The sequence below is a fragment of the Flavihumibacter sp. genome (genome assembly GCF_036676075.1).
Lineage (GTDB): Bacteria > Bacteroidota > Bacteroidia > Chitinophagales > Chitinophagaceae > Flavihumibacter.
In genome coordinates, this window is the sequence record NZ_JAKFDQ010000009.1 from 403,700 (window position 1) to 461,370 (window position 57,671).

Consider the following 57,671-nt stretch of genomic DNA (forward strand, 5'->3'; position numbering starts at 1 on the left):
GCGGTTCTTCATGGAAGCCCTGGCATTCGGTGCATTTGTTGGGAACAATATAATAGGTGTCTTCTGCAAGCGCCGGAAAACGCGCCTTCACATCTACCATGGAGCCATCCATCAATACATAGGTTCCGGTAACAGAGGTCTTGTCAGCAATCGACCATTGGGCGCCACCTTCATAGATCGCGTTGTTGGGACATTCAGGTTCGCATGCACCACAATTGATACATTCTTCGGTGATTTTGATAGCCATAAAAAAGGTATTTAACAGGGTTGATATTGATCCCATAAAGTGACCGATGTTTCAACCGGAAAAGCATGAGAAAAGTCAACGGTTTTTATGTTTTTGATCAGGATTGGAGGTGACGGCTCACAAATGATAATTGCCTTCCATCCCTTTAAAACCCTGTTAACACTGGAAGCGCCGTTACTTTTACCGATATATTATTTGTAACTTTTATATACCTAAACCTTGGATGATGAAATATTTTCTACCCCTCGCCTTTGTGCTGATGGGTTTCACTGTTGCAGCACAGGACAATGATTATTTCCCCGGCGCTCCTCCCTTGATGGATTATGTTTTTAAAGGCTGGATCATTAAAGAGAAAGGAGGGAGAATAGCATTCAGGGGGATACGATTTCTCGATTATGGATTTCTGCAGGTAGAGCGCCGGCACGAAGGGGCAAACATGATTCTGGATACCGTCCATACTACCAGCATCAGTAAAATAAAGGTGAAGAGAAAGGCATTCTTAAGGGGGATGGCTACGGGTGGCGGATTAGGATTGATAGGTGGTTATTATGTTGGGAAAGAAACATATGAATCAGAGTATGGGATAGATGATGAGGAGGGGCCCGACCCTGGTGCAATTGGAAGAGGTGTTGTATATGCAGTGGGGGTTGCAGCACCCACAAGTGTAATAGGTGGTATCTTTGGAGGAATTTTTACACCCCGTAATTTTCGGATTGACGGGCAGGAAGATAAGCTGAGGTTCACCCTCGAAAAACTGCAAAAGAAATCAGATCAAACATATTAATATGCCAACAACAAAAGAGTCATTCCAGATAAATGGTGAAGCATTGCTTAACAAGGTAAAAGAACTGATCCGCGAAGGCAATGTAAGAAAGATCATCATACACGATCAGGCAGGTAAGGAACTGATGAGTTTTCCCCTAACCATTGGCGTTGTAGGAACACTGATAGCCCCCGTACTGGCAGCTATAGGTGCGGTTGCTGCATTGATCGGCGATTGTACCATCACAGTTGAAAGAGAAGAGAAGGAAAATGATCCTGTTATTTGATCTGCGGGAATACACCTTTCTCGCGGAGTTTATATTCTTCAATATCGATCAGCGAAAAATATTTCCGTATCAGGTCCTCATCAAATTCGGCCTGGCGGTTCATATCGGTAAGTAATTTTCTCTGTGCTTCCAGCAGATCGAGGTAAACAGAATGAAACTGTGCCTGTGTATTTCCTTTCGGAAGATTTGTATCGGAGAGATGGTGACTGAAAAAGTCAAGATCAATTTTTAGTCGCTCGTACAAATTAATGAGGTGACTGTTTTGCAATCTTTCCTTTTCATATTTCTCCTCCAGGAGAGTAAGCGAGGAGAGCGCCATTTTCTTTTGTATGATCAGTTCCTGTGTTTTTTCCGGGATGGTTTCAAATTTATCTTCCAGGTTGATCTTCTTTATCAGCCAGGGAAGTGTCATTCCCTGCAATACCAGCGTCATTAGTATAACGATAAACGTTATGAAGAGGATCAGGTTTCGATGGGGGAAGGGATTGCCTTCATTGGTGAGCAGGGGAATGGACAGTGCAGCAGCCAGGGATACCACGCCGCGCATACCGGCCCAGCCCGCCACCAGTGGTGTTTTCCAGCCTGGATTAGGATCGGCAACAGTAATAAAATGACTCATGATGCGCGTGAATAGTGCAGCCCCAAAGGTGCATAGCAGTCGCGTAAGCATTAAGACAACTGAAATGGCTAATCCATAGAGGATGGCACTGCTCAGCGTTGTTTCACCAAGTTGTTGGATAATGGTTGGCAGTTGTAAACCTATTAGCAGGAATACAAATCCGTTAAGCACAAAAACAAGGCTGCTCCATACATTCACGCCTTCCATGCGGCTGCGGTAACTCAGGATGATATGCCTTTTACCGGAGAGAAATAGTCCCCCGCTCACTACTGCCAGTACACCGGAAAAATGAAAATGTTCCGCAAAATAATACATGCAGTAAGGGGTAACCAGTGTGAGTACAATATCAATGCTGGTAGTAGTTGGCAACCATTTATGGATGCCATAGAAAACAAGGGCTACCAGTACACCGATGATGATGCCCATTATGATTACGAGGAAGAAATCAGTTGTTGCATCCTGTAAATTGAATTGCCCGGTAATAACGGCTGCCAGGGCAAATCGGAAAATCACCAGCGATGAGGCATCATTCAGCAGACTTTCCCCTTCGATTATACTTAACAGTGATTTAGACACTTTCACCTGTCGCATGATGGTTGTTGCCGATACTGCATCAGGGGGAGAGATAATTCCTCCCAGCAGAAATCCCAGTGCCAGTGTAAAGCCAGGGATGAGGGCATTGGAAACGAAGGCGATTACGGTTGAGGTAATGATAACGATGGGAAAGGCGAAGCTTGCGATCACTCTTCTCCATTTCCAGAATTCTTTCCAGGATGTTTGCCAGGCAGCTTCATAGAGGAGGGGAGGGAGAAAAATAAAGAATACCAATTCGGGGTCGATGGTGATCCTTGAAAATGCTGCCACGAAGCTGAGTACCAGTCCGCCGAGTACAAGCACGATAGGATAGGCCAGTCGCAGTTTATTGGCGAGCATGACCAGTGCCAGGATAATTAATACCAGGTATATGTATTCGATAATGTTATGCTGCATGCAGGGTGCCTGAGGGCGTCGTTCAAATTAGTACTAAAACTGCATACAATGCCTGAATTCAAAATATGTTATTATCCATAACGCCGGGGCCGGTCGCGCTGGTTCTTTTTCTGGTGTGCTTTATATACATTACTAAGCGTGCTCACCATTACGCAATCATATCCGATTATATTCTCCTTACCGAGGCTGTTAATAGCCAGGTGATAAAAATGCCGGTACATGAAATCCATATCATCGGATGGATTCTCCTTGATGCCTTCGAATTTCTTTTTGTTATGGGTAATTATGGTTACAAGGTAATAGGGCATAAGCATTTTTGACATCCCAAAAATACTAAAAATATTAGTAGTACATAAGACGCTTTGGTTATCGGAAGTATGGTTGGTTTTTGGGTTGAAAGCCATTTTTTTTATTTTTTTAACCCCAAATTCCGGCCGATGAGCCAATAAGGGTGGTTGGTGCGAGCTAGGTGCCTTCTCGGTGGGGCCTCGGTTAAAATTATGCCGGAGGATCCCCGGAGGATCCCAGGTTGATCCCCGGTTGATGATTTTTTAATATATTTAGAAAAACTTCTAATGCCCAGGGTAAAGAATCTTCTTCTCCACGGAGCGAGTGGCTCCTTTAAAAAGGAGTTTGTATACCGTACCTATAATAATAAAACTTATTTAAGTCCCTTTCCTGATATGAGTAAAGTAAAGCTCTCTCCTGCACAACGTGCTTCTAATCAGAGGTTTGCAGAAGCTGTGGCTTATGCTAAAAAGTATTTGAGCGACCCCGAACAAAAAGCCCTGCTTATTCAGCGGATGAAGAATAATAAAAAATTGCGGGACATGACCCCGCAAAATGTGCTGATCAAAGAATATATGAAAGAACATAGTGATAAGCTTTCTGAACGCGCGGCCGATAAACTGGTTTTGCTTTACCTCCAAAAGTTCCAACTCTCCACCCGCCACCAGGCAGCACTTCATTACCTTCTGCGTTTCAAAACCCTCTCCAACGCTATCTATATGAGTATTAATGAAGTATCTAAACCCACAGCCACCCGCGATTTGAAGGAAATGATCAACCTGGGTGTCATATTCTGTCTGGGTAAGGGGGCGGGGGCTAAATATCAGCTGAAAGTTATCATCGCACCCGAAGAGATAGAAAAGAATCCATTGACACAGGAACTTGAATAATTGGCTCATTCTCTTTATAAATTGGCTCATCAGCCGGTCGGAATTGGCTCATTTTCGGAAAATGGACTCACATAAAAAAAGCCATCTCATTTTATTGAGATGGCCTCGTGCCCAGAACAGGAATCGAACCTGCACTACCTTGCGATAACCAGATTTTGAGTCTAGCGCGTCTACCAATTCCGCCATCTGGGCTTTTATTCCTCACTGTTGCGGGATGCAATATTACGCAGCGATGCTATCTTGTCCAAAATTCGCTTCAGGTATTTTTTGCGATAATAGTATTCCTTTACCTGCAACAACTCTTTTTCGGTAGTAGTACCTTCCTGATAATTTGCCAGAACCGGCTCCACTTCATCATATATGATTTTTAATAGTTTATGGGTTTCGTTCTCCCTGGCAGCCAATGCCCGCATCTCCGGATCCATTTCCAGCTCCATCAACCCTTCATTGATCTCCATTACCTCCCCCAGGAATATCGGGTCTAACTGGAATTTCTCTTCCGGCTCTATCATGCCCTTCAGCTCCAACAGGTACTGCATGGTGCCATCCTCAGTACTGAATGTTTTGTAGGCCCTGTTCACCATCGCCGCCTTTTCAAGCACCTCAGCCTGCTCAGCAGCGCCCGACCTGGTGAAAAAATCTGGATGGTATTGCCTGCTCAATGCATAAAACTGCTTCTTCAGCGCCGTCTGGTCTACCCTGAACGATAGCGGAAAACCATAGAGTTCGAAATAATTCATGATCTGCAAATTTAACGGCTTTGGTCGGCTGGCCGACATTTAAGCCAGCCCTCCCTGCGTAGATTTGTGAAAATTATGGCTATGAATAAAATGGTATTGCTTCTCCTGCTGCTGGGTTCTTTTCTTTTTGCAAGCAGCCAGCCTAAGGGACTTGAACCTGGCTCCACAGCCCCCAACTTCAGCGCCATGGACCAGTCCGGTAATTCCATCCAGCTTTCTGACCTTACAGCCAAAGGCCCGGTGGTGATCTTTTTCTACCGCGGACAATGGTGCCCTTATTGTAATAAGCAGTTGAAGCAACTGGAAGACAGTCTGGGGATGCTCACAGCAAATGGCGCATCAGTAATAGCCGTTAGTCCCGAAATTCAGGAGAATATCGAAAAGACCGTTGAAAAAACAAAGGCATCTTTTCCCGTGCTGCACGACAAGGGACTTGCCATTATGCGGGCCTATGATGTTGCTTTTGAAGTGGAAGCACCCGTTATTGAGAAGTATAAAAAATATGGTATCGATTTCAATAAGGCAAATGGATCCAATGGTGCAGTGCTTCCCGTACCTGCTGTTTATATCATCAAAAATGGGATCATCACCTATCGTTTTTTTGATACGGATTATACCCGGCGGGCAAGCATAAAAAATCTTGCCGCCAGGCTTTAGAGCTGTACTCACTCAAACTTTGCAAGCCTCCCATTTCCCCCGGCCAGGAATACTGCCTTACCTTTCTTCGCACGCTGTACAACATGGTAACCGGTAGTACTGATATTCTTCCAGCCGCGGCCGCCATCTTTTGAAATATCAACGCCAGAAGTACCCGCCGCTATCAGTTTTTTGCGGCTTATATATGCTACCGATGATCTGTAACCGAAAGGAGGGGTATGAACCCTTCTCCATGATCGTCCGCCATTTTTAGTGAAGGCGATATTGCCTGCCCGACTACTATCGGCAGAAAAATCTCCTCCCACCACAATCCAATGTTTTCCCCGCCCGCCTTCCCGCAGCGCAATGGCATTGGCGCCGGTACTGTTACGGCCCTGAACAAGGGGCAGCTCAATCACCCTGCTACCCACAAAAACTCTGGATCGCATCCCACCCGTTATCAACATCGGCGAACTATTGGGGAGGCTGATAATATTGCTTCCGCTGGCAGCAAAACAGGCTTCGCCTTCTGCAACCTGGGGAGCTATCGATTCAAGTGATTGCCAGCTCTGGCCATTGTCTTCTGTGGACAGCAGCAACATTTTACCCGCCAGCGGATCGCCTACAATGGCTCCTGCCTGGCGGCTATGGAAATGCATGGCATCCAGGAATATGCCCTTGCTGTCATTGCGGTATACCTGCTCCCATTGCTGCCCGCCATCAGTAGTACGTAATACGATACCGGGAGAATCTACCGCAAGAATGATCGCCGTTTTTTCATCAAAGGCTTCAATATCTCGGAAGTCTCGAGTCTCCTGCCCGGCTACCACCATCCATTCAAAACTTTTGCCCCCATCAATGCTTTTTCCCACAGTTCCCTTATTGCCACTCACCCAAACTATCTGGTCGTCAACTACCGATAGTCCCCTGAAACTTATACCAGGCCTGCCTTCCAGCGCAATGAGTTCCTGTGCATATAAATTTCCCTGCATTAACAATAATGCATACCCGAAAATATAGATCAGTTTTTTCATGATGAACGAAAGCTACGGAATTAGCGGGAATCCTTTTAATGCCTGCCAGTAAAGTAGCACTACAAAACCCAGCCAGGTAAAGGCCATGATGATAAGCGTGGTTTTTTTCGGGAAGAAATAATATCCTATCAGTGGCAGCAACTGCAATGAGTGCATGCCGAAAAAATGTGCAACCCTGAGATCGCCGGATGTCCTGCTCCAGTTGACCAATGGGAGTCCGGCTGAACCATCTTCACCACCTATGCTATGCCGGAGCAGTGCGGCCATTTGTCCCCCCTCAAACGCGAAGATCACGAAGAAGAGAAAGCCCATCCTTATTCCCCATTTATAGCCATCGCTCATCCATAGCGGAAAATCTTTCTGCCGGAAAAATCGAACGGTAATGGATAGGGTCCATAAAGTAAATATTAAAATAGCAATACCCATTGCATTGAACAGCGCGATATCAAAAGGGGTGCTGGTATTGAAATGCGATAGTTTACCTTTAGCCGCCTGCCCGGTTATGATAACCAGTTCCAGCACCAGCGTCAGCACGGTTACCCAGCTATAGATCTTTACCGTTCGCTGGTTTTTGAGATATACCAGTAACCAGGTAAGCGTAAAAGATAATATGCTGATGGAGATAAAAAATTTAAAGGGTTTTATATAGGCATTGATGCCAAGTATCTGTCCGGATGTTGTGAGAATCATCACCCCGCAAACTACCGCTCCTGCTAAGGTCAGCAGGCCAAAATAATAGAGTAGGGGGTTCCTGCTCTTTGCTTGCAACTGCAGTTTTCTTATGGGCGAAACATTGGTAGTGGCGTAATTGATCATGCCTGTTTATTCTGCATCAATGAAATAGGACCGGGTCTGGTACCAGCGCAATACAAGGTAGAGTAAGAGTCCGAATGGTCCAAGCATAAATGTAAAGAAAAGACAGGGCAGGAGGGGCCAGAACCCGATTCCGTTTTTACGTGCATCGTTCACAATGAATATTCCGGTGAACAGATCAAATGCCAGATAGTGGATCCATCCTGCCAGCAGGGCATACCTGTTGCGGAACAGACTTTCAATATTATTGAGGGAGTTAAAACTGTCGGCCTGAAATGCTCCCAGGTTGGTAGCGATAAGCCCCGTGTACATCAATGCAAAAATAGTAATGATGGTGCCCGTTAGTACCTTACCGATCCAAAGGGTTTTATGAAATGCCAGCAGCAGAATCCAACCGATCAGGGCAAGGCTGCTGCTTATCCGGAATAGGGTGTCTGCTGACATAATTGTTTGTTTTAAGGTTATAGTTGGCTCAACGCCTCCATGATGGCTTTCCTTGTTTCCTCATCACTTAGTTTCAGGGGCTCAAATTTTTTGCCGATCACCTGCTCATACAATTCTATATAGCGCTTGCTGATGGTATTGATCCATTCGGATTCCATGGCCGGAACCGTCTGCCCTTCCTTACCCATGAAGTTATTCGCTATTAACCATTCGCGCACAAATTCCTTGCTGAGCTGTTTTTGCTTTTCTCCTTTCGACTGTCTTTCTTCAAAACCATCGGCATAGAAATAACGGCTCGAGTCGGGCGTATGGATCTCATCCATCAGGTAGATAGTATCGCCGATTTTTCCAAACTCATATTTTGTATCTACCAGTATCAGTCCCTGCCTGGCGGCAATTTCTTTTCCTCTCTCAAACAGTGCCAGGGTATAATTTTCCAGCGTATTCCAGTCCTCGGCACTGGCAAGCCCCTGCGCAATGATATCTTCTTTGGAGATGTCTTCATCATGACCCTCTGCCGCCTTGGTTGATGGCGTTATAATGGGCGTGGGGAAGTAATCATTTTCTTTCATGCCTTCGGGCATACTAACGCCGCAGAGCAAACGCTTTCCGGCGCTGTAGGTGCGCCATGCATGACCTGTGAGGTTTCCCCTCACCACCATCTCTATTTTAAAAGGGACACATTTTTTACCGATAGAAACATTGGGGGCTGGAACGGAGAGCAGCCAGTTGGGACAAATATCTGCAGTGGCTTCCAGCATATATGCAGCAATTTGATTTAATACTTGTCCTTTATATGGGATGGGTTCAGGAAGGATAACGTCAAAAGCAGAGATCCGGTCGGAAGCAACCATAACAAGAATATCGTCGCCAATAGTATAAACGTCACGGACCTTTCCTTTATAAAATGCAGTTTGTTCGGGGAATTGAAATTGTGCCATAAAACAAAGTTACCATCCCGCGCCCTAAAAAAATTTGCCGGATGCAATAAATCCTTATTTTGCCCCTAGATTAACACACCTAAAATGCTTGCTATGAGAAAAAGCTACAGCTATTTCGCCTCCCTGCTGTTGGCCCTATTCTTTTCGATTGCTGCTATTGCCCAAACTGTAACCATAACGGGTAATGTAAAAAACAGTTCGAACCAGGATGTGGTACCAGCCGTGTCTGTAACCATCAAAGGAACAAGTTCCGGAACCTTTACAGATGAAAAAGGGAATTTCACCCTCAATACCTCTCAAAAGCCTCCTTTCACACTCGTCTTTTCTTCCATTGGTTTTGAATCACAGGAAGTAGTTGTGAATGAAGGCGGACAGGTAGTAAACATCAGTTTTTCACCTTCTTCATCACTGGGAACGGAAGTGGTAGTATCTGCCAGCCGTGTTCCGGAAAGGATCCTGGAGTCGCCCGTTTCCATTGAGCGGGTGAGCAGTGCCGCTATCCGCATCGCTCCTTCAGCTACTTATTATGATATTGTCGGAAGCTTAAAGGGTGTGGATGTTGTAACATCATCATTGACTTTTAAAACACCAACCACACGTGGATTTGCCGGAAGCGGTAATACACGTTTCAACCAGTTGGTTGATGGGATGGATAACCAGGCACCGGGACTTAACTTTTCCGTGGGTGCCATCATCGGCGTATCAGAACTGGATGTTGACAACCTCGAACTCCTGCCCGGTGCATCTTCTGCACTTTATGGTCCGGGTGGTATGAACGGAACCCTGTTGATGACCAGTAAGAATCCTTTTAAATATACCGGTCTTTCCTTCCAGGTTAAAGAGGGGATCATGAATACGGACAGCCGTTACCGTGATGCCTCCAGCTATCATAACTGGGCTGTACGCTGGGCCGAGAATATCAAAGACAAGTTTGCCTATAAACTGAATATGGAATTTATCCAGGCAAAGGATTGGCTTGCTGCCGACAAACGCAATTATGCCAACCGTGCCAGTGGAAATGGATTCATCATTCCGGGAACCCGTGAAACTGATCCCAACTATGATGGGGTGAATGTTTATGGTGATGAAACCACTGCCGATATCCGTGCGGTATTGCAGGGTGTAGCTGCACAGGCGCCTTTCCTCGCGCCTTATGTTTCTACCCTGCTTGGCTCTCCAATTAATGTATCGCGCACTGGTTATAATGAAGAGGATATCATCGATCCCAACACACTGAACTTTAAGCTCGGCGGTGCATTCCATTATAAGCTTACGGAGAAAGTTGAGGCGATAGTTGCTGGAAACTGGGGTACCGGTAATTCGGTATATACCGGTAGCGACCGCTATTCTTTCCGCGATTTTAAAATGGGTCAATATAAGGCAGAGCTCAAGCACGATAACTGGTACCTGCGTGGTTATACCACCCAGGAAAATGCCGGACAGTCTTATAATGCTACCGTTACTACCCGATTGCTGAATGAAGCATGGAAACCTACCATCACCTTCAATGCGGATGGTACACCTAATCCACAGCAATCAGACTGGCTGGTTCAGTATACACAGGCTTATCTTGCCTCCAAACTGGCAGGCGCTGGTGAATTGGCCGCACATACGCAGGCAAGATCTGTTGCCGATGTTGGTCGTCCGGAACCAGGCTCAAAACAATTCAAGGAATTGTTTGACCAGATACGTGGTATCTCTATTTCTGATGGCGGTGGATTGTTCATTGAAAAATCAGATCTCTACCAGGTTGAGGGACAGTACAATCTTTCTCCCGTAACATCCGCTGTAGCAGATATCCTGGTAGGTGCCAACTATAAGAAATATGTATTGAATTCAGAAGGCACCTTATTTACCGATTCACTCAGGCCTATTAAAATCTGGGAGATAGGGGCTTATATCCAGGCAACCCGTCGCTTCCTGGATGACAGGTTGAAATTTACCTTCTCCGGTCGTTATGACAAGAACCAGAATTTTGAAGGCAAGTTCACCCCAAGAGGTACTGTTGTGGTTACAGTTGCCAAGAACAACAATATCCGTTTCTCTGCACAAACTGCCTATCGTTTCCCATCTACCCAGCAGCAATGGATTGACCTTGCAATTGGTGGCGGTGTACAATTAATTGGTGGTGATGAAAGCTTCCAGGACTATTATGGCTTTAAAGGCAACAGGCCTTTCAATCCAACCAACCCAAGCGAGCTGCATACATTCAAAACCTTTAAACCTGAATCAGTAACTTCTTATGAACTAGGTTATAAAGGATTGCTGGCTGGTGGTAAACTACTGGTAGATATGTATGGATACTATGGACAGTATACAAATTTCCTCGCACGTACCCTTGTTGGACAATCAACGGGGGCGGGTACACGCTTTTTCTCTGTTCCCATCAATATAGAAGAAGATGTGACAACTTATGGTTTTGGTATCGGATTTGACTATCGTTTTTACAGGTCTTATACTTTAAGTACCAACCTTTCTTCTGATGTTCTTAAGGATGTTCCGGAAGGCTATATTTCTTTCTTCAACGCGCCTAAATATCGTTTCAATGCTTCTGTTTCCAATGCGGGTATCGGAAAAGATAAGCGTGTAGGCTTTATGGTTAGCTACAAGTGGCAGGATGCATTCTATTATGAAGGTGATTTTGCCAATGGTGATATCAGCGCCATTCATACACTCGATGCACAGGTTAGTTACCGACTGCCAAAGATCAAATCTGTTCTTAAACTCGGTGGTAATAATATCCTCAATCAATATTATTTCAATGCGGTTGGTAACAGCTTTGTTGGTGGATTGTACTATGTGTCATTTGGATATAATATTTTCTAATTGATGATGGTACCGTATTTGTTGAAAATCAAATCAAGAAACATGTTTACATATATAAAGAAATTCACCGGCATGGCCCTGGTTGCGTTAATGCTCCTCAGCCAGACCGCCTGTAATAAAATTGAAGAGGCAGAACCCCTTGAACCGGCTAATCCATCGGGACAAACCATCCGAGAAATAGTTGATACCGATGCGAAGTATTCGCTTCTTAAGCTTGGTTTGACCAAAGCGGGATTGATGGATCTGCTGGGTAATAAATTAAGCAAGTTAACGCTCTTTGCACCCGATAATGAAGCCATGGCAAGGTCGGGCGTTACAGAGGCAATGATCAATGGTTTGCCCGTACCACAGCTCAGGGCTATCATGAGTTACCATATCATTCCACAAGCATTACCATCAGCAGCAATACCCGGCTTACCTGCACCTAATGTGCAGATGCCTACATTATTGCAACCGCTCGCTACACAGCCGCTGTTCAAGATGAGCACCTTCCCATCAAAAAGGGCAACAGGTGCTTATGTAAATAATGTTCCTGTAACAGCAGTGGATCGTTTAGCCGCCAATGGTGTAATCCATGATGTATATGGCGTAGTGCTGCCTCCTTCTACTACCATGAAGGGATTGATTGCTGCTGATCCGCAGTTGTCCTTTTTGCGCGCAGCCATTGCACGTGCAGATGAAGGATCCGAGGGTCTTAGCAAGATCGATTCATTGCTTAATTATCCCTTCCCGAATATTACACTTTTTGCTCCCACCGATGATGCTTTCAAGGCATTGCTTACTTTCCTGAAATTACCTGCCGACCCCGCAGTATTTGCCATGTTGCCGGTTCAGACGGTTAGAGGAATTGTTGCCTACCATGTTCTTGCCATCAATGGTGTTCCCGCACAGCGGATCTTCCAGGCGAATATGGAAAGTCGCGCTTACGAAACATTGATCGGGCCAACGCCCATGCCACCGGTAACAATTGATGCCAGCCTTCCTTTTGCTAAAACAGTAAAAGGCAATGTAAATCCAACACCATCAAATATTGATTTCGCCGCATCAGACAGGCATGCAGTGAATGGGGTGTTGCATAAGATCGACCAGGTGTTGTTGCCGCAAATGCCGTAGTGGAGGGATGGAGGGATGGAGAGATGGAGAGATCACGTGTGATATAAATTATATAAAAAATGCTACCAGTTTTTGGTAGCATTTTTTATTAAACATTAAACCTGAAATGCATCACATCCCCATCTTTCACCAGGTATTCTTTTCCTTCGATGCGTAGCCTTCCTGCATCGCGACAGGCAGATTCAGAACCGTACTGCACGTAATCTTCATAGGCAATTACTTCTGCCTTGATGAAACCCTTTTCAAAGTCTGTGTGGATCACACTGGCGGCCTGTGGGGCTTTCCAGCCTTCCTGGATGGTCCAGGCTCTTACTTCCTGCACACCCGCCGTGAAATAAGTTTGCAGTCTCAGTAATTTGTAAACCGAGCGGATAAGCTTGTTCAGGGCAGGCTCGGTCATTTTATATTCATCCATAAAAAGCGCGCGGTCGTCCAGATCTTCCAGTTCCGCGATCTGCTGCTCAATGCTATTGTTCATGATGATAACATCCGCACCCTCAACAGCAACAGCTGCTTTCAATGCCTCGGAATATTTATTACCCGTATGCATAGACGCTTCATCAACATTGGCAACATAGAGCACCGGCTTTTCTGTTAGCAGGAAGAGATCTGCAATTGCTGTGCGATCTTCTTTGCTAAGGTTCAGCTCCCTGATATTCTTTCCTGATTCAAGATGCGCATAACAGGTTTTTAATACTTCCAGTTCGGCCTTGATCTTTGCATCGCCGGTGCGGATCAGTTTCTCTGTACGCTGTAATTTCTTCTCCACACTCTCGATATCCTTCAACTGTAATTCTGTATCAATAATTCCTTTATCATTAACCGGGTTGATCGGACCTTCATCTCGTAAAATATTCTCATCCTCAAAACAACGGATCACATGTACGATGGCATCCACCTCACGGATATTTGCCAGGAATTTATTTCCAAGTCCTTCGCCTTTGCTGGCTCCTTTTACCAGTCCCGCAATATCAACCAACTCAATTTGTGTTGGCACCGTTCTGTTGGGCTTAACTAATTCAGCCAGCTTATCGATACGCTCATCGGGAACATCCACCAATCCAACATTGGGTTCTATTGTACAAAACCGGTAGTTGCTTGCCTGCGCTTTAGCGCTGATGCTAACTGCATTGAATAAGGTTGATTTACCCACATTTGGTAATCCTACTATACCTGCTTGTAAGCCCATGTATTGATTTATTTGAGATGTATTTCTTTCTGTTTCGGGCCGCAAAGATAGATAGATTCCTTATTTTCCCGAATCGTTTCTTCAATTCATTAATATGGCGCTGAATATTGTCTGGATAGCCTTTTTTGTGATTGCGTTTATTGTTGCCCTGGTTAAGCTCATTGCCTTCGGTGATGTGGAGATCTTCAAGAAACTGGCCGATGGCATTTTTGATTCAGCAAAATCATCTGTTATTGATGTGGCGTTTCCGCTCACGGGTACTATGGTTTTCTTCCTTGGATTATTAAATATCGCGGAGAAGGCGGGGGCGGTGAATGTGCTTGCGCGACTGCTAAACCCGCTGATGAAGCGGATCTTCCCCGAGGTTCCTGATAAGCACCCTGCCATGGGACAGATGGTGATGAATTTTTCGGCCAACCTCCTGGGGCTCGATAATGCTGCTACTCCCTTTGGCCTCAAAGCGATGGAGAGCCTGCAGACCCTTAACCCCGAAAAAGAAAGGGCTACCAATGCGCAGATCATGTTCCTGGTGCTGCATACCTCCGGACTCACATTGATACCTCTCACTATTATAGCCTACCGTATTTCTGCCGGGAGTGTTGCGCCCGCCTCCATTTTTATCCCCTGTGTGATCGGAACCCTGATGACCACCCTCGCCAGTGTTATTGTTGTGAGCATCTGGCAGAAGATCAAGTGGGACCTGGTATTGTTGGGATGGGTGCTGGCAGCACTGGCAGCCGTGGGCGTGATGCTTTTCTATGTGAACAGTCTCTCCCCCGAATCAAAAGAGGTGTTCTCCAAGATCGTGGGTAATATGCTGCTCTTTGTGATTGTCGTAAGTTTTATAATAGGAGGAGCCTGGAAAAAAGTCGCGGTTTTCGATGCTTTTATTGAAGGGGCTAAAAATGGTTTTGATGTAGTGCTGAAGATCATTCCCTACCTGGTAGGTATGCTGGTGGGTATCCGGGTATTCCGCGATTCAGGGGCCCTTGATTATGTGATCAATGCCTTTGCCTGGGCCATCTCTGCCCTTGGATTTGATACATCTTTTGTGCCGGCGCTTCCGGTGGCTATCATGAAACCTTTCAGCGGCAGTGGGGCGCGGGGATTGATGCTGGATATCTTCAAAAATCCCGAGTTGGGGCCTGATTCTTTCCCCGGACTGGCAGCCAGTATATTTCAGGGTTCGGCCGATACCACCTTTTATATAATCGCCCTTTATTTTGGAAGCGTGGGTATCAAGCGGGTTCGCTATTCAATCTGGGCTGGAATGATCGCCGATTTTATCGGGGTGATCGCGGCCATTATAATTGCCTATATATTCTTTAAATAGGCAATTTATTTCATTATAATACCTGGATATCTGCAGCCACATAAGGCTGCATGGATGGGTCAGAGGCATTGAGTTCTGTCACCAGTATATCTACATCTGCGAGGTCACAGATATGAAGCGGCTGGAAGCTGTTCATTTTTTCAGCAATGGTGAGGCAGACCAATTTCTGGGAGGCTTCGATCATAGCTCTTTTGATCATCACAACATCCCAGTCATTGTCGGTTACCCCATGCTGGAGATCAATGGCATTTACACCCAGGAAGCAAAGGTCGGCCTTGATGCGCCTGATCTGGTTGATGGCTTCGGCACCCACTGTAATGCGCGAGTTTTTGGAAACCTTATCACCTATTACCACCACATCTATGCTGGGATGCTTCATATATTCCAGCACCGTGGGGATGCTGCCGCAAATAAATGTTGCTTTTAATCCGGGTGGGAGGGCCCTGGCAAGTTCCAGGATGGTTGTGCCGCCACTGGTAAGCACAAACATGCCATCTTTTATGAGGCTCGCTGCTTTTTTGGCAATGATGGCTTTGTTTGCCTGCGAATAAACCGTGCTGGGCATGAAGTTCACCTGGCTGAAAGAGTGCGATAATGCCCCACCATGTACTTTGATTAGTTTACCCTGGTCCGAAAGCTCCTGTAAGTCGCGGCGCATGGTATCTTCCGACACACCCATTTCCTTACACAACTCGGTAGAAAGGATCTTATTATGCAGATTGATCTTATGCAGTATGATGGCCTGGCGCTCTCGTTTTAACATAAACTGTGTTGCTAATCAGAAATCAATACATATGAATAACGCATATACCGGATGAAACTTGCAAAGCGGTGCAAAGCAGTTATTAATAATGTTAGATAAATCTAATATAAACTACAGTATTTCCACCATTTCTACTGCATGATTTTGCGGGCGGCGGTTATTTTATGTCGAAGACTTTTTTATCTGCGTTGATCCGCGATAAAGTAATAACAATCCAAGAATGATTGAAACGATTGCCCCAAGGAGAATGGCCAGTTTGGCAATATTCTGTTGGTTCAGGTCACTGAAGGCCAGCATGGTAATAAAGATCGACATGGTAAAACCGATTCCGGCCAGTGCCCCCATCCCGATCAATTGGGTCCAGTTGGTTCCACCGGGCATCTCACCCAATTTAGACTGAATGGTAGCCCATGAAAATATGGTGATCCCAAGGGGTTTACCCAGAACCAGTCCGGCCAGAACCCCCCAGCTCAAAGTAGTGCCGAGTGCTGCTCCCATATTATCAGGAAGAATGATGGCGGTATTGGCCAATGCAAAAAGAGGAAGGATGATAAAATTCACCGGGTCGTGGAGATTATGTTCATAGTCGCCCAGTTTTTCAAGTGGTACCAAAAAAGCGATCAGTACGCCCGCGATTGTAGCATGGATACCACTGTTAAAGATGCAGTACCAGGTCAGTATTCCACCCAGGGCTATGATCCACCACCTGTAGTAACGGAATCTGTGGATGATCCATATAACAGCAAGTACGGCCGCCGCTACCAGCAACCAGGTCCAGTTAATATCTCCCCCATAAAATACAGCAATCACCAGGATTGCACCCAGGTCATCAATAATGGCCAATGCCATCAAAAATATCTTTAGGGTAACTGGTACACGGGCCCCAAGCAGGGAGGCCACGCCAAGGGAAAAGGCAATATCAGTTGCCATTGGAATTCCCCATCCGGCCTGGTGAGAGGTGCCGGCGTTGAGGGCAATGAATATAAATGCCGGAACCACCATTCCGCCTAATGCTGCTGCAATAGGAAGAGCAGCTTTTTTTACTGAAGAAAGCTCGCCAATTAGTAGCTCCCGCTTTATTTCCATCCCCACCAGAAAAAAGAAAAGCGCCATCAATGCATCATTGATCCAGTGCAAAATCGAATGGGGGAGATGAAGCCAGGAGGGGAAATGAAATTCCGTTTCAATGAGTTGGATATAGTTTGCACTAACAGAGCTGTTGGCCAGAACCAATGACAGGATGGTGCAGGCCAGTAGGGTAACTCCAACAGCCCGGCTGTCTTTAATAAATTCCTGGATAGGAGAGATGAGTTGTTTGCGGATAATGTTTCTTAAAGTAGGTATCACTTCCATACTATTGTTCAGTTACTGGATCTTCGAATAGCTCAAATTTAGTCTTTGGCCTTCGATTATCCCGCCACTGAAAACTTCTTAACCTCATTTCATCATGATTTACCTGCCTGAATGGTGACATCGTACCGGTTACTTCGCTGCGGAAAACAACCCGGCTCAACTCCTGCTTACTGAAGAACATATCAATGATATCAGCAGTGGCGCGGTTAACACCAACATAGGCGCTGTCTTCATCCTGCGCATAATAGATGCTCTCCGATGAACCCTTTGCCCGCATATAATCAATGGCACCATCCACAAAATATCCGTTGATGGTATTACCCCTTAACTGGTTATAATAATTTAATCCAGTTTTGTTGATCAGCATCCCGTTATCAAATACCTGGATGCGCTCTGCTTTTTTGTTACGTGTATATAACAGCATTGTATCACCTGTCACCTGGCTTCCACTGGCCCAGGCAATGGGTTCATGGAATAACCTGAACACTGAATCCACGCCTGAATAAAACATGCTGTCACATACTGCCTGCAGTGAATCTGAGAATATTCTCACCTTATGCCAGGCCTGGAAATAACGGTTACGGTTAGTTGTATCACCGGCATCAAGTACCACAGTTTGCTTCAGCGTATCCCGGAGGTAAGTATTTTCAAAGTTCGCCTTATCGGTTAGTCGACCTGTAAACAATGTATCTGCCGTAATATAAATAGAATCTTTTTCCTGCATGATGATCATCACCGGTCGCATAGTGGCCAGCATGGTATTCTTCTTGCTATTGGCCTGCAGGTCATTTGCCAGTATCGCAATACCCTGTGCCGAATCACGGAACACTGCATTACCCCTTGCGAAACTTTCACCTGTTACATCATCAAATCCCACTTCATCACCAATAACCGTTGTGCTGCCATCTTTTATAACGGGCCTGCTTCCAAATTTTGCATTCTTGTTTTTGAGATCATAATATCCTTCAGATGTAACAATATCCCTTCGCCCCGAATCAGCCCTTATATGCGTTTTGGTAACAAAGGTGGCGATCTGCGAATCGGTATTGTACAAGAGTGAATCGGTATCGAGATCATATTGCGGATCGCGCATCTTCACATTCTTTTTGAAATACACATCATTCATGTCGCCATAATAAGTGGCTTCTTCACTGGTAAGCACTGTATTGCCACTTACCACTTTACCACCCTTGGTATAGGTGCCGATCTTTGTATCTGTATTATATTCGAGCTCATTGGTAGTAAGCACACCCTTTCCGTCGGTAAGCTTTACATTTTTTTTCAGGTAGGCAACTTTCCGGTCAGAATAATAGATAAGGTACTGGCTATAAGTATGAATACTGTCGGCATCATTGATATGTACATTGCCGAAAGCTTCTACTATATTATTCTTACGGTCGATGACGGCACTATCGCAGTAAAATTTTGTATCATCCTGCTGCAGGAAAACATTGCCCGCCAGCATCTGCAATTCTGTGAGGGAATCTTTTTTTTCGTAACGGAGCCGGTCTGCTTTTTTGATCTGTACAACCTGCGTAGTATCATTGGGAGGCAGTGTTGTAATCTGGGCTGCTGCCGCAATTGGCAACAAAACCATCACGATCCACAGCAGCCTTATGGTAAAGCTCATTTTATTATGGCTTAGGTGCGTTTAAAGATACGGAATCCACTTCCAGTGGGGCTGTGAGAGGAGTGCTTTTGTCTTTCCTGCCAAATACAGAAACATTGATATAACGCTTGGGATGCATGCGGATATCATCCAGTAATATATTCATGCTTCGCGTTGTGTTCTCGAGGTTATTATACAGTTTCTTATCATTCAGCAAGAGGCCGAGTGATCCGTCTGTAGCATTTGCTTTTGCAATAACAGCATTCAATCCATTAACCGTTTTCTGCAGCTCTGCCACTGTTTCCTCCAATTCTAGATTGGACAGTTTACCGGTAGCCTTCTCTACATTGGTAAGCGTTCCGGTGATCTTATCATTATTTGCGGCCAGGTTAGAAGTGATGGTATTCACATTATCGAGCGATCGGTTCAGTGAGCTGTTCTGTGCAGTGATCATACGGTTCATTGCATTTGAAGCAGCTGATAAATTAGCAACGATCTTATGAAAATTATTCTTGGTGGCCGGATCAAAATAAGTGCCGGCAACCTGTATCAGTGAATCCAGAGATTGCAGGGTGCCATCAAGGGTTTGAATAGTGGGATTTATATTAGCCGTGATCTCATCCAGCATTCCTTTCTTGATAACAGTATTAATGGTGTCACCATCCTGAAGATACTGACCTGCATTTCCAGGCTCAATGATCATGGACGCGGTACCCATGATATCTGCACTGATATAGGTAACAGAGTTAGCAGGGATATTTACATCGCGGCTCAGGTTTATGGTCACCACAATACCATCATTGATATTTTTAGTGCGCTCTTTAATATCATAAACCCTTCCCACCTGGAGGCCATTGAGGTAAACGGCATTTGAATTGAGCAGCCCGGTTACCTTGGGGAAAACAGCGTATAGTTTATCGTTCTTGTCAAAAAGGTTTTTGCCTTTCAGAAAGTTGAAGCCAAGTACCAGAAATGCGATTGCTACAATAGCCAGGATCCCGATCTTGGTTTCATTAGAAATTTTCATGCGAATAGCGTTAAGTTCAAAGGTATACAATTATTGGGCCTTGGTAGTAGCTGAAGTGGCTCTTGGTGTTTCAAGCTCCTGCTTATACCTTCTGAATGCAGTCAGGATATTCTGAACTACTTCCTGCTGGCCTTCTTCGCTCACAAGATACTCCTCCTCTTCCTTATTGGAGATGAATCCTGTTTCTACCAGTATGCTGGGCATGCCGGTAGCCTGCAGAACCCAGATACCTTTGTGGTTTCTTTGTTTAACGCCAAAGCTCTTCCTGCCTTGTTTGGCAAACTCTTCTTCAACAAGTTGCGCCAGCAGGGCAGAGTTGCGGAAGAAATACTTCGTGTATAGCTGCGCCCTGATCCTGGCTTCAGGCGAATTCAGGTCGAGAATATTATTGGGGTCATCAACCGGCTCATCTTCACCGCCTTCCTGGCTGTCTTTGATAAATTCACTCTTCGCTTCACTGCGATCTGCTGCCCATATATAGGTTTCCGTTCCTATACGGGTATTCTTAACATAGTAAGATTCATAGATGGGCTGCTTAATTGTTTTCTTTCTTCTGCGCTTACCCGTACCCGTATAAACAACCCTGTTCTTATATCCTACGATCTTTTTTGCATACCATCCACCGGCTTTTTGTCCGGCGGCATTAAGGTGAATGCTGATAAAGAGATCGCCTTTCGCTTCATTGGCCATCTCTGCCCTAACGCGGTTTGCAACGTTTGGATCGGTTACTCCCCTGGGTAGTTTATCATCTGTTCTGGTATAAATAAATTTGGTATCAGGGAACTCCTTTTCCAATTCTTTACCAAGCTTCAGCGCAATGGAAAGTGCTACTTCCGCTTCGGTTGAAATAAGTCCCCTTGCACCCGGATCACGTCCTCCATGGCCGGCATCAATGATCACCGTGCGCAGCGCATTTCTTGTGCTCGTCTGTGCCTGCATGCTTTGTGAAAAGATTAGCAGAGCTGCCGCAGCAACAGATAATAAGAGATTTGTCTTGATCCTTTTCATCATAAGATATTCTTTGATTAATGGGTACCGAATCCCTATTTTTGCCCCCATTCAATAATATGAATAACGGCGGCAAATTTAGTTTAAAATACAGTTCGATCGGGCTTTTTACGCTGCTACTTTGCACTTTAACGCTCCATTCCTCCGCGAATTATTTTGATTCGCAGAAATTTTACGATAATATTCTGCAAGCCAGGCCAGATACGATTCCTGTAAAGCGTGATACCACGCCCGTTAACAAGACGGATTCTTCCCTTAAAACTATTCAGCAGGTCGATACATTAAATGTTAAAATTTCGAAAGACTCTCTTGATGGCCCCGTTTCCTATTCTGCATCCGATTCAATGGTGCTTGATGTGCCTACAAAAAAGATAACACTTTATAACAGCGCCACCACCAAATACAAAGACCTTGATCTTACTGCATATAAGATTGAACTCGACCAGGAAGCGCAGATTGTAGTTGCTACATATTCCAAAGATTCTCTCGGTGCTATGGTGGGAAAGCCCCATTTTATCCAGGGTGAAAGTAATATGGATGCCGACTCCATCACCTATAATTTCAAGACCCAGAAAGGCATCACCAAAAGCACTTTCACCCAGCAGGGTGAAATGTTTGTTTATGGCGAAAGAATTAAGAAAGTTAATGTTTCCGACTTCTATGCCCTGCGTGGTCGTTTCACCACCTGTAACCTCGATACACCCCATTTCGCATTCCGCACCAAGAAGCTCAAACTGGTAAACCAGAAGCTCGCTGTTAGTGGTCCCATCCATCCAGAATTTGAAGGGGTACCTGTCCCGGTTTATATTCCCTTTGGATTTTTTCCGCTCTCGCAGGGAAGGCATTCCGGTATAATCGCTCCCCAGTTCACCGCCAACCAGCAATTTGGGGTGGGACTCGAACAGTTCGGTTATTACAAAGTATTGAACGATTATTTTGATATAATGTTTCGTGGTGATGTGTATTCATATGGAGGATGGCGTGCCGCGCTGAGTCCAACCTACCGGAAACGCTATCGCTACTCAGGTCGGATGAACCTCTCATTTCAGAATACCCGTATCCTGAGCAATGATGCCAAGAAAGAATTTGATGTTAACAGGAGTTTCAACTTCCAGTGGAGCCATGCAGTAGATGCCAAGGCAAGACCCGGAACCAATTTCCAGGCAAGTGTAAATGCCGGCTCTACCCAGTATAACCAGTTCTCATCTGTTAACCCCACCATCAATTTTCAGAACCAGCTCTATTCAACTATTTCCTATAGTAAGAACTGGGATAATAAATATATCCTTAACCTGAACGCCGGTCATAACCAGAACAGCCGTACACGCGAAGTGCAGGTAAGATTGCCGGATGGATCATTTACCATCAATAACTTTTATCCCTTCCAGCCTAAAGAATTTGTGGGTGAGTCGAAGTGGTACCAGAAACTTGGACTTGGCCTTAACTCACAGTTCCGGAACCAGGTATCTTTTTATGACAGCGCTTTTTCATTCACCCAACTCATTGATACCTTACAGTGGGGCGCCCAGCACAATGTTCCCATCACCCTGGCACTGCCTTCACTGGGGCCTATCAATATAGCACCGGGAATGAGTTATACCGAGCGTTGGTATGCGCAGGAATTTACCCGGAGCTGGAACAATGTTACTGAGCGTGTGGATACTTCTATCAGCAAAGGATTTTATTCAGCACGCGATATTGCTTTCAGTCTCTCACTCAATACTGCACTCTTCGGAACCTTCGACCGCTTTGGTAAGAACAGTAAGGTGAGGGCTATCAGACATGTGGTGAGGCCATCGGTAAGCGCGAGCTACAAGCCCGATCTGAATGGTAAGGATTATTATTATACACAGGTAGATACATCAGGTAGGGTGCTTCCTTTCAGTAAATATGCGGGGAGTTTGTATGGACCATTTGGACAGGGTGAATTCGGGGGATTAAGTTTCACCTTCGATAACAACCTCGAAATGAAAACCCGTTCTAAAAAGGATACAACTGAAGGTGGCATCCGTAAGGTTAGGTTGCTGGAAGGATTTGGTTTTTCCGGGAGCTTTAACTTCCTTGCTGATTCATTCCGTTTATCGCCGCTGAGTATCTATGCGAGGAGTACATTGTTTGAAAAGGTTAATATCACTGCCTCTGCCAGCATGGACCCCTATAAAATCGATCAGCGTGGATACCGCATTAATGAATATGCATGGTCGGGGGGAGGAAAGTCATTGGGAAGACTTACCTCTGGTAATATTGCCATCTCCACTTCTTTCACCAGCAAGAAGGCAGAGGAAGCCAAGCAGGTGCAGGATGAGCTCGCCAGTGCAGAAATGCCGATCACCCTTGAGGAGCAACAGGCACAGTTAAATTATATCAGAAATAATCCCGCAGAATTTGCTGATTTCAATATACCATGGTCGGTAAACCTTTCCTATTCACTCAGCTTCAGCAGAACGGTGAAAAGAGATTATTCGGGATTTGAAACACAGGTGAACTCCAGTGTGAATGTAAGTGGTGATTTTAATCTCACTCCCAAATGGAAAATGGGTGCCAATACTTTTTATGATTTCAAGAACGCCTCCATCCAGCAGCTAACGATGTTCCTTAGCCGCGAATTACATTGCTGGCAACTTGGTATAAATATTACGCCGGTGGGATTGTACCGTTCCTTTAACATCACCATCAATCCGAAGTCGGGTATCCTCCGTGATCTCAAGATCAACAGAACCCGTTACTTCTACACGCAATAATTCCCACTTCCATCCCTCCATCTCTCCATCCCTCCATAATGCTCCCACATCACCCTAAACGCCTTATCCCTCAACGTCTCCACCGTATCCGATTCCCCAACTTCAATGGGTTTAAGGAAATCAATTCTTAATGGGTGGGGCAGGAGGTAGAATGATTTATCATGCGGCATTACTTTCTTTGTGTTGAATATTACACCCGGTATAATAGCTTTCCTTGTATCTATTGCCAGGCGGAAAGCACCGTCGTGGAAGGCTTTCAATGGTTCATTGGATTTATTCCGGGTGCCTTCGGGGTAGATGCACATATGCAGGCCCATCTCCAGCACCTTGCGCATTTTCATATAACTTTCCTTCCGGCTTTTATCATTCTTACGATCTACCAGTACACTTCCCATTTTATAGATGATGCCAAAGATGGGCGTTTTTGCCAACTCGGCTTTGGCAATGGTTTTGTTACCACCTGGAATGGCAGGCGATGACACGGGCACATCCATCAGCGCATTGTGGTTGCACACCACGATATAGTTTTGTCCAGGTGCGAAATTTTCCTTTCCCCTAACTGTAAGCGGACATAAGATCAATCGCAGGTAAACGGCCATCCATATGCGCGAATAGAGGATGAAACGGTGGGTGCGTTTTGGTTCCTCCAGCGGCATACAGAAAATTGCAACGGGGATAAGAAAAATGATCATAGTGATCATGAAAATGATGATGGCCCAAACTGCCCATAGCCTGCCGAAGATCTCTTTTACCCATTTCATAGCGCGAAAGTAAATCACAATGACCAATCTATTGGGTCAATACCATTCCTGACCAGGTATTCATTGGTACGAGAAAAATGTTTGCATCCAAAAAATCCCGCATGTGCACTCAGTGGTGAAGGGTGGGCTGCCTTCAGAACCAGGTGTTTTGTTTCATCAATCAAAACCTGTTTCTCCTGCGCAAACTTTCCCCATAATAAAAATACTACATGCTCTTTCTGGTCGCTGATATGCCTGATAACCGCATTGGTGAAATCCATCCACCCGATCTTCTGGTGACTCGCTGGCTCATTGGCCCTCACCGTTAGTACGGCATTGAGTAAGAGCACGCCCCTTTCTGCCCATTTTTCGAGATTTCCATGTTTGGGAATGGGGAGTCCAAGATCAGCGGCAAGTTCCTTATAAATATTTTGCAGGGAGGGTGGGGGAGCAATTCCATCGGGAACAGAAAAACTGAGTCCATGGGCTTGTCCGGGATTATGATAGGGATCCTGCCCTAATATCACAACCTTAACCATCTCAAAAGGCGTTTTATCAAAGGCGTTGAATATTTGGGAACCGGGCGGATAGATATGTTTGCCTCCCATCTTTTCCATTTTGAGATGGGTAACTACCTGCTGGAAATATGTTTTAGGGAATTCGGATTTCAATGCTTCCTTCCATCCGGGCTCCATTTTAACGTCCATTAAATTTGTTTTAATCGTTCAATAACACCTCTTTAAAGTAGAAATGAATGTATCTTTTGAGCCTAAATTTATTGAACATGATTGAGAACCTGTTAAACCTTGTTAAGCAGTATGCGGGCGATGCTATTATTAACAACCCCGATATACCGAATGAGCGCAACGAAGAGGCCGTTCAGGAAACAGCTGCGTCCATTGAAAATGGCCTTCAGGGCGTTCTTGCCCAGGGCGGTGTGAAAGACCTCCTTAGTATGTTCACCGGCCGTACCGGGGTGACCAATGATAACCCGGTGGTGCAGAATATTTCAGGCGGACTGATGGAAACCATGATGCAGAAGTTTGGGCTCGACCGGGGAAAGGCGGGTGGAATAGTAGGTAGCCTTTTGCCAGTTATACTCGGACAGTTGGTGAACCGCACAAAGGACCCTAATGATAATGGATTCAATATCCAGGATATCTTCAACGGACTGAGTGGTGGAAAAACAGCAGGTACGGACATATCGGGACTGGCGGGCAGGATGATGCAGGGTGGGCTCGATAAGGATGGTGATGGAGATGTTGACCTGCAAGACCTTATGGGGATGTTTTCAGGTGGTGGTAACAATGCCAGTACAAGGCAAAGCAACAATCCACTCGATGCATTGAAAGGAATGTTTGGACAGTAATTTTGACAGCAGATAAATATAACGGCCCGGGTCACACGACCGGGCCGTTTTTTTATTCTTCTTATCTTGCATCAACGTTTTTCATCAATGGATAAAACCAATAAACCAGGGGAGATAATGCGGCTTTTTCTGAAGCTGGGCTTCATCGCTTTTGGCGGTCCGGCGGCCCATATTGCACTCTTGCAGCAGGAAGTAGTGCAAAAAAGAAAATGGATGGAGCAGTCGCATTTCCTTGACCTTGTTGGTGCAACAAACCTGATTCCCGGACCAAACTCAACCGAGATGGTTATGCATTGTGGCTATGAACGTGGGGGGCGGACCGGAATGATTGTGGCGGGCATCTCGTTTATATTACCGGCAGTTACCATTACGGCCATACTGTCATGGTTATACGCCAGCTATGGACAGCTGCCAGCATTGGAACCATTTCTATATGGGATAAAACCAGCGGTGTTGGCCATCATTTTCAGCGCGGCATATTCGCTGGGAAAAACTGCTTTAAAGAATAAGGAATTGGCTGTACTGGGGCTGATTGTGTTGGCTGCCTGTATAGCCGGATTGAATGAGATCATTGCCTTGTTTGGGGCCGGGATTATCGGTCTCTTATTATATGCTTTAAGAAGACCTGCAGGAATTAATTCCTTTTTTCCTTTTTTCTTTTTACAGGTAATGCAACCTGTAATGAATATTGATAATACAAAGATCTTTCTCTCCTTTCTGAAAATAGGTGCTATCCTCTATGGAAGTGGTTATGTATTGTTTGGATTCATTGATGCTGAAATGGTTTCGAAAGGATGGCTTAGTAAACAGGTACTCATTGATGCTATTGCAGCGGGACAATTTACACCGGGTCCTGTACTTTCCACTGCTACTTTTATTGGGTGGCAGTTAAATGGTTGGCAGGGAGCTATCCTGGCAACCATCGGAATATTTCTGCCTTCGTTTTTATTTGTTGCATTGCTGAATCCACTGGTACCTAAGATCCGGAAATCCGGATGGATAAGCGCTTTCCTGGATGCGGTAAATATTGCTTCCGTAGCAATAATATTTGCTGTCGGAATTGAAATGTCAGTGGAAACACTTACGAGTTTACGAATGATCATAATAGCTATAATCTCCACGGTCATTTTATTAAAATTTCCAAAGCTCAATAGTGCTTATATCATTGCTGGTAGCGCATTGCTGGGGTATATAATCCACATTCTTAATATATAAAATCAAGCCTTTTAAACACGACTAAATATTGTGGAAAACTAAATCTGAAAATTAATCTTATCGAGGACAATTAAAAGGAATTGGAATCCGTTTTGTTAAGCAGAACCGTTAGTAGCAAAATCCAATTCCAATTTCTGATGAAATACCTAGTAATAGCATTTCTATTTCTGTCGTGCACCAAACAGGTTACCAAAACAACTGAAACCAAAGAACCGGTTAGTCCTGTTAGCCCTCAACTTCCAGTTTATTATATCAGCGCCGATGGCAACACCACCAATAGTGGAAGAACCCCTGATAAACCATGGTCTATAAGTCGTGCCAACAACCACGATTTTTCCGCAGGTGATATACTTCAGATAAGTGGTAAGATCGATGAAGTGCTTTACATCGGTAGAGAAGATGCCGGTGAGGCCGGAGCACCCCTTACGATCCAGGGCTCCGGAACATTAAAAGGAATAGACCTTTACAATACGGAGAATATTACTATAAAGCAGCTGCGATTTGTAGGAGAAGGAATCATGATCCACCAGGACCAGGATACTAAGGAATACCTCTCTAATTTTATTGTTGATAGTGTTGAGTCGTCAGAAGCAATGTGGGGACTTAAGATCCATACTTCCGGTAAGGGATTTGAAAATGTATCTATCACCAATTCTGTTTTTCATCATAACCGTCATTCGGGAATCTATACTATTGGAAACTGGCCTGAGATCAACCACCGGAATATTCATATCAAAAATGTAATTGCACATCATAATAGTGGTACGGGCGAAACCAATACTGGTCATGGTATTGTGGTGGCCGGATTCAATGGTGGTGTCATTGAATATTCAGAAGCTTATGAGAATGGATCAAATGGTGATGCCAATATCGGTATCTGGGCCTTTGATGCAATTGATATCACCATTCAATATTGCAAATCACATCATAACAGGTCTAAAAAAGTAGATGGAGGGGGATTTGATCTTGATGGTGGAACGCAACAATGTGTAATTCAATATTGTCAATCATGGGAGAATGATGGAGAGGGATTCCTGCTGTTTGATTATGGCGGACCCAACCCCACAAAAAACAATACATTCCAGTATAACATTTCCTATAATGATGCCCGTAAGAATACCAACTATGGTGGATTTACGCTGGGTGGTGTGAATCCTGTTTATAACACCAGGCTTTATAATAATACTGTTTATATCAGTAAAGGTGCAGGTGTTAATAATGGGGCACTCACTTTTATTTACGGAGCAGCTATGAAGGGCCTTGAAGTAAAGAATAATATATTTTATGCCGACGGACTTGGTATAACGGCCTATTATGATTCGCCGGCTACAATGGAACTGGCAAACAATCTGTATTACTCCACTAAAACCATTTCCCTCGCCGGATTGGTGGGAGATCCGCTTTTCAGTGAGAATCTCTACCTTACCCAAACATCCCCCGCGGTGAACAAAGGCATTGAGCTGGATGGCTTACCTAAGAAAGACATCTACAATAATGCCATCACTAACCAGCGTGATATAGGAGCGATAGAATCACATTAATAAGTTTACTGATCTACCATATGCCTGAAGGTTAGGTTGATCCTTGCCTCGGTTACCCGGGTAGATTTTGGTAGGGAATGTTGCCAATGAGTTTGCGTAGTTCCTTTCATCAATAAGAGGCTTCCGTGTTCCAGCATTACCGATCTTGTTTCCTTTGAAAGCCTGTGTCGGAAACTGAACTTTCGTTCCGCCCCGAAACTTAAAGAGGCAATGGCGGATGCTGGTGTAATGGATTTTTCATTATCACTATGCCATCCCATCCCTTCGCCACCATGGTGGTAAAGATTCAGCAGGCAGGAGTTGAACTGCTCGCCCGTTATTCTCTCCGTGAGATCCTTAAGGGCTATAAGTTCCGGTGTAAAGGGTAGCGCCTCTTTAGTTGAATGAGAATAGGTATATGCAAATGGTTTCTCCCCATACCAGGCGACTTTCCTGCTGGTAATGATTTTTTTCCCGAAGATGATATTCACATCATTGCGCCAATCGATGGTGGAAAGCAGTTGTTGCATATATGTTGTAGCCTCGGGGCCAGGCATAATGCTGCCAAAGTATAAAACCATACCATCAAATGGCAGGAGGTTAGTGGCAGCAGTTGAAAAAATCTCATTCATAGATTTCTATTTAATGACCAAACAAGCTGGCGGCTGATTCGTTGACTAAGATCTGGTGTTCTTGTACGTAAAACTTTAATAACGTACCTTTTAGACCCCGAATCATTTTCAACAGCCTGCCATGAATCATAAAGGAAAATATTTTATTGGATTTGTTCTTAGCCTTTTTTTGCTGCCAGCTTTTGCGCAACAGGATGCTAATGGAAGATTGCCCGAATGGGCCTTTGGTGGTTTTAAAAGACCGGAGAAAGTGAACCCGGTGATTTCCCCTGACAGTACTACCCGCTTTAAAGATCCGATTACCGGAAAGCAGGTAGATTGGGAATCCAACGATACATTCAATCCGGGGGCTGTTGTAAAAGACAGTAAGGTGTATGTGCTGTACCGGGCGGAGGACAAATCAGGCATCGGCATCGGCTTCCGCACTTCACGCCTCGGACTTGCTGAAAGTGCTGATGGCATTCAGTTTAGCCGAAGGCCTTCGCCGGTATTATACCCTGGCAAAGATGATCAGCAGAAATACGAGTGGCCCGGTGGGGTAGAGGATCCACGGGTAGCTGTAACCGAAGACGGAACCTATGTTGTTTTCTATACCCAGTGGAACCGTGAACTGCCCAGGCTGGGTGTGGCTACCTCCCGCGACCTGGTCAACTGGACCAAACACGGACCTATTTTTGAAACAGCACATGGTGGTAAGTTCAATAAGGTTGCCCATAAATCTGCCTCCATCATTACACGCCTTCAGGACGATAAACAGGTAGTAGCAAAGATCAACGGAAAGTATTGGCTCTACTGGGGTGAGCTGGGAGTATTTGCAGCTACCTCCACCAACCTGGTGGACTGGGAGCCGGTGCTGGGAGCGGATGGTGAGCCATTAGCGCTTATATCGCCCCGTAAGGGATATTTTGATAGTGACCTGACCGAATGCGGTCCGCCGGCAATTATCACCAAAGATGGAATTCTCTTACTCTACAATGGTAAGAATAATGCCACCCAGGGCGATCCGCGCTTTACGCCTAATTCCTATTGTGGCGGGCAGGTTTTGTTTAATGCCAATGATCCGTTAAAGCCGATCCAAAGGCTTGACGTACCTTTTTTCAGACCCATGGAGCCGTTTGAGAAAAGTGGACAGTACGTGCAGGGAACTGTTTTCATGGAGGGATTGGTTTATTTCAAAAAGAAGTGGTTTCTTTATTATGGCTGCGCCGATTCTGAAGTTGCCGTTGCCATATTCGATCCAGCAAAGCCCACTCTTCCAGATCCTATAGACTGACCATAAAAGTAAAAATGTATGAAGAAGATACTGGTTGGTTTCCTGCTGTTTTCAAGCATGGTATTAGTTGCACAGGAAAAGGAAAAAGGATTCGAATTTATTGACCGTCCGGTAGATAAGCGGGTAGATCTTTTTTATAAGGATGTATTGATCACCTCATATCGCTATGATGATTCTGTGCGAAAGCCATTTCTTTACCCGCTGAATACACTGGATGGCATCACTATTACGCGTGGCTTTCCGTTGGAACCAAGGCCTGGCGACCGTACCGATCACCCGCACCAGGTTGGGATGTGGATGAATTATGAATCAGTGAACGGATATGATTTCTGGAATAATTCAACAGCTATAGAGCCTTCAAAAAGGGATAAATATGGAACAATCCTACATGAGAATATTATAGATAAAACGGGTGGACTCACGGATGCCAGCCTCGTGATCAGTGCTAAATGGATGAGTCCGGATGGACGGCAATTGCTCGATGAAAAAACCAGTTACCAGTTCAGGATTGATAATAATGATCTCCTGATAGAAAGGTCTACTATGCTAACCGCGCAAAAGGAAAAAGTTTATTTCCGCGATGTTAAGGATGGATTTTTTGCCATCCGTTTAGCGCGTGAGCTGGAAATGCCTTCAACAGAAAAAAGTGATTACATAGGCAAGGATGGAAAGATCAGTAAAGAGCCGGTGCTTCCGGCAGGTGGACTAACAGGCATGTATACCAGCAGTGAAGGTCTCCAGGGCGATTCTGTTTGGGGTACTCGTGCCCGTTGGGTAATGATGCAGGGAAAGAAAGATGGCAAAGATGTTACTGTGGCCATATTTGATCACCCTTCCAATATATACTATCCCTCTTACTGGCATGCACGCGGCTATGGATTGTTTTCCGTGAATCCCCTTGGCCCGGAAGTGTTCAGCAAGGGAGCAGAGAAACTGGATATGAAGCTGGAACCCGGACAGTCGGCTCATTTCCGATTCCGTGTTTTCATTGGCTCGGGAAGAAAACATAGTGCTGATGAGATCAATGCTTATGCAACAGAGTTTAGTGAATAAGTTTACTAACATCCGGCTATTCCTTCCATCCGCCTCCAAGTGAGCGATATAGGTTTACTCCACTCTGCAATTGCTGGAGCCGGTCGTTTACCTTGCCCAGTTCAGCCAGCAGCAGGCTTTGTCTTGCATTGATGATCTCTATATAATTCGCAAAACCGTTCTGTAATAACTCCTCGGAGAAGTTTACAGATTTCTGCAATGCATCCATCTGTAAAGTCCTTATAGAAATTTTCTCCCCGGCATTTTCATAAAGAGATATTGCATCAGAAACTTCACGGCCTGCATTCAGCAACGTATTCCTGAAACCAAGCAAGGCTTCCTGTTGCTGTGAGCGCGCCACTTCAAGTCGCGTGCGGTTGAGGCGGCGGTTAAAAATGGGCTGAAGAATTCCTGCCCCGATGCTGGCAGCAAAGGATGCAGGATCAAGAAAATCTGCAAGGGCTAAAGAGGATAATCCGGCCGAAGTATTTATACTTAAGCTGGGATAAAAAAAACTGCGGGCTACATTGGTCATTTCAAAGTAGTAACGGAAGTTCAACTCTGCCTGCTGAACATCAGGCCTGTTCACCAGTAACTGAGCCGGCACACCTGTTTGCAAAGCTGCGACCATTTTTTGCGATTGTAGACTGCTTCTTTCAATTGCACCTGGTGGCCTTCCCAATAAAATACTCAACGCATTTTCTGTTTCGCGAATACTTTGTTTGAGGTCGGGAATAGTTACCTCGGCTGCATAACGCTGTGCTTCACTCTGAACAACTGCCGCTTCCGTAACACTGGCGGCCTCTTTAAGCGCACGCATTGTTTGAACCGTGGTATCCCAGTTTATAACGGTTTGACGGGTGATGGCAAGCTGCTCATCCAATGCCAGCAACAGGTAATAATAATTAGCAATATCTGCTACAAGCCTTGTTTGTATTGCCTTTGAAGCCATTTCTGTTTGCAGGAGGGATGCAAGGCTGGCCTTACGACTGCTCCTGAGCTTACCCCAGATATCGGCTTCCCAATCTGAGGTTACTCCTAATACAAATTGTGTTGCACTGGTACGGATACCGAAACCCTGTGCTTCTGATAATTTCGATTCTGTAAAACTGGCATTGGCATTGAGAGATGGCAGGAACGCTGCCTTACTCTGGCTGTAATAACTCTGTGATTGCTGAATTCTCATCAAGGCCATCTGCAGGTCGGGATTATTCGAAATGCCGGAGTCAATATATGCCTGGAGAAGGGGGTCGGTGAAAAATTCATTGCGGCTGATGCTTGCAATATTGACAGAGTCAGTCTGCTGCTGATCTCTGTATTGATCAAAAGGCAGCGATTGTGGTGCCGTGTAGGGTTCAGTTACTTTGCAGGAAATAAAAAGTAAACTGCCCGTTACAATCAGAAAAATATATTGTGAGATCTTTTTATTCATATCGATTATACATTGTAAGCTTAGAGTTCATAATTATTCTCGCCCATATCCACCTGTTTTGGTTTGCCCGAAATGCTTTCCTGGATATGCTGGAATATGACAAATAGTACCGGTATCACAAATACACCGAAGATGGTTCCGATAAGCATTCCACCAACTGCTCCGGTACCAATGGATCTGTTTCCTGTAGCCCCGGCACCTGATGCAACCATAAGTGGAATGAGTCCGAATATAAAAGCAAATGATGTCATAAGGATCGGTCTTAATCGTGCTTCCGCACCTTTGAGTGCCGCTTCCACCAATGGCATTCCCTGTCTTCTTCTTTCGAGGGCAAACTCCACGATCAGGATCGCATTCTTTGCCAGCAGTCCAACCAGCATTATCAGCGTGATCTGCAGGTAAATATTATTGGTTATTCCAAAGATCTTTGCAAAAAGAAAAGCGCCCGCCAGTCCAATTGGTAAGGAGATCAGCACAGCAAAAGGAAGTATATAACTTTCATACTGCGCAGCAAGCAGGAGATAAACAAACACGATCACCAAAAGAAATATAAATACGGTTTGTCCCCCGGCAGAAAGCTCTTCACGGGTCATACCGGAATATTCAAATCCATAGCCTACCGGAAGTGTCTCTGCCGCCACTTCTTCAATGGCTCGGATTGCATCACCTGAACTAAACCCGGGGTTTGGTGCACCTGAAATATTAATAGAAGTAAAGAGGTTGAACCTTGATATGGATTGGGGTCCATATACTCTTTTAAGATTGATGAATCCCATGATGGGTGCCATGGCCCCGTTGGCATTTCTTACAAAAATATTATTCAGGCTTTCGGGGTTATCGCGGAACTCAGCCTCTGCCTGGTACATTACACGGAACTGTTTTCCAAACTGGTTGAAGTTTGATGCATACACCCCGCCATAATATCCCTGGATGGTAGAAAGGATCTCATTTACCGATAGTCCCGCCTCCTTGGCCTTAGCCACATTCACATCTATTTCATATTGCGGGAAATTGGGATTGAATGAGGTTGTTGCATACTGGATCTCCGGCCTTTTATTAAGCGCTGCAATAAAATCATTTCCCACTTTGGAGAAGATAGCAATATCCTTTCCGCTCTTATCCTGCAATTCAAAAGAGAATCCACCCGACATTCCAAATCCCTGGATGGTAGGCGGTGCAAAAAATATAACTCTAGCATCACGGATGCCCGCCGTTTTGGCAAACATCTTACCGATCACTGCCTGCACATCCTGGCCTTTATCTTTTCTCTCCTCCCAGTTCTTTAATCGCATGATCACCATGCCATAGTTACTGCCGGCACCACTGATCATTCCCCTTCCGTTGATCTTTAAAATGGTTTCTACTTCAGGGATCGTTTTGGCCATCCTCTCAATCTCATCTGTTATTTCAGCTGTCCTTTCTATGGAGGCTGATGGTGGCAGCGCAATATCTGACATCACCGCACCCATATCCTCATTGGGAACAAATGCTGTGGGCGTCGTTTTCATCAGGAAATAAAGTAGTCCGGTAAATAATAGTATACCCACCCATGCTACCCACTTTCTTTTCACCAGGAAAAATACAGATCGTTTGTATTTTTTAGTAGTGGCTTCAAAAGATGCATTGAAAGCCGTATAGAATCTTTGCAGGAAAGATTTTTTCTTTTCCTCCTCCTCCGGATGTGGTTTGAGTAATAAGGCGCAGAGAGCCGGACTCAGTGTTAGAGCGTTAACTGCCGACAGGATGATGGCAATGGCAAGTGTTAGACCAAACTGTTTATAAAATACGCCCGCTGAACCGGTAATGAAACTCACCGGAATAAATACTGCAGCCATTACCAGTGTAATAGAAATGATAGCGCCGGATATTTCATCCATGGCATCTTTGGTGGCACGGTGAGAGGAAGTATATCCGTGGTCGAGTTTGGCATGAACAGCTTCCACCACCACAATGGCATCATCCACCACAATTCCAATGGCGAGTACAAGGGCAAATAAGGTAAGTAGGTTGATCGTGAATCCGAACAGCCCCAGGAAAAAGAAAGTTCCCACAATGGCCACCGGTACTGCAATGGCGGGTATAAGTGTACTTCTAAAATCTTGCAGGAATATAAATACCACTATGAATACAAGTATGAATGCTTCGATAAGTGTGGTAATAACTTTACTTATGGAAGCGTCAAGAAAATCATTGGCGTTTACCAGGTTTACATATTTGATTCCATCAGGAAATGATTTCTCTGCTTCTTTCAAAACATCAAGACTTCCTTCTATCACTTCCTTTGCATTGGATCCTGCGGTTTGGCTAATGGCCACACCAACAGAAGGGAAACTGTTGGTGGTGGTAGTGCTCGCATAACTAAGTGCTCCTAATTCAATGCGGGCAATATCTTTTAGACGTAACAATTGTCCGGTTCCAACAGAACGAATGATGATGTTTCCAAAATCTTCTTCGTTCTTAAGCCTGCCCTTGTATTTAATTACATACTGGAACGACTGTTCTCCCTGCTCTCCAAATTGCCCGGGAGCTGCTTCAATATTTTGTTCTGCCAGGGCAGCACTGATATCGGAAGGTACAAGGCCATAAGATGCCATCACATCGGGCCGGAGCCAGATGCGCATCGAATATTCCATCCGGCCAAAAGCAGTGGCTTCTCCAACCCCTGTTACCCTTTTAATAAGTGGGATAAGATTTATTTCTGCATAGTTCTGCAGGAAGGTCTGGTCATAGGCCGGGTTCTCACTATATAAAGAAAATATTACCAGGTTACTGCTCTGGCTTTTTGCGGTGGTAACTCCTGAGCGGGTCACTTCCTGCGGAAGGAGAGGGGTGGCACGCGCAACCCTGTTCTGCACGTTCACAGATGCGAGGTCGGGGTTGGTGCCGATCTTGAAATTGATCGTGATCCTGGCAGAGCCATCATTGCCGGCAGAGGATGTCATATATGTCATATTCTCTACCCCGTTGATCTGTTCCTCCAAAGGAATAACCACGCTGTTGAGAACAACATCTGCATTGGCACCCTGGTAAGAAGCGGATACCACAACCGTTGGTGGTGCTATTTCGGGGTATTGAGAAATAGGAAGGGATTGCAATCCCAATAAACCCAGTATTACAATGATCACAGAAATTACAGTAGATAATACGGGCTGGTCTATAAAGCGTTTAAACATCTTCGTTACTTTGGTGAAAGGAGAAACTAGTGGGCTCGGTAAATACTATCAGTGCTGGCAATTTTGGGGATGATCTTTTCACCTTCCCGCAGGCTTGCAACGCCTTCTACAACTATTTTCTCACCGGGTTTTAGTCCCCCTTCCACTACAAAAAACTGACCCCCGCTATTCTCCCTGATCCTGATTTCTGTACTCTTAACGGTATTGGCCGTATCGAGCAGGAACACGAATTTTTTTCCCTGTATCTCAAAAGTGGAGCGCTGTGGAACAAGTAAGGCAGAATCGAGTGTAGCAGGAATTCTTATAGTGCCACTGCTTCCACTTCTTACAACATTATCAGGATTGGCGAAAGTGGCCCGCATCCTTATTGATCCCGTTTCGGTATTGATCAGACCACTGGCTGTTTCAACTTTGCCCTTATGCGGAAATTCAACACTGTTTGCAAGTATTAGCGTAACAGGAGGAATATGTGCACCCTTGATATTTAAAGAAAGATCGAGTGCCTGCTTTTCATTCAATGAAAAATAAGCATAGATATTATTGATGTTAGAAACAGTAGTTAATGGCTGAACTGTATTGCTGTTTACAAGACTTCCGATCTTATAGGGGATGGTTCCTATAACGCCATTTGCGGGACTGGTAACAATTGTATACCCAAGGTTTGTACGGGCATTTGACAGGGTCGCCCTTGCCTGTGAAAGTGCTGCCTGCTTTGATTGCAGGGCGAAGTTGGCGGACTCAAGAACATACTTGCTCACGATACCTTTCTCTACCAGTGGCCTTACTTTGTTAACCTCCATTTCTGCAGCATTAACATCGGCCTGGGCTATGCTGATATTGGCCTGTGCGGTTCTGACTTCCTGTTCATATTGAGGAGCACTGATCTGGAATAGTCGCTGTCCTTTTTTAACTGATGATCCTTCATCTACAAATATCCTCTCGATGTATCCATCAATCTTTGGTCTGATCTCAACATTCTGCTGTCCCTCAATGATGGCGGGATAATCTGCATTCACCACAAAACTCCTGGGTGTTATTTCCAACACTGAATAATCTTTTGCACCGGCAGCCGCGCCGCCGGCGGCTGGCTTTTTAGCATCTGTGCAGGAAGAGATAAATACAATAGATACGAGGGTCCATAACCAATTACGGAAAATATTCATTTGCTTAGTCATTAAAAAAATCAGGTAGAGGATCGAAATGGCAAGAGCCACGAAATTAGTGTATTAGCAACATTTATGCGCCGGCAAGGAAACCCGGCAGACATAACTATTTCAGGTAAAATTCAAAGAAGAGTACTTTTAGTGACTGTATAATCAATAAGTTAACATTTTGATGGCAGTTGAGAGCAAATGAAAACCCCTAAGACTACCCCCCCGATAAATAAAAAAACCCGCACATTGTGCGGGTATAAAAGTGATCCGGATTGGATTCGAACCAATGACCTACTGCTTAGAAGGCAGTTGCTCTATCCAGCTGAGCTACCGGACCTCGGGGCGCAAATATAAGGCAATAGCCGGTCAGGTCAAAAAAATGGAAAGATTTTGCGGCGGATATTATCTTTCCCCCTACATTCGTATAAGCACTTATATAATTTAAAACTATCCGCTTGTCATTCTATCAACAAACCGGTGTGCTGGTTTTTGGCAGCCGCCTTCGCCGCCTCAGTGAGACCTTTCTCGCTGATATCAACCGGATCTACAGGCATAAAGGAATACGCTTCGATGCAGCCTGGTTCCCGGTTTTCTATATGCTCTCCAATAAAGAATCGGTTTCTATCCGTGATATAAGTATTGAGCTCGAAACATCCCATTCCGCCGCCAGCCAGTTGATAAGTAAACTCCAGGAAAGAGGATTGATCCGCACAGTACCCGATAAAGAAGATAGCCGGAAGAAGCTGGTGACCTTTACGCCTAAGGGACAGAAACTCCTGCAACAGGTGAAACCAGTTTGGGAAGCACTACAACATGCTATGAATGATTTACTCCTCGAGAATGCACACAGTAAACAATTGATGCAGGCCATCCATGAAATGGAAAAGGCACTGCAGGAATCACCCCTTTTTGACAGAATAGAAAAAAAGCTCTGATGATTAATAGTTTTCAATACGGAATCGATACGCTCACCATCCGCACAGCTATAGCAATTGCCAATGGACAGGTGAAAGGGATACTGGGAGAGGAAGCGATAGAAAAAATCTCCAGGAGTGCTGCTGCCGTTGCCAGCATTGTTGCCGAGGGACGGACGGTTTATGGCGTAAATACAGGGTTTGGTATACTTGCCAATACGCCCATCTCTGAAGAAGACACCAAAACACTCCAGTATAAAATATTGCAAAGTCATAGCGTTGGCGTTGGTGATCCAATTGCCCCCGAAATCGCAAAGCTTATGCTGATCACCAAGGTACATGCACTGGCACAGGGCTTCAGCGGCGTGCAACTCTCCACGCTTGAAAGGCTTTGCTGGCATATTGATAATGATATCATTCCCATTGTACCAGAGAAGGGAAGTGTAGGAGCCAGCGGTGACCTTGCTCCATTATCACATCTTTGTCTGCCCTTGATCGGTTTGGGGGAAGTGTATGAGAATGGGATTAGAAAATCAGCCGGCGAAGTACTTTCTTCCTATGGAATGCAGGCGGTTCAACTGGGACCAAAAGAGGGACTGGCACTCATCAATGGCACACAGTTTATCCTGGCTCATGCAGTAAAGGCAGTACAACGATTCCAGAACTGTCTCGATGCAGCCGATATCATTGGCGCGATGAGCCTGGAAGCACTAACCGGAACCAAAGCTCCTTTTGATGAGGCACTCCACCAGCTTAGGCCATTTGAAGGCAATCTTCTCGTTGCACAAAGACTTCGTAAAATACTCAGCGATTCAGCCATTATGCAAAGTCATGTTGATTGCGGCAGGGTGCAGGATCCTTATTCACTAAGATGCATGCCACAGGTTCATGGCGCTTCCCGCAATGCCTGGTATCACCTTAAGCAGTTAACAGAAACAGAATTAAATTCAGTTACTGATAACCCGATCGTACTGGATGCCGATCACACCATCAGCGGTGGTAATTTCCATGGGCAGCCACTTGCATTGCCACTCGATTATAATTGTTTTGCCGCCGCCGAGTTAGGAAATATTTCAGACCGCAGATGTTATTTGTTGCTGGAAGGGAAATGGGGATTGCCAATGTTACTGATGAACAACGTGGGACTGAACAGTGGATTTATGATTCCGCAATACACAACGGCAGCGCTGGTTACAGAGAACAAAACATTATGCTTTCCGGCAAGTGCCGATAGTATTCCCACATCACTGGGCCAGGAAGATCATGTGAGTATGGGAAGCATCAGCGGACGGAAATTAAATCGTGTGCTCGATAACCTGGAGTTCATCCTTGCCATTGAACTCATGAGTGCCTGCCAGGCCATCGAGTTCCGCCGGCCACTGAAGAGTTCTCCCATACTTGAATTTGCACATGACCATGTACGTGAGTATGTGGAGTTTGCCAGCGAAGACCGCATTTTCTCTAAAGACATTGAAAAGATCACTGCCATTATCCGTGATTTCTCTTTTGTAAACCAGGTGAATGCTTTTGCAGGTGGCGCTGGTATTGATCTGAATGAAAATTACCCGGGCTATATCTGCTGACGCGCCCCATCCCTTAATTAAAAATGTAAAAAGACTATGGCCATATCACGCTACGACCCCGTCAAATATGCAACGCCAACCGGCTCCACCATAAGTTGTAAGGGCTGGATCCAGGAAGCTGCGCTTCGCATGCTACTCAATAATCTCGATCCCGAAGTTGCAGAAAGGCCTGATGACCTAATCGTTTACGGAGGAAGGGGTAAAGCGGCGCGCAATTTTGAATCCCTTGATCTTATCATAAAGGCGCTGCGCAATCTGAATAATAATGAGAGCCTGCTGATACAGAGTGGTAAGCCGGTAGGCATCCTGCAAACGCATGAAGATGCTCCCAGGGTACTGATCTCGAATTCACAACTGGTACCTAATTGGGCCAACTGGAAACATTTTGATGAGCTGGAGAAGAAAGGATTGATGATGTATGGCCAGATGACAGCGGGTTCATGGATCTATATCGGGTCGCAGGGTATTGTGCAGGGAACATACGAAACCTATGCTGCCGCCGCCAACAAGCATTTTAATGGAAGCCTGAAAGGAACGCTGCATGTAACGGCGGGCTTAGGCGGCATGGGTGGCGCACAGCCTTTGGCCATTACCATGAACGAAGGCGTTGCGCTGATAGCAGAGGTGGAGGAATGGCGGATTGACAAGCGCCTTGAAACCCGATACCTTGACCTTAAACTTACTGATATAGATGCCGCCATTGACAGGGCATTGGAAGCAAAAGCAAACAAAGAAGTAATTAGTATTGGCGTGCTCTGCAATGCCGTGCATTTACTGCAGAGACTGATCGAAAGAAATGTAATTCCGGATACCCTTACCGACCAAACCTCGGCACATGATCCGCTTATTGGATATGTTCCCCATACATTGAGTCTTACTGAGGCAAACATGTTACGTGAGCAGGATCCTGCTGCGTATATAGAACGCAGTTATGAGAGCATGAAACTGCATGTGGAATGTATGTTGGCGCTGCAGGAAAGAGGTGCAGTTACGTTCGACTATGGAAATAATATCAGGGCAAGGGCCAAGGAAAAGGGATTGGAGAATGCATTTGATTTTCCGGGATTTGTTCCTGCCTATATAAGGCCATTGTTTTGTGAGGGGAAAGGTCCATTCCGCTGGGCTGCACTAAGTGGTGATCCAAATGATATTGCCGCGACGGATGAACTGATCGCAAATATGTTTCCTGAAAACCAAAGTCTGCAGCGATGGCTTAAACTGGCGAAGGAAAAGATCGCCTTCCAGGGACTGCCTGCACGGATCTGCTGGCTGGGACAGGGAGAGCGGGAGAAAGCCGGACTCGCATTCAATGAGCTGGTGCGCAACAGAAAGGTTTCAGCACCTATTGTAATTGGTCGTGATCACCTCGATACAGGATCAGTTGCGAGTCCAAACCGCGAAACAGAAGCCATGCTCGATGGCTCCGATGCCGTTGCCGATTGGCCCATTCTCAACGCGCTGGTCAATACCGCAGGAGGAGCATCATGGGTAAGCCTGCATCATGGTGGAGGCGTAGGTATGGGATACAGTATACATGCAGGTATGGTGATTGTTGCAGATGGAACCGAAGCTGCGGCTGCAAGGCTTGCAAGGGTTCTGCGCAATGACCCGGGTATGGGTGTTATCCGCCATGCTGATGCAGGATATGATATTGCCAAAGACTGGAGCAGAAAATCTGGATTGGATTTAAATGACAGATTAACCAGGTAAAAAGACCGGGTAGATTATATGCGTAAATTACTTTTGCGTTAAGACAAGAAATATGATCAATACTGTAAATGATTTTCAGCGCGTCTTTTTCACGGGCATTGCTGGAACAGGCATGAGTGCGCTGGCCCAGTATCTTAAGGGAATAGGTAAGGATGTAAGTGGAAGCGACCGCTATTTTCAAGCGGGCGTATTCAATGATACAAGGCAGAAGCTGGAAGCAGCTGGAATAACCTGTTACGAGCAGGATGGAAGCGGAATAGCAGCCAATACTGAACTGGTGATCGTTTCTGCAGCCGTGGAGGATACAGTACCCGAAGTGATCAGGACCCGCTCACTAAATATCCCTATCATTAAAAGAAGCGAATTGCTTTCCATGATCGCCAAAAGCAAAAAGACAATTGCTGTTGGAGGAACATCCGGGAAGTCGACCACCAGCGCCATGCTTTTTGATATCCTTGAATTTGCAGGAATGGAACCAAGCATCATCAGCGGTGCCGGACTGGTAAGTATTATCAGGGAAGGAAAGATCGGTAATGCCAAAGTTGGCAAGGGCGACTGGCTGGTAATTGAAGCAGATGAAAGTGATGGATCCATTGTCCAGTATTTTCCGGAGATCGGTTTGTTGCTGAATGTTGACAAAGACCATAAAGAGATCGAAACCCTTATGGAAGTGTTCACAACATTCAGGAATAACAGCAACCATTTTGTTGTGAACCAGAGTCATCCCCTGGCTGCACAATTATCGCAGGAACTCTCCAATGATTTCTGCCACCATGCTGATTGTCTTGCAGGCTATGTTGCCCGTGATTTTCACCAGCAGGGATTACAGATCAACTTTACCCTTAATCATGTTCCCTTTGAAATGAAACTGGTTGGAAGGCATAATATGGAGAATGCAGTTGCCGCCAGTACCATTGCAAACCTTGTGGGCGTGGACCTTGCCGTTGCAGCGGATGCCCTTTCACGTTATGAAGGTATTTATCGCCGCCACCAGGTGTTGGGACAAAAACACGGGGTATGGCTGATCGATGATTATGCCCATAATCCAGCTAAATGTGCGGCCAGCATTCAGGCCTGCCAACCCCTTGCATCTAAGGTAGTGGCCTGGTTTCAGCCCCATGGTTATGGACCCACAAGATTCCTGAAAGATGATTTCATAAAAGAGATAGCCGCTGTATTGAGGCCACAGGATGAGATCTGGATGAGCGAGATATTCTATGCCGGTGGAACGGCAACCAAAGATATTTCATCTAATGAATTGATTGAAGGAATCAGGATGCTGGGTGGGCAGGCATGGTTTGTAGAAGACCGCAATGATCTGCTGGAAGCAATAAGGCCACACCTTACTGACGATACTGTATTGTTATTGATGGGGGCACGTGATCCGGGCCTCGAATCTTTTGCCAATGAGGTTTGGGAAAAATTATAAGACTAACCTATGACCATCCTTTTCAGAAATATTAAAGGGCTTGCAGGGGTTCGGGAAAACAGTGTTGTTCTTAGAGGGCAGGAACTTGCTTCACTGCCTCTAATCAACCAGGCATGGCTGTTAGTGGAAGATGATATTATCGCAGCTTATGGAAAGGAATCTGATTTTGAGAATGGAGACAAAATGCCTCCGGAGGCAGAGGAGATTATAGATTGTTCTGGCAGGTATATGCTGCCCGCCTGGTGTGATAGCCATACCCACCTCGTATTTGCCGCCAGCAGGGAAAATGAATTCATCGATAAGATCAATGGACTTGGTTACGCGGAAATTGCTGCAAGGGGCGGAGGTATCCTTGCTTCTGCTAATAAGTTGAATGAAATGGATGAGGACAGCTTGTACCAGCTCGCTGCAGTGCGATTAAAAAAGGCCTCCCTGCTGGGAACCGGTGCAATGGAGATCAAGAGCGGCTATGGATTAACGGTAGAGGGGGAGTTAAAGATGCTGCGCGTTATTAAGCGCTTAAAGCAATCCTCGCCAGTTTCCATAAAAGCAACATTTTTAGGCGCTCATGCCATTCCGGGTAATTTTAAAGATGACCGTGAAGGATATATCAGGCAGGTGATAGAAGATATGCTGCCGACGATCGCTGAAGAAAAACTGGCCGACTATATTGATGTTTTTTGTGAGCAGGGATTTTTTTCAACGGAAGAAACCATTCGTATCTGCGAGGCTGGTAAACAATATGGATTGCTACCAAAGATCCATGCGAACCAATTGCATATATCAGGTGGAGTGCAGGCTGGTGTTGCCCTTGATGCAGTTTCTGTGGATCATCTGGAGTCAATGGATGCTGCTGCCATCGAAGCATTGGCCGCTTCCAAAACAATTGGCACATTGCTGCCTACTGCGGCATTTTTTCTGCTGATGCCATACCAGCCCGCGCGGCAACTTATCAGTGCCGGTGCAGCCATTGCAATCGCTACTGATTTCAACCCCGGTTCATCCCCTTCCTATAATATGCAACTGGTGGTGGCCATGAGCTGTATCCAACTGCGCATGCTACCCGAAGAAGCCATCAACGCCGCCACCATTAACGGCGCCTTTGCCATGGGCCTGGGTACAGAAACCGGCAGCATCACCGTTGGTAAACTGGCCAACCTGCTCCTCACAAAAACAATGCCCTCACTCCACTATCTTCCTTATTCATTTGGCGAACAATTGGTGGACAGGGTATGGTTAAAAGGCTATGCCGTATATTAGAGGATGGAGTCTATTCAATCTGAGCAGTTACTGATTCTGATATGTTGTATAATCGTTATATCCTACCTGTTTTCCATAGCAAGCAGGTGGATCAGGATACCTTCCGTATTACTCTTGCTATTGGCAGGTATGGGAACCCGGAGCCTTGCAACCTACTATGGTTTCGAAATTGAATTTCCTGCTTTACTTATTGAATCACTGGGAGTAGTAGGACTGATAATGATTGTGCTGGAAGCCGGTCTCGACCTGGAACTTAAACAATCAAAGATCAAACTGATAAGGGATTCATTCCTTTCTGCCCTTTTTATTTTCCTGCTTTCTACCTCAATGCTTTCCTTTATACTCTATAACTGGTTACAACAGCCTTTGGTGAACTGCATCATCTATGCCATACCGTTATCTATCATGAGCAGCTCCATTGTATTGCCCAGCCTCCATGCACTTACCCCGGCCAAAAAAGAATTCCTGGTATACGAAGCATCTTTCTCAGATATCCTGGGCATCATGGTGTTTAATTATTTTACAGCAGGGGAAATTTTGTCGCCGCTTTCGATGGGATTGTTTGCGGGAAACCTTGTTCTTTCTATTATTTTATCAGTGGTCATGAGCCTTATGCTGATCTTTATTATGACACGTACTGCCCTCACCATTAAATTCTTCCTGATATTCGCCTTACTCGTTCTTATATATGCAGGCGGCAAATTATTGCACCTGCCTTCCCTGATCATTATCCTGGCCTTCGGACTTATGATCAACAACTGGCATTTGCTGAAATTTGACTGGATTAAGAAACATTTCCCGCAGGAACAGGTTAATGGATTGGGCCACCTCCTGCATTCCATAACAGCTGAATCCTCTTTTTTGGTCCGCACCTTTTTCTTTATATTGTTTGGATATTCCATTGTGTTCAGTACCATCCTCGAAGATGAGGTGATGAAGGTGGGTGGATTGATAGTACTGGCGCTCTTTGTTGTACGATTCCTGTATATGCGGTTCTTCCTTAAGACCAATGTATTTCCCGAAGTATTTTTCATTCCGCGGGGATTAATCACCATTGTGCTTTTCTACAAGATTCCGCAACAATACCGGCTTAGTAATTTCAATGAGGGGATCTTATTCTTTATCATTCTTGTGAGCAGTGCCATCATGGCAATTGGTATGCTTTTCTATAAGAAGAAACCAGCCGAGATGGTTGAAGAACCACAGTTTTCAGAACGTTCAGATCTTTTTTAAATATTGATTGCTATGCAACATTTTAAGTTCTATTCCAAGCAGGACGCACTCTACCTGACCCGTATACGCCGGTTTGAAACCAAATTGGGTGAGCGGGTGCAGGTTCTTAACGGCCATGACCAGCTTGAAGAAAAACTCAGGGATTCTCCTGCTACCTACGTGTTGTTTGGCATACCGGAAGATATTGGTGTGAAAGCCAACTACGGAAAGGGAGGGGCCGACTCTGCCTGGCTGCCTTTTCTGACCGCATTCCTCAATACACAAAGCAATGATTTCTTTACAGGGGAAGAAGTTCTTTTACTCGGTCATTTTGATTTCGGCGACCTGCAGTTTGTGATTGAAAACCATGCCCACAGCGAGGAAGAAAAGATTGAAGCTTATCGCCATGCCGTGGTGCAGATTGATGAGGAGGTGGAAAATCTTACCAAAACGATCACAGCTGCTGGTATGATACCAATTGCAATTGGCGGTGGCCATAATAATGCATATCCCCTGATCAAAGGCGCTGCAAAGGGATTATTCAAATTGGGGCTTATTCCACTGGCACAAATAAATGCAATCAACCTCGATGCCCATACAGATTTCCGCCCTTCTGAAGGCAGGCATTCCGGTAACGGTTTCCGTTATGCTGAGGAGGATGGCTACCTGCAGAAATATTGTGTAGTGGGCGTCCATGAAAATTATATCCAGCAGAATGTTTGGCTCGATTTTGTGAATAATCCATTCCTTGACATGATCACTTATGAGGATATCTTTCTTTTTGATAAAAGGAATTTTATCCAGGCAGTTGCTCATGCAACAGGATTTACGGAAGATTCATATTGCGGCATTGAACTTGATCTGGATGTTATAGAAGAAAGTTTGAGTTCTGCCACAACGCCATCGGGATTAACACCGCTTCATGCAAGGCAGTATATCAGCTTTGCTGCAACCGATACAAAAGCAGCATACCTGCATATTTGCGAAGGTGCCTCGCAATTAAGTGATGGGCGTAAGAGTGAAACTACGGGTAAGCTTATTAGTTATCTTGTAAGTGATTTTATTAAGTCGAGGCCCGATTCATCCTCTTAAAACATTCCCCTGGAGAAACGGAATCCCATATTCACATAGTTTTTCAGCCGGCGGCTCTGGTCGCTGTAAATGAAACTGAATTCAAGCGGACCAATGGGTGAGTCGAAACCCAACGTTAATGCATACCCGCTCAATAGCTTTCCTTCTACAGGAGCAAGCTGGTCTTTCAGGAAAGAGTGATACATAAGGCTATAGCTGGATGCGGTATATACGCTGCCACTGAACTGGTAACGCCAGTTGATGGATCCCTTAATCAGGCTGTTTACAAAAAGCGAAGCATCCTGGATACCCGCCATGGTCACCTGGTTTCGCATCATGGGTTGCATACCACCCACAATGAAATCATGGAACACGAACTGGCTGGTATTGAAGTTGGCTGCAGCCTCAGACTGGAGGGTTATAAAATTCTTTGTACCCACCGGCAGTACTTTTTGTACCTGCATTTTAGCGCGGAAAAAAGGTTCGTAGCCAATACCCAGGGAATCCGGATTCTCAATGGGGTCACCGGATGAGTTAAAAGTAACATTCAGGTTCTGTGAAAATATATAGCTGGGTTCAAATAGGAAATACGTGCCTCGCCGCGGAAGGAACAGCCGGTCATGTGAATTGTATTCATATCGCATATATGCCTGCAGGTATGTATTGCGGCCATCAATAGAAATACGCGACTGTGTTTGTGGCTTCACGGATACTTTTTCAAGATGTATACCTGCTGCATACAACTGCCTTCTTTTGTAAGCCACCTGGAGTCTTGTGTCAACATATTGGCTGAAAAGGCGGTAAACACCGAGGGCCTTATAATCTTCGAATTGGGTTACTTCCTGTCGCTCCAGGTAATATTCACTGATCCAGGCCAGGGGTAATTTTTTGCTACCCCAGATCTGTGTATGCTCAAGCCTTAATCGCGGGTTTTCAGAGATGCCCGCAGCAATCAGGCTTTTACTTTGTTTTCCGATGAAATCGCGTACCGTAATATTAGCTATAAGCATGATATTGGTAAGTGAACTATAATTTACCGCCAGTTTTGCAGTGATCGGAACATTCTCCTCCGCAATCAGGCGGATATCAGCCACCCCTTCACTCACGGGTTCAAGCTGGTAATAGAGTTTATTGAAATAACGGGTTCCGAATGCCTGGCGAATTGATGCCTCTAATTCTTTAACGGTATATTCCTGTCCTTCTTTTAGTCCCAGCATCCTCCGCAGAAATGGCATGCTTATGTATTTTAAGCTATCGCTGATAATTTGACGAATACGGATTCTTTCAGGAACTGAAGGACAACTTACTTTCTCTGGCACACCATAAATAGCATTCAGTGAATCGGCCAGCTTCTTGAAGATAGGGTAGAAGGCAAGGCCGGTTTCGAGTCCAATTGCTATCAGGGAATCACTGCTTCCAAAACTTCCGCTTGAATATTTTTCAATGGGATGATCAACAAAATAATCGCAGAGTGCTATTTCCTGTTTGCTGGAAGCAGCTTCTTTAAAAAAGGCTATCTGGGTGAGGATCTGAAGCGGGGAGGTAAGCTTATCGGCCGATAAAAGTTCACTACTCACATCGCTCCCAACTATAATATCAGCTCCCATTTGCTTCACATCACTAACAGGGAAATTGCGAACCAATCCGCCATCCACCAGCTTTTTGTTATCTATGACAACTGCTGTAAATACAGAAGGGATGGCCATACTTGCCCGCACTGCACTTATAAGATCACCTTTGTCTAAGACGATGGCTTCACCAGTAGCCAGGTCGGTAGCTATGCATTTAAAGGGCCGGTTTAGTCCATCGAAATTCCGTATACCATAGGCAGGGAAATAGAGTTCATTGAATTTCAGCCAGAGCTCTTCTGATTCAAGAACGCCGGAAGGTAGCCGGAACTTTCCTTCTTGCATAGGTAACTCTACGGCATACCTCCCGTACTCGTTTTTCTCCTCCATGATGAAGGCATTGAGGGAGGACCGGTTACTGAGTAGCCTGTTCCAGTTTATACTGCGTGCAATAGTGAGAATGGTGTCAGCATCATAGCCGATAGCATAAAGGCTGCCAATGATTGCACCCATGGAAGTGCCGGTAACATAGTCGATCTGCAGGCCGGCAGAATCTATAGCTTTGAGAACACCAATATGGGCGAGACCCTTGGCACCACCACCACTGAGCGCCAGGCCAATTTTAGGTCGGGCGGACTGCTGTGCTCCTGCATTCATTACTGAAAGGAGCAGCATGGAAATGATAAGGTAACGGCAGAAAAATGTCCGGGTCATATGCCCGATGAAGTTAATCCATTTCCGTTTCCATTTCCATGATCTTTTCGAAGGTGGTCTCGTATTCTTTGTTAAGATTATCTAGTAGGGCCACCTGTTGTTTATAGGCTGTTTCTGCAGCGGCAAATTTACTTCTGTCAGAATAGGTTGCCGGGTCAGATAAGGCAAGCTCCAGTTCATTCTTTTTCTCCTTGGCTTTAGCGATGCGCTCTTCCAACTGGTTAAATTGTTTCTGCAGGCGTTGCAATTCCTTGCGTAGCTCCTTATTGATCGGTTGGTTGTTGGTTGGTTTAGTTGCAGCAGGCTTCACGTCTTCAACAACTTTTGCAGTGGGCGCCGCAACTGGCCCCTGCTTATCAGCTACAACCGCGGCAACCGCTGCTGCTGCAGCATGTTTTGCCATCCGTTCTTTCCATTCGATCCACTCATGATAGCTTCCTTTAAACTCTTTGATCTTATGATCTTCGATCTCCCATATCTTATTAGCAGCTTTGGATATAAAGTAACGGTCGTGACTAACCATGATCAGGCTGCCTTCATAACGGTTGAGGGCCTCCACCAATAACTCCACCGAATGGATATCGAGGTGGTTGGTCGGCTCATCCAGCATCAGGAAATTTGCTTTGCTCACGATGGTTTTCGCAAGTGCAACCCTGGCTTTTTCACCACCGCTGAGTACCTTGATCTTCTTATCTGTATCATCACCACTGAAAAGAAAACATCCCAATAATGTGCGCAGCTCCTGCTCGGTTTTCTGACTTCCGCAGGTCTTCATCTCTTCAATCAGCGTATTGTTCAGGTCGAGTGATTCAAGCTGGTGCTGGGCATAAAAACTCTCTTCAACATTATGCCCCCATTTACGGTCTCCTTCAAATGTTTCCACACCAGCAATGATTCTAAGGAGTGTAGATTTCCCTTTTCCGTTTGCACCGATCAGCGCGATCTTATCTCCCCGGTCAATTTCAGCCGAGGCATTTTCAACAATTATATTATCGCCATATTTTTTGGTGATATGTTTTAGTTCCACTAATACCCGTCCAGGTATTTTATCTATCCTGAAATTGATCTTTATGTTTGGACGTTCTATTTCCACTTCTTCTATACGATCGATCTTGTCGAGTCGTTTCATGGCACTTTGGGCCTGGGCAGCCTTGGTTGCCTTCGCACGGAAGCGCTCTATGAATCTTTCCTGCTGGCGTATATATTCCTGCTGGTTTTCAAAAGCACGTTGCTGCAGTTCAACACGCATGGCTTTCTCCGTTTCATAGAACTCATAATTGCCCTGGTAGAAATGCAATTGCTTCTGGTATACCTCCACCACCTTCGTGACCATGCGGTTAAGGAAGAATTTATCGTGACTCACAATAACCACCGAACCTTTATAATGCAAGAGGTATTTTTCAAGCCATTCGATGGATGGAAGGTCGAGGTGGTTGGTCGGTTCATCGAGCAACAACAGATCAGGTGCCTGCAGGATCATTTTTGCCAGCAGAACACGCATACGCCATCCCCCGCTGAATTCGCGGTAAGGACGGTCAAGGTGCTCCTGCGGAAATCCAAGTCCATGGAGAACTTCTTCCGTACGGTGATGGATATCATATCCCCCCAGCACTTCCAGTTCATGCAGGGCGTCGGAATATTCATGCAGAATTTTCTCATCGCCGGTTGCTTCCAATTCTTTTCCGAGCCGTTCAATATCCTTCTCCAGTTGCTGCACTTTCTCAAAAGCGCTGAGGGCAACCTCAAGTATGGAATTGTTGGTGTCAAAACTCAGGAGGTCCTGGTGCAGGTATCCGATGGTGGTACCGCGGCCCCGTTCCACTGATCCGGCGGATGGCAGTAATTCACCTACAAGTACTTTCAGGAGGGTCGACTTACCGGTTCCATTGTACCCGATCAGGCCGATACGCTCTCCCGGTTGAATATGCCAGGTGGCATCAGATACGATCACCCGGGCACCAAACTCAAACGTAACATTTTGTAATCCTACTAACATGGGGCGCAAAATTACAGAAAAGCCTTCGATTTTACCGGATGGTAACGAACCAAAGAGGGTGGTTTTTGTTCATTCCTGTTAACTTGCACCCGTCTTAACATAAACTTTATCGTTCCGATGCCCCGATTTTCGATTTTTTTCCTGCTATTGTTGCTTTTAGCCAGGCCGGTTGCTTTCGGTCAGGGAAATACAGGCAGCAGGAAGTTCACCCTCAGCGGCTATGTTCGCGATTCCCTTTCCGGGGAAAGCCTTATCGGGGCCTCCATAGTTATCAATGGTAAAGGCAGGGGAGTTGTCAGCAATACCTATGGATATTATTCGATCACACTGGAAGCGGGCAGCTATGAACTCAGTTGCAGTTATGCCGGCTATGAATCATCGCGTATATCGTTTACACTTGACCGTGATCTCTCCAATAATTTTTTGCTATCCCCCCGTGGAACCACACAGGAAGAGGTAATAGTATATGCCAAACGCAAGGATGGGAATGTTACGCAGGCACAGATGGGCAAAATAGATCTTTCCATGAGCCAGGTGAAATCTTTGCCTGTGCTGCTTGGGGAAACAGATATCCTGAAAACGCTTCAACTGCTGCCCGGTGTCCGCAATGCTGGGGAAGGCAATGCCGGCTTCTATGTGCGGGGTGGTGGGCCCGACCAGAACCTTATCATGCTTGACGACGCCGTGGTTTATAACACCGGCCACCTCTTTGGTTTCTTCTCTGTTTTTAATTCGGATGCCATAAAAAATGTTTCGCTCATCAAAGGTGGTATGCCAGCACAGTATGGCGGCCGACTTTCATCTGTTCTTGATATCGCCATGAAGGACGGAAACATGAAACAACTTGAAGGTGAGGGCGGGATCGGCCTGATTGCATCACGCTTTTCAATTCAGGGGCCATTGCAAAAAGACAAGGCATCTTTTATCATCTCCGCCCGCCGTACATATATAGATGCGCTGGTGAAACCATTTGTTCCTAAAAGCAGCTCCTTCTATGGATCGGGTTATTATTTCTATGATCTCAACACCAAGGTCAATTATAAATTCTCCGATCGTGATCGTCTTTATCTGAGTGGCTATTTTGGAAGGGATGTCTTTGATTTTAAAAACAACCAGCGCTCTTTCAGCGCCAATATCCCCTGGGGAAATGCTACCGCAACACTTCGCTGGAACCATGTATTCCACAGGAAATTGTTCTCCAATGCAACACTCGTTTTCAACAACTACAATTTTGCTTTTAACGGCGAACAGAATAATCTCTCTTTTAACCTGCGCTCGGGTATCCGCGACCTCACAGCAAAGTTTGACATGGATTATTATCCCGCACCCGCGCACAAACTCAAATGGGGAGCACAAATCACTCATCACACCTTTAAGCCAAACCTCTTCAGTGGCCGGTCCGATTCAGTTGATTTTACCCCCAATAATGCCTCCCGTAAATATGCCATAGAATCAGGTGTATATCTTCAGCACGACTGGGAACTGGGAGAGAAATGGCAATTGAATACCGGCATACGTTACAGCTCCTTTGCACAGACCGGGCCGTTCACCGCCTATACCCGCGATGCCGATGGCAATAAGACCGACAGTACTGTATACCGGAGAGGGTCAACCGTAAAGTATTATGGTGGACTGGAACCGAGGTTCACCATGCGGTACAGCATTAATGATGAGAGTTCAATAAAAGCTTCTGTTAGCAGGAACAACCAGTATATACATCTCGTGAGCAATGCCGGATCTACTCTTCCCACCGACCTCTGGGTTCCCAGTACATTAAATGTGAAGCCTCAGCTTAGCTGGCAATATGCGGCTGGCTATTTCCGGAATTTCAGCAATAATAAGTATGAGACATCGGTAGAGATATATTATAAGAAAATGGATAACCAGATCGAATACCGGGAGGGCTATACTCCCGGACTTACTGATCCGGAAGAAGAATTTGTATTCGGGGAAGGCTGGAGTTATGGAAGTGAATTCTTTGTTCGCAAAAATACCGGTAGGCTTACCGGATGGGTAGGGTATACGCTGAGCTGGACCTGGCGTAAATTCCCCGATCTCAATGAAGGCATGAAGTATCCGGCGCGATATGATCGCCGCCATGATCTCTCAGTTGTGAGTGCCTATGAATTGAATAAAAAATGGAAGCTCTCTGCAGTGTTTGTATATGGCACCGGAAATGCCACCTCACTTCCTGAACGTTTCTACATAGTGAATGGAACACTAACGCAGGAGTATAGCCGCATTAATAAATACCGGCTTCCTTCCTATCATCGCATTGATTTTGCCGCCACCTATACACCAGTTCCCAAAAAACCCCGCCGCATAAAGGGTAGTTGGGTTTTCAGTATTTACAATGTTTATAGCAGGTTGAATCCCTATTTCATTTACTACGATCAAACAGGAAGTGCCTATGACGGCAGCCTGAAGGTGGAAGCCAGGCAGGTGAGCCTTTTCCCTATCATCCCCAGCGTAACCTGGAACTTCAGGTTTTAGGTGTCTGACTGCGTCAGACACCTATTTCAGGCGAAATCGTACCGCAGCATTTTTCTTGTCGGAAGCTGAAAGTCTTACTTCGTATTTATTGCGGCCTGCCGTTACTACCATCAGCGCAGTATTGGGAGGGATGCTCCCAAGATTATCTGCATACATCACCAGTTCATAATCTGTATCAGGAAAAGCCTTAAGCTCCAGCGTTAAGGGCTTGTTGGTGAGCCGCTGTTTTAATAGAAGCAATTTATTATTCAGGAAGATGGTTACAGTATCATTATCTATCTCTGCATTGTCGTACAGATCGATTTTTATATTGGGCGTTTCAAGCTCAAGGGTGCTTACCACCTCTGTGGTACGCTCCTGCAGCTTCAACGATTGCTGGAGTTTGGCAAGTTCTTCCGGCTGGTCGATATCGATGGGGAAATCGGTTGTAGATACCCGGTATAGCGTGATCCTGCCGGGTGGGCAGGCCTTTCTACTATCGCTTTCATATCCTTTCCATTCACCAGTAAGGCTTTCTTTATTACCGGAAGAAGACCAGGTAAGATCATAGGTCTTGGAACAGGCAACGCAATCGGAAGGAATATTTACCTCCATTATTTTGTCTTCAATGAGAACCATTCTTTTGGTCTGGCTATTATAACGTCCATTGAAATGATGTTTCACAAAACGGTTACGGTCATAATAATCAAAAGAATTTCCCACCAGCATATTTCCTTGCTGGCCGATCTGGATCTCAAGGTTATACACCGGGAAACAGCCCCCTGCTTCCTGGGTAAGTGTTCCACGCCAGATGCCGTTCAGGTCCTGTGCAGATGCAGCCTGCAGTAAGATCAATAATAGGGAAGTCAGAAAGAGCCTCATGGGTTGTATTGGTAGTTCAATTTAAGCCATCGCATGAATTGAGCGATAGAATTTTGTGAACGGCAAACAAGGGAATATGAAAGGCAGCCATCTAATTACCTGCCTCATACCGGAAGCGCACCACTGCATTTTTTTGTTCTGTGGACGTGATCCTCACTTCAAATTGCTGGTTACCTGCTTTCACCACCATCAATGAAGTATTTGGGGGGATCTCACCAAGGTTTTCTGCTACCATTACCAGTTCATGATATTCATCATCATCCAGGGTTATACGCAGCGTAATGGGAGAGAGGGAAAGCATTTTCCTTGATACCACCAACACTTTGTTCAGGTAAACGGAAACTGTGTCTTTATCGATTGTGCCATTATCATACAGGTTTACGATCACTTCCCTGGTGCGCACTTTAAAGGTCTTAACCAGTTCATTCTCTCTTGTTTTCAACACCGGTGGAATAACCTGGGGATCTGTCCTTTTTTTATCAGCAATTCCCTGGTTAGTTGGCGGAGCCTTTGGTTCTATCGGACGCTGTGGTAACTCGGGCTCCTTTTCTTCAACTTTCGGGGCTGGTGTTACAATTTTTTTATTGGATTTAGCTATTTCAGTCTCTTTCTCTGTAACAACTGGTGGCTGTGGTTTTGGCGGTGTAATAGGTTGCTTTTTTTCTTTCTCACGCTGCACAAGGAAAGGCTCCTTATAAAAATCGGAACTGATAACCTTGCGCAGGAAAACAGTGCCTCTCCCACAATCTGATGAGTCGCGCGTGTTCATGCTTACATAAGTTCCTTCCATGAATTCCTCTCTGCCATTTCTCGAATATTGCAGGAAACATGTCATCACACAGGCATCATTGCCCTGCATCATTCTAACCTCCACGATCTTCAGTTCTTCCAGCAATACTTTCTGCGTGCCGGTATGAATAGTGCCCTTGGCAACAGCCTTACCATAGAATTCGGTTGTCTTGTAAGAATAGGTAACTCCTTTAAATGCTTTTCCCCGCTGGTCGAGCTGGATCTCGAATTTATAACGGTCATCAATATTCATGAGTTGCAACATCCGGTTATTGGAACGGAAATGACCCCGCCATATACCGGTCAGATCCTGCGCGTGCAGGGCTGTTCCGGCAAATAAAAGAAGTAGCAGGATGATGAGCCTCATGAATGCAAGTTATATATTCAAGTTAACTAAAAAGGAATGGCAATTTCGTACCGTTCAACGAGTTATTCTGGCAATTGTTCGTTAAATTTGCAACCCTTCCTGCCTTGTTTGTATAAAGGGGGAAGCAGAAATACTATAGAAACAAATGATAAAGATCAGCTTTCCGGATGGCGCGCAGCGTGAATATGAACCCGGTACCTCAGCCCTCGACATCGCAAAAAGTATAAGTGAAGGATTGGCCCGTAAAATACTTGCAGCATCGGTTAACGGGCAGGTGTGGGACCTTAGCCGTCCTATTTATGAAGATGCAGCGTTGAAATTATTGGGATGGGAGGAAAAGGATGCTAAATCTACCTTCTGGCATTCTACCGCACACCTCATGGCAGAAGCCATTGAAGCGATGTTCCCCGGGGTAAAATTCTGGGTTGGTCCGCCGGTTGATAACGGATTTTATTATGATATAGACCTTGGTGATAAAAGCATTTCTGAAGAAGATCTCAGGAAGCTTGAAGTGAAGATGGCAGAACTTGCAAAGCAGAATAATGCCTTTATTCGTAGAGAAGTTCCTAAGGCAGAAGCCATTTCTTATTTTGCCGAAAAGGGCGATGAATACAAGCTCGATCTCCTGCAGAACCTGGAAGATGGAACCATCAGCTTCTATTCGCAGGGTAATTTCACTGATCTGTGCCGCGGACCGCATATCCCACATACCGGACTCATCAAGGCTTTCAAGCTCACCAGCATCGCAGGTGCTTACTGGAAGGGTGATGAAAAAAACAAGATGCTTACCCGTGTTTATGGAGTAAGTTTTCCCTCACAAAAGGAACTTGACGAATACCTCGCTTTACTTGAGGAAGCCAAGAAGCGTGATCACAGAAAGATAGGTAAGGAGCTCAGCATTTATACTATGGATGATGATGTGGGACAGGGCCTTATCATGTGGATGCCCAATGGAACTATCATCATTGAAGAATTGGAAAAGCTCGCAAAGGAAACTGAAGAAGAAGCAGGTTACCATCGCGTTGTTACTCCTCATATTGCCAAGGAAAGTATGTATCTGACCAGCGGGCACCTTCCTTATTATGCCGATAGTATGTACCCTCCCATGGAACTGGAAGGAGAGAAATACTATCTACGCGCAATGAACTGTCCGCATCACCATAAGATTTTTGCTGCAGAGCCAAAGAGCTATCGCGACCTGCCTTATCGCATTGCAGAATACGGTACTGTTTACCGTTATGAGCAAAGCGGTGAATTATTTGGTCTCATGCGCGTTCGCTGCCTTCATATGAATGATGCACATATCTATTGTACAAAGGATCAGTTTGAGCAGGAATTCCGCTCTGTGAACGAGATGTACCTCAAGTATTTCAAAATATTTGGGATTGATAAATATGTAATGCGCCTAAGCTTGCATTCACCCGAAAAGCTTGGTAAGAAATATGTGGATGAACCTGAGTTGTGGAAAGAAACAGAAGCCATGGTTCGCCAGGTGCTGATAGATTCAAATATTCCATTTGTGGAAGTACAGGATGAGGCCGCTTTCTATGGTCCAAAAATTGATGTACAGATATATAGTGTAATAGGAAGGGAATTCACGCTTGCCACCAACCAGGTGGATTTTTCACAGGGCCGCAGTTTCAAGCTTGAATATACCACCGCCGACAACCAGCATGACACTCCCCTGATCATTCACCGGGCGCCTTTAGGAACCCATGAGCGTTTCATAGGATTTTTGCTTGAGCATTATGCGGGTAAACTGCCGGTATGGCTGGCACCACAGCAGGTGAAGATCCTGCCGATTAGCGATAAATTCATGGATTATGCAGAGGGAGTGAAGAAACAGCTTCGGAAAGCAGGTGTGAGAGTATCCATTGATGACAGGAACGAAAAAATCGGTAAGAAGATCCGGGATACCGAGCTGCTGCGCGTTCCTTATATGCTTGTGGTAGGCGAAAAAGAGATGAATGAGGGCAAGATTGCCGTTCGCCGCCAGGGCAAAGGAGATGCCGGTGTTATGCCCGTGGAGGAATTTATTCAGGTGATTTCACGGGAGATTTCAGATCGCAGCAGTAGTGAATAAAAAAATTAATATTTTCGGGTCGTAATTGTTTAATCAAAATAACTAAATGGCATTTCCACCCAGACCACCCAGAGGGGCTTTCAATCCAAGGTTCAAGAAAGAACAGCAACAGGAACACAGGACTAACCAAATGATTCGGGTACCATCGGTACGATTGGTTGGCGACAATGTAGAAGTAGGCGTTTATTCCATCCAGGAAGCACAGCGCATGGCACAGGACCAGGGGCTCGACCTGGTGGAGATCTCGCCAAACGCCGATCCGCCGGTTTGCAGGATCATCGATTATAATAAATTCCTATACGAGAAGAAGAAGAAGGATAAGGAGATGAAGGCGAAGGCCAAGCAGTCTGAAGTGAAAGAGATCAGGTTTACACCTAACACCGACGACCATGATTTCAATTTTAAAGCGAAACATGCGGAGGAATTCC

At 45.3% G+C, this 57,671-nt stretch carries 47 protein-coding genes and 2 tRNA genes (2 of these 49 running past the window's edge); 23 read left to right on the plus strand and 26 right to left on the minus strand.

The genetic code is table 11. From position 1 onward, the window contains the following. Positions 1–247, minus strand: partial view of a 4Fe-4S dicluster domain-containing protein gene (locus V6M43_RS10540; protein WP_332735027.1) — the 5' portion only. Its footprint begins 101 nt before the window's first position; only the first 247 of its 348 coding nucleotides appear in the window; its start codon is at positions 245–247; its stop codon lies off the left edge, out of view. A gap of 226 nt (positions 248–473) precedes the next feature. Between V6M43_RS10540 and V6M43_RS10545 the strand changes: the two genes are divergently transcribed. Together V6M43_RS10545 and V6M43_RS10550 are read left to right on the plus strand one after the other, a co-directional pair. Further along, the gene (locus V6M43_RS10545) at positions 474–1,031 is read left to right on the plus strand and encodes a hypothetical protein (RefSeq protein ID WP_332735028.1); all 558 of its coding nucleotides are present in this window, start codon (positions 474–476) and stop codon (positions 1,029–1,031) included. A 1-nt stretch (position 1,032) separates the two neighbouring features. Next, positions 1,033–1,296: a DUF4342 domain-containing protein gene (locus tag V6M43_RS10550; protein WP_332735030.1), complete on the plus strand. Its 264-nt coding sequence runs from the start codon at positions 1,033–1,035 to the stop codon at positions 1,294–1,296. Here V6M43_RS10550 and V6M43_RS10555 read toward each other — a convergent pair. After that, positions 1,289–2,905, minus strand: a complete 1,617-nt coding sequence (locus V6M43_RS10555) for a Na+/H+ antiporter (RefSeq protein ID WP_332735032.1) — start codon at positions 2,903–2,905, stop codon at positions 1,289–1,291. The genes V6M43_RS10550 and V6M43_RS10555 overlap by 8 nt on opposite strands. A 71-nt stretch (positions 2,906–2,976) precedes the next feature. Then, the gene (locus V6M43_RS10560) at positions 2,977–3,309 is read right to left on the minus strand and encodes a hypothetical protein (protein WP_332735034.1); all 333 of its coding nucleotides are present in this window, start codon (positions 3,307–3,309) and stop codon (positions 2,977–2,979) included. Positions 3,310–3,480: 171 nt separating this feature from the next. Here V6M43_RS10560 and V6M43_RS10565 point away from each other — a divergent pair, with 171 nt between their 5' ends. Continuing rightward, positions 3,481–4,083, plus strand: coding sequence for a hypothetical protein (locus tag V6M43_RS10565; RefSeq protein WP_332735036.1), 603 nt, complete (start codon positions 3,481–3,483; stop codon positions 4,081–4,083). Between the two features lie 108 nt (positions 4,084–4,191). On the opposite strand, the gene V6M43_RS10570 is transcribed toward V6M43_RS10565, so the two are convergent. Together V6M43_RS10570 and hscB are read right to left on the minus strand one after the other, a co-directional pair. Further along, a tRNA-Leu gene (locus tag V6M43_RS10570) sits at positions 4,192–4,275 on the minus strand. Between the two features lie 2 nt (positions 4,276–4,277). Further along, positions 4,278–4,823, minus strand: coding sequence for a Fe-S protein assembly co-chaperone HscB (gene hscB / locus V6M43_RS10575; protein WP_332735038.1), 546 nt, complete (start codon positions 4,821–4,823; stop codon positions 4,278–4,280). An 81-nt stretch (positions 4,824–4,904) separates the two neighbouring features. On the opposite strand from hscB, the gene V6M43_RS10580 reads away from it, so the two are divergent. Beyond that, on the plus strand, positions 4,905–5,480 hold the full coding sequence (locus V6M43_RS10580; RefSeq protein WP_332735040.1) for a peroxiredoxin-like family protein: 576 nt from the start codon (positions 4,905–4,907) through the stop codon (positions 5,478–5,480). An 8-nt stretch (positions 5,481–5,488) separates the two neighbouring features. Here V6M43_RS10580 and V6M43_RS10585 read toward each other — a convergent pair whose 3' ends face one another. Genes V6M43_RS10585 through V6M43_RS10600 form a run of 4 tightly spaced genes read right to left on the minus strand, consistent with a single transcriptional unit; the run spans position 5,489 to position 8,691 of the window. After that, positions 5,489–6,493: a YCF48-related protein gene (locus tag V6M43_RS10585; RefSeq protein ID WP_332735042.1), complete on the minus strand. Its 1,005-nt coding sequence runs from the start codon at positions 6,491–6,493 to the stop codon at positions 5,489–5,491. A gap of 12 nt (positions 6,494–6,505) precedes the next feature. After that, on the minus strand, positions 6,506–7,309 hold the full coding sequence (locus tag V6M43_RS10590; RefSeq protein ID WP_332735044.1) for a hypothetical protein: 804 nt from the start codon (positions 7,307–7,309) through the stop codon (positions 6,506–6,508). A 6-nt stretch (positions 7,310–7,315) separates the two neighbouring features. Then, positions 7,316–7,750 carry an ABA4-like family protein gene (locus V6M43_RS10595; protein WP_039129558.1) on the minus strand — a complete coding sequence of 145 codons (435 nt, stop codon included), beginning with the start codon at positions 7,748–7,750 and terminating at the stop codon, positions 7,316–7,318. 17 nt (positions 7,751–7,767) lie between these two features. Beyond that, the gene (locus tag V6M43_RS10600) at positions 7,768–8,691 is read right to left on the minus strand and encodes a phosphoribosylaminoimidazolesuccinocarboxamide synthase (protein ID WP_332735048.1); all 924 of its coding nucleotides are present in this window, start codon (positions 8,689–8,691) and stop codon (positions 7,768–7,770) included. 93 nt (positions 8,692–8,784) lie between these two features. On the opposite strand from V6M43_RS10600, the gene V6M43_RS10605 reads away from it, so the two are divergent. Together V6M43_RS10605 and V6M43_RS10610 are read left to right on the plus strand one after the other, a co-directional pair. Further along, the gene (locus V6M43_RS10605) at positions 8,785–11,517 is read left to right on the plus strand and encodes a TonB-dependent receptor (protein ID WP_332735050.1); all 2,733 of its coding nucleotides are present in this window, start codon (positions 8,785–8,787) and stop codon (positions 11,515–11,517) included. Positions 11,518–11,559: 42 nt separating this feature from the next. Next, positions 11,560–12,630: a fasciclin domain-containing protein gene (locus tag V6M43_RS10610; RefSeq protein ID WP_332735051.1), complete on the plus strand. Its 1,071-nt coding sequence runs from the start codon at positions 11,560–11,562 to the stop codon at positions 12,628–12,630. An 88-nt stretch (positions 12,631–12,718) separates the two neighbouring features. Here the strand turns inward: V6M43_RS10610 and ychF are convergent, their stop codons facing one another. After that, the gene (gene ychF / locus V6M43_RS10615; RefSeq protein ID WP_039129549.1) at positions 12,719–13,819 is read right to left on the minus strand and encodes a redox-regulated ATPase YchF; all 1,101 of its coding nucleotides are present in this window, start codon (positions 13,817–13,819) and stop codon (positions 12,719–12,721) included. Positions 13,820–13,913: 94 nt separating this feature from the next. On the opposite strand from ychF, the gene V6M43_RS10620 reads away from it, so the two are divergent. Beyond that, the gene (locus V6M43_RS10620) at positions 13,914–15,152 is read left to right on the plus strand and encodes a nucleoside recognition domain-containing protein (protein ID WP_332735052.1); all 1,239 of its coding nucleotides are present in this window, start codon (positions 13,914–13,916) and stop codon (positions 15,150–15,152) included. Positions 15,153–15,165: 13 nt separating this feature from the next. On the opposite strand, the gene V6M43_RS10625 is transcribed toward V6M43_RS10620, so the two are convergent. The 5 genes from V6M43_RS10625 to V6M43_RS10645 form a co-directional block, all read right to left on the minus strand. Further along, on the minus strand, positions 15,166–15,915 hold the full coding sequence (locus tag V6M43_RS10625; protein ID WP_332735053.1) for a DeoR/GlpR family DNA-binding transcription regulator: 750 nt from the start codon (positions 15,913–15,915) through the stop codon (positions 15,166–15,168). Between the two features lie 162 nt (positions 15,916–16,077). Then, the gene (gene nhaA, locus V6M43_RS10630; protein ID WP_332735055.1) at positions 16,078–17,268 is read right to left on the minus strand and encodes a Na+/H+ antiporter NhaA; all 1,191 of its coding nucleotides are present in this window, start codon (positions 17,266–17,268) and stop codon (positions 16,078–16,080) included. Between the two features lies 1 nt (position 17,269). Continuing rightward, positions 17,270–18,898 (minus strand): OstA-like protein, encoded by a 1,629-nt coding sequence (locus tag V6M43_RS10635; protein ID WP_332735057.1) that lies wholly within the window; start codon positions 18,896–18,898, stop codon positions 17,270–17,272. A gap of 4 nt (positions 18,899–18,902) precedes the next feature. Continuing rightward, positions 18,903–19,904 carry an MlaD family protein gene (locus V6M43_RS10640; protein ID WP_332735059.1) on the minus strand — a complete coding sequence of 334 codons (1,002 nt, stop codon included), beginning with the start codon at positions 19,902–19,904 and terminating at the stop codon, positions 18,903–18,905. Between the two features lie 30 nt (positions 19,905–19,934). Beyond that, positions 19,935–20,912, minus strand: a complete 978-nt coding sequence (locus V6M43_RS10645) for an N-acetylmuramoyl-L-alanine amidase family protein (protein ID WP_332735061.1) — start codon at positions 20,910–20,912, stop codon at positions 19,935–19,937. A 59-nt stretch (positions 20,913–20,971) separates the two neighbouring features. On the opposite strand from V6M43_RS10645, the gene V6M43_RS10650 reads away from it, so the two are divergent. Next, positions 20,972–23,653 (plus strand): putative LPS assembly protein LptD, encoded by a 2,682-nt coding sequence (locus V6M43_RS10650; RefSeq protein ID WP_332735063.1) that lies wholly within the window; start codon positions 20,972–20,974, stop codon positions 23,651–23,653. Here V6M43_RS10650 and V6M43_RS10655 read toward each other — a convergent pair. Together V6M43_RS10655 and ung are read right to left on the minus strand one after the other, a co-directional pair. Further along, positions 23,641–24,414 (minus strand): lysophospholipid acyltransferase family protein, encoded by a 774-nt coding sequence (locus V6M43_RS10655; protein ID WP_332735065.1) that lies wholly within the window; start codon positions 24,412–24,414, stop codon positions 23,641–23,643. The genes V6M43_RS10650 and V6M43_RS10655 overlap by 13 nt on opposite strands. A 14-nt stretch (positions 24,415–24,428) precedes the next feature. Beyond that, on the minus strand, positions 24,429–25,100 hold the full coding sequence (ung, locus tag V6M43_RS10660; RefSeq protein ID WP_332735067.1) for a uracil-DNA glycosylase: 672 nt from the start codon (positions 25,098–25,100) through the stop codon (positions 24,429–24,431). A gap of 77 nt (positions 25,101–25,177) precedes the next feature. Here ung and V6M43_RS10665 point away from each other — a divergent pair, with 77 nt between their 5' ends. The 3 genes from V6M43_RS10665 to V6M43_RS10675 all read left to right on the plus strand — a co-directional run bounded on the left by V6M43_RS10665 (position 25,178) and on the right by V6M43_RS10675 (position 28,518). Next, positions 25,178–25,762: a hypothetical protein gene (locus tag V6M43_RS10665; protein ID WP_332735069.1), complete on the plus strand. Its 585-nt coding sequence runs from the start codon at positions 25,178–25,180 to the stop codon at positions 25,760–25,762. Between the two features lie 87 nt (positions 25,763–25,849). After that, positions 25,850–26,977 carry a chromate efflux transporter gene (gene chrA, locus V6M43_RS10670; RefSeq protein WP_332735071.1) on the plus strand — a complete coding sequence of 376 codons (1,128 nt, stop codon included), beginning with the start codon at positions 25,850–25,852 and terminating at the stop codon, positions 26,975–26,977. A 137-nt stretch (positions 26,978–27,114) separates the two neighbouring features. Continuing rightward, positions 27,115–28,518 carry a right-handed parallel beta-helix repeat-containing protein gene (locus V6M43_RS10675; RefSeq protein ID WP_332735073.1) on the plus strand — a complete coding sequence of 468 codons (1,404 nt, stop codon included), beginning with the start codon at positions 27,115–27,117 and terminating at the stop codon, positions 28,516–28,518. Positions 28,519–28,523: 5 nt separating this feature from the next. Here the strand turns inward: V6M43_RS10675 and V6M43_RS10680 are convergent, their stop codons facing one another. After that, complete coding sequence (locus V6M43_RS10680) at positions 28,524–29,129, minus strand: alpha-ketoglutarate-dependent dioxygenase AlkB family protein (protein WP_332735075.1); 606 nt, start codon at positions 29,127–29,129, stop codon at positions 28,524–28,526. 121 nt (positions 29,130–29,250) lie between these two features. Here V6M43_RS10680 and V6M43_RS10685 point away from each other — a divergent pair, with 121 nt between their 5' ends. After that, on the plus strand, positions 29,251–30,402 hold the full coding sequence (locus tag V6M43_RS10685; RefSeq protein WP_332735077.1) for a glycoside hydrolase family 130 protein: 1,152 nt from the start codon (positions 29,251–29,253) through the stop codon (positions 30,400–30,402). Between the two features lie 18 nt (positions 30,403–30,420). After that, on the plus strand, positions 30,421–31,455 hold the full coding sequence (locus V6M43_RS10690) for a PmoA family protein (protein ID WP_332735079.1): 1,035 nt from the start codon (positions 30,421–30,423) through the stop codon (positions 31,453–31,455). A gap of 16 nt (positions 31,456–31,471) precedes the next feature. Here the strand turns inward: V6M43_RS10690 and V6M43_RS10695 are convergent, their stop codons facing one another. From V6M43_RS10695 to V6M43_RS10710, 4 genes are all read right to left on the minus strand, one after another. After that, positions 31,472–32,866, minus strand: coding sequence for an efflux transporter outer membrane subunit (locus V6M43_RS10695; protein WP_332735081.1), 1,395 nt, complete (start codon positions 32,864–32,866; stop codon positions 31,472–31,474). Positions 32,867–32,886: 20 nt separating this feature from the next. Continuing rightward, entirely contained in the window at positions 32,887–36,039 is a 3,153-nt protein-coding gene (locus V6M43_RS10700; RefSeq protein ID WP_332735082.1) for an efflux RND transporter permease subunit, read from the minus strand. Between the two features lie 26 nt (positions 36,040–36,065). Continuing rightward, entirely contained in the window at positions 36,066–37,202 is a 1,137-nt protein-coding gene (locus V6M43_RS10705) for an efflux RND transporter periplasmic adaptor subunit (RefSeq protein ID WP_332735084.1), read from the minus strand. A 254-nt stretch (positions 37,203–37,456) separates the two neighbouring features. Beyond that, positions 37,457–37,530, minus strand: a tRNA-Arg gene (locus V6M43_RS10710). A 118-nt stretch (positions 37,531–37,648) separates the two neighbouring features. Here V6M43_RS10710 and V6M43_RS10715 point away from each other — a divergent pair. Genes V6M43_RS10715 through V6M43_RS10745 form a run of 7 tightly spaced genes read left to right on the plus strand, consistent with a single transcriptional unit; the run spans position 37,649 to position 46,393 of the window. Next, a complete protein-coding gene (locus V6M43_RS10715; RefSeq protein ID WP_332735086.1) occupies positions 37,649–38,128 on the plus strand; it encodes a MarR family winged helix-turn-helix transcriptional regulator in 480 nt (159 codons plus the stop codon). Continuing rightward, positions 38,128–39,690 (plus strand): histidine ammonia-lyase, encoded by a 1,563-nt coding sequence (gene hutH, locus V6M43_RS10720; RefSeq protein WP_332735088.1) that lies wholly within the window; start codon positions 38,128–38,130, stop codon positions 39,688–39,690. The genes V6M43_RS10715 and hutH overlap by 1 nt, the downstream gene beginning before the upstream one ends. 36 nt (positions 39,691–39,726) lie before the next feature. Beyond that, positions 39,727–41,400, plus strand: a complete 1,674-nt coding sequence (gene hutU, locus V6M43_RS10725) for a urocanate hydratase (RefSeq protein WP_332735090.1) — start codon at positions 39,727–39,729, stop codon at positions 41,398–41,400. Between the two features lie 52 nt (positions 41,401–41,452). Next, the gene (locus V6M43_RS10730) at positions 41,453–42,829 is read left to right on the plus strand and encodes a UDP-N-acetylmuramate--L-alanine ligase (protein ID WP_332735092.1); all 1,377 of its coding nucleotides are present in this window, start codon (positions 41,453–41,455) and stop codon (positions 42,827–42,829) included. Positions 42,830–42,838: 9 nt separating this feature from the next. Beyond that, on the plus strand, positions 42,839–44,089 hold the full coding sequence (gene hutI / locus V6M43_RS10735; protein ID WP_332735094.1) for an imidazolonepropionase: 1,251 nt from the start codon (positions 42,839–42,841) through the stop codon (positions 44,087–44,089). Between the two features lie 3 nt (positions 44,090–44,092). Further along, positions 44,093–45,322 (plus strand): cation:proton antiporter domain-containing protein, encoded by a 1,230-nt coding sequence (locus tag V6M43_RS10740; protein WP_332735096.1) that lies wholly within the window; start codon positions 44,093–44,095, stop codon positions 45,320–45,322. A 12-nt stretch (positions 45,323–45,334) separates the two neighbouring features. Next, complete coding sequence (locus V6M43_RS10745) at positions 45,335–46,393, plus strand: formimidoylglutamase (RefSeq protein WP_332735098.1); 1,059 nt, start codon at positions 45,335–45,337, stop codon at positions 46,391–46,393. On the opposite strand, the gene V6M43_RS10750 is transcribed toward V6M43_RS10745, so the two are convergent. After that, entirely contained in the window at positions 46,390–48,654 is a 2,265-nt protein-coding gene (locus V6M43_RS10750; RefSeq protein ID WP_332735100.1) for a patatin-like phospholipase family protein, read from the minus strand. The two genes, V6M43_RS10745 and V6M43_RS10750, sit on opposite strands and share 4 nt — an antisense overlap. Positions 48,655–48,667: 13 nt before the next feature. Further along, on the minus strand, positions 48,668–50,650 hold the full coding sequence (abc-f, locus tag V6M43_RS10755; protein ID WP_332735101.1) for a ribosomal protection-like ABC-F family protein: 1,983 nt from the start codon (positions 50,648–50,650) through the stop codon (positions 48,668–48,670). 117 nt (positions 50,651–50,767) lie between these two features. On the opposite strand from abc-f, the gene V6M43_RS10760 reads away from it, so the two are divergent. Continuing rightward, a complete protein-coding gene (locus V6M43_RS10760; RefSeq protein WP_332735103.1) occupies positions 50,768–53,143 on the plus strand; it encodes a TonB-dependent receptor in 2,376 nt (791 codons plus the stop codon). 21 nt (positions 53,144–53,164) lie between these two features. Here V6M43_RS10760 and V6M43_RS10765 read toward each other — a convergent pair whose 3' ends face one another. Next, complete coding sequence (locus V6M43_RS10765) at positions 53,165–54,004, minus strand: hypothetical protein (protein ID WP_332735105.1); 840 nt, start codon at positions 54,002–54,004, stop codon at positions 53,165–53,167. 91 nt (positions 54,005–54,095) lie between these two features. Next, positions 54,096–55,160, minus strand: a complete 1,065-nt coding sequence (locus V6M43_RS10770; RefSeq protein ID WP_332735107.1) for a hypothetical protein — start codon at positions 55,158–55,160, stop codon at positions 54,096–54,098. 145 nt (positions 55,161–55,305) lie between these two features. Here V6M43_RS10770 and thrS point away from each other — a divergent pair, with 145 nt between their 5' ends. Both thrS and infC read left to right on the plus strand, forming a co-directional pair. Beyond that, positions 55,306–57,243, plus strand: a complete 1,938-nt coding sequence (gene thrS / locus V6M43_RS10775) for a threonine--tRNA ligase (RefSeq protein ID WP_332735109.1) — start codon at positions 55,306–55,308, stop codon at positions 57,241–57,243. A gap of 46 nt (positions 57,244–57,289) precedes the next feature. Beyond that, on the plus strand, positions 57,290–57,671 hold the 5' portion of the coding sequence (gene infC, locus V6M43_RS10780) for a translation initiation factor IF-3 (protein WP_332735111.1). The gene runs 209 nt beyond the window's last position; 382 of the gene's 591 nt are visible here — the first part of the coding sequence; it begins with the start codon at positions 57,290–57,292; its stop codon lies beyond the right edge, outside the window.

Excerpts from the sequence above, each read along its gene's own strand:
- V6M43_RS10730 (WP_332735092.1), top strand. The coding sequence starts at position 41,453 with ATGATCAATACTGTAAATGATTTTCAGCGCGTCTTTTTCACGGGCATT.
- V6M43_RS10640 (WP_332735059.1), bottom strand. The coding sequence starts at position 19,904 with ATGAAAATTTCTAATGAAACCAAGATCGGGATCCTGGCTATTGTAGCA.
- V6M43_RS10675 (WP_332735073.1), top strand. The coding sequence starts at position 27,115 with ATGAAATACCTAGTAATAGCATTTCTATTTCTGTCGTGCACCAAACAG.
- V6M43_RS10685 (WP_332735077.1), top strand. The coding sequence starts at position 29,251 with ATGAATCATAAAGGAAAATATTTTATTGGATTTGTTCTTAGCCTTTTT.
- V6M43_RS10620 (WP_332735052.1), top strand. The coding sequence starts at position 13,914 with ATGGCGCTGAATATTGTCTGGATAGCCTTTTTTGTGATTGCGTTTATT.
- abc-f (WP_332735101.1), bottom strand. The coding sequence starts at position 50,650 with ATGTTAGTAGGATTACAAAATGTTACGTTTGAGTTTGGTGCCCGGGTG.
- V6M43_RS10760 (WP_332735103.1), top strand. The coding sequence starts at position 50,768 with ATGCCCCGATTTTCGATTTTTTTCCTGCTATTGTTGCTTTTAGCCAGG.
- hscB (WP_332735038.1), bottom strand. The coding sequence starts at position 4,823 with ATGAATTATTTCGAACTCTATGGTTTTCCGCTATCGTTCAGGGTAGAC.
- V6M43_RS10560 (WP_332735034.1), bottom strand. The coding sequence starts at position 3,309 with ATGGCTTTCAACCCAAAAACCAACCATACTTCCGATAACCAAAGCGTC.
- V6M43_RS10580 (WP_332735040.1), top strand. The coding sequence starts at position 4,905 with ATGAATAAAATGGTATTGCTTCTCCTGCTGCTGGGTTCTTTTCTTTTT.
- V6M43_RS10550 (WP_332735030.1), top strand. The coding sequence starts at position 1,033 with ATGCCAACAACAAAAGAGTCATTCCAGATAAATGGTGAAGCATTGCTT.
- V6M43_RS10625 (WP_332735053.1), bottom strand. The coding sequence starts at position 15,915 with ATGTTAAAACGAGAGCGCCAGGCCATCATACTGCATAAGATCAATCTG.
- hutI (WP_332735094.1), top strand. The coding sequence starts at position 42,839 with ATGACCATCCTTTTCAGAAATATTAAAGGGCTTGCAGGGGTTCGGGAA.
- V6M43_RS10555 (WP_332735032.1), bottom strand. The coding sequence starts at position 2,905 with ATGCAGCATAACATTATCGAATACATATACCTGGTATTAATTATCCTG.
- V6M43_RS10610 (WP_332735051.1), top strand. The coding sequence starts at position 11,560 with ATGTTTACATATATAAAGAAATTCACCGGCATGGCCCTGGTTGCGTTA.
- V6M43_RS10765 (WP_332735105.1), bottom strand. The coding sequence starts at position 54,004 with ATGAGGCTCTTTCTGACTTCCCTATTATTGATCTTACTGCAGGCTGCA.
- V6M43_RS10590 (WP_332735044.1), bottom strand. The coding sequence starts at position 7,309 with ATGATCAATTACGCCACTACCAATGTTTCGCCCATAAGAAAACTGCAG.
- V6M43_RS10545 (WP_332735028.1), top strand. The coding sequence starts at position 474 with ATGAAATATTTTCTACCCCTCGCCTTTGTGCTGATGGGTTTCACTGTT.
- chrA (WP_332735071.1), top strand. The coding sequence starts at position 25,850 with ATGGATAAAACCAATAAACCAGGGGAGATAATGCGGCTTTTTCTGAAG.
- V6M43_RS10600 (WP_332735048.1), bottom strand. The coding sequence starts at position 8,691 with ATGGCACAATTTCAATTCCCCGAACAAACTGCATTTTATAAAGGAAAG.
- V6M43_RS10740 (WP_332735096.1), top strand. The coding sequence starts at position 44,093 with ATGGAGTCTATTCAATCTGAGCAGTTACTGATTCTGATATGTTGTATA.
- V6M43_RS10705 (WP_332735084.1), bottom strand. The coding sequence starts at position 37,202 with ATGAATATTTTCCGTAATTGGTTATGGACCCTCGTATCTATTGTATTT.
- V6M43_RS10585 (WP_332735042.1), bottom strand. The coding sequence starts at position 6,493 with ATGAAAAAACTGATCTATATTTTCGGGTATGCATTATTGTTAATGCAG.
- V6M43_RS10680 (WP_332735075.1), bottom strand. The coding sequence starts at position 29,129 with ATGAATGAGATTTTTTCAACTGCTGCCACTAACCTCCTGCCATTTGAT.
- V6M43_RS10750 (WP_332735100.1), bottom strand. The coding sequence starts at position 48,654 with ATGACCCGGACATTTTTCTGCCGTTACCTTATCATTTCCATGCTGCTC.
- V6M43_RS10595 (WP_039129558.1), bottom strand. The coding sequence starts at position 7,750 with ATGTCAGCAGACACCCTATTCCGGATAAGCAGCAGCCTTGCCCTGATC.
- V6M43_RS10745 (WP_332735098.1), top strand. The coding sequence starts at position 45,335 with ATGCAACATTTTAAGTTCTATTCCAAGCAGGACGCACTCTACCTGACC.
- V6M43_RS10635 (WP_332735057.1), bottom strand. The coding sequence starts at position 18,898 with ATGAGCTTTACCATAAGGCTGCTGTGGATCGTGATGGTTTTGTTGCCA.
- hutU (WP_332735090.1), top strand. The coding sequence starts at position 39,727 with ATGGCCATATCACGCTACGACCCCGTCAAATATGCAACGCCAACCGGC.
- V6M43_RS10655 (WP_332735065.1), bottom strand. The coding sequence starts at position 24,414 with ATGAAATGGGTAAAAGAGATCTTCGGCAGGCTATGGGCAGTTTGGGCC.
- V6M43_RS10565 (WP_332735036.1), top strand. The coding sequence starts at position 3,481 with ATGCCCAGGGTAAAGAATCTTCTTCTCCACGGAGCGAGTGGCTCCTTT.
- V6M43_RS10650 (WP_332735063.1), top strand. The coding sequence starts at position 20,972 with ATGAATAACGGCGGCAAATTTAGTTTAAAATACAGTTCGATCGGGCTT.
- ychF (WP_039129549.1), bottom strand. The coding sequence starts at position 13,819 with ATGGGCTTACAAGCAGGTATAGTAGGATTACCAAATGTGGGTAAATCA.
- nhaA (WP_332735055.1), bottom strand. The coding sequence starts at position 17,268 with ATGGAAGTGATACCTACTTTAAGAAACATTATCCGCAAACAACTCATC.
- V6M43_RS10690 (WP_332735079.1), top strand. The coding sequence starts at position 30,421 with ATGAAGAAGATACTGGTTGGTTTCCTGCTGTTTTCAAGCATGGTATTA.
- hutH (WP_332735088.1), top strand. The coding sequence starts at position 38,128 with ATGATTAATAGTTTTCAATACGGAATCGATACGCTCACCATCCGCACA.
- V6M43_RS10605 (WP_332735050.1), top strand. The coding sequence starts at position 8,785 with ATGAGAAAAAGCTACAGCTATTTCGCCTCCCTGCTGTTGGCCCTATTC.
- thrS (WP_332735109.1), top strand. The coding sequence starts at position 55,306 with ATGATAAAGATCAGCTTTCCGGATGGCGCGCAGCGTGAATATGAACCC.
- V6M43_RS10770 (WP_332735107.1), bottom strand. The coding sequence starts at position 55,160 with ATGAGGCTCATCATCCTGCTACTTCTTTTATTTGCCGGAACAGCCCTG.
- ung (WP_332735067.1), bottom strand. The coding sequence starts at position 25,100 with ATGGACGTTAAAATGGAGCCCGGATGGAAGGAAGCATTGAAATCCGAA.
- V6M43_RS10695 (WP_332735081.1), bottom strand. The coding sequence starts at position 32,866 with ATGAATAAAAAGATCTCACAATATATTTTTCTGATTGTAACGGGCAGT.
- V6M43_RS10665 (WP_332735069.1), top strand. The coding sequence starts at position 25,178 with ATGATTGAGAACCTGTTAAACCTTGTTAAGCAGTATGCGGGCGATGCT.
- V6M43_RS10645 (WP_332735061.1), bottom strand. The coding sequence starts at position 20,912 with ATGAAAAGGATCAAGACAAATCTCTTATTATCTGTTGCTGCGGCAGCT.
- V6M43_RS10700 (WP_332735082.1), bottom strand. The coding sequence starts at position 36,039 with ATGTTTAAACGCTTTATAGACCAGCCCGTATTATCTACTGTAATTTCT.